38 protein-coding genes and 2 pseudogenes (2 of these 40 cut by a window edge) are annotated in these 57,671 nt (G+C 71.6%); 16 read left to right on the plus strand and 24 right to left on the minus strand.

The window, feature by feature from the left end:
- A protein-coding gene (locus tag KGS77_RS01110) for a site-specific integrase (RefSeq protein ID WP_347404419.1) crosses the window boundary here: on the minus strand, positions 1–757 show its 5' portion. The gene continues 320 nt to the left of window position 1, outside the view; only the first 757 of its 1,077 coding nucleotides appear in the window; its start codon is at positions 755–757; its stop codon lies beyond the left edge, outside the window.
- Between the two features lie 1,131 nt (positions 758–1,888).
- Positions 1,889–3,085 carry a site-specific integrase gene (locus tag KGS77_RS01120; protein ID WP_242578189.1) on the minus strand — a complete coding sequence of 399 codons (1,197 nt, stop codon included), beginning with the start codon at positions 3,083–3,085 and terminating at the stop codon, positions 1,889–1,891.
- Positions 3,086–3,397: 312 nt separating this feature from the next.
- Here KGS77_RS01120 and KGS77_RS34495 point away from each other — a divergent pair, with 312 nt between their 5' ends.
- Positions 3,398–6,406, plus strand: coding sequence for a spherulation-specific family 4 protein (locus KGS77_RS34495; protein ID WP_277994163.1), 3,009 nt, complete (start codon positions 3,398–3,400; stop codon positions 6,404–6,406).
- 447 nt (positions 6,407–6,853) lie between these two features.
- Here the strand turns inward: KGS77_RS34495 and KGS77_RS01130 are convergent, their stop codons facing one another.
- On the minus strand, positions 6,854–8,443 hold the full coding sequence (locus KGS77_RS01130) for an MFS transporter (protein ID WP_242578191.1): 1,590 nt from the start codon (positions 8,441–8,443) through the stop codon (positions 6,854–6,856).
- A gap of 179 nt (positions 8,444–8,622) precedes the next feature.
- On the opposite strand from KGS77_RS01130, the gene KGS77_RS01135 reads away from it, so the two are divergent.
- The 3 genes from KGS77_RS01135 (at position 8,623) to KGS77_RS01145 (ending at position 12,690) form a co-directional block, all read left to right on the plus strand.
- Positions 8,623–9,597: an AsnC family transcriptional regulator gene (locus tag KGS77_RS01135; RefSeq protein ID WP_242578193.1), complete on the plus strand. Its 975-nt coding sequence runs from the start codon at positions 8,623–8,625 to the stop codon at positions 9,595–9,597.
- Positions 9,598–9,778: 181 nt separating this feature from the next.
- On the plus strand, positions 9,779–11,038 hold the full coding sequence (locus tag KGS77_RS01140) for a DUF1266 domain-containing protein (protein ID WP_242578195.1): 1,260 nt from the start codon (positions 9,779–9,781) through the stop codon (positions 11,036–11,038).
- A gap of 206 nt (positions 11,039–11,244) precedes the next feature.
- Positions 11,245–12,690 (plus strand): glyceraldehyde-3-phosphate dehydrogenase, encoded by a 1,446-nt coding sequence (locus KGS77_RS01145; RefSeq protein WP_242578197.1) that lies wholly within the window; start codon positions 11,245–11,247, stop codon positions 12,688–12,690.
- 127 nt (positions 12,691–12,817) lie between these two features.
- Here the strand turns inward: KGS77_RS01145 and KGS77_RS01150 are convergent, their stop codons facing one another.
- Together KGS77_RS01150 and KGS77_RS01155 are read right to left on the minus strand one after the other, a co-directional pair.
- On the minus strand, positions 12,818–13,513 hold the full coding sequence (locus KGS77_RS01150; RefSeq protein WP_242578199.1) for a CPBP family intramembrane glutamic endopeptidase: 696 nt from the start codon (positions 13,511–13,513) through the stop codon (positions 12,818–12,820).
- A gap of 312 nt (positions 13,514–13,825) precedes the next feature.
- Positions 13,826–14,944, minus strand: coding sequence for a questin oxidase family protein (locus tag KGS77_RS01155; RefSeq protein WP_242578201.1), 1,119 nt, complete (start codon positions 14,942–14,944; stop codon positions 13,826–13,828).
- 59 nt (positions 14,945–15,003) lie between these two features.
- Here KGS77_RS01155 and KGS77_RS01160 point away from each other — a divergent pair, with 59 nt between their 5' ends.
- Positions 15,004–15,528, plus strand: coding sequence for a MarR family transcriptional regulator (locus KGS77_RS01160; RefSeq protein WP_242578203.1), 525 nt, complete (start codon positions 15,004–15,006; stop codon positions 15,526–15,528).
- A 258-nt stretch (positions 15,529–15,786) separates the two neighbouring features.
- Here KGS77_RS01160 and KGS77_RS01165 read toward each other — a convergent pair whose 3' ends face one another.
- Positions 15,787–16,221, minus strand: a complete 435-nt coding sequence (locus KGS77_RS01165) for a hypothetical protein (protein WP_242578213.1) — start codon at positions 16,219–16,221, stop codon at positions 15,787–15,789.
- 341 nt (positions 16,222–16,562) lie between these two features.
- On the opposite strand from KGS77_RS01165, the gene KGS77_RS01170 reads away from it, so the two are divergent.
- Positions 16,563–17,372, plus strand: a complete 810-nt coding sequence (locus KGS77_RS01170; RefSeq protein WP_242578215.1) for an alpha/beta hydrolase — start codon at positions 16,563–16,565, stop codon at positions 17,370–17,372.
- Between the two features lie 135 nt (positions 17,373–17,507).
- Here the strand turns inward: KGS77_RS01170 and KGS77_RS01175 are convergent, their stop codons facing one another.
- The 9 genes and pseudogenes from KGS77_RS01175 to KGS77_RS01210 form a co-directional block, all read right to left on the minus strand.
- Positions 17,508–19,313: a class I adenylate-forming enzyme family protein gene (locus KGS77_RS01175; protein WP_242578217.1), complete on the minus strand. Its 1,806-nt coding sequence runs from the start codon at positions 19,311–19,313 to the stop codon at positions 17,508–17,510.
- Entirely contained in the window at positions 19,310–21,580 is a 2,271-nt protein-coding gene (locus KGS77_RS01180) for a CoA transferase (protein ID WP_242578219.1), read from the minus strand. Before KGS77_RS01180 ends, KGS77_RS01175 begins: the two co-directional genes overlap by 4 nt.
- Positions 21,577–22,797: an NAD(P)/FAD-dependent oxidoreductase gene (locus KGS77_RS01185; protein ID WP_242578221.1), complete on the minus strand. Its 1,221-nt coding sequence runs from the start codon at positions 22,795–22,797 to the stop codon at positions 21,577–21,579. Before KGS77_RS01185 ends, KGS77_RS01180 begins: the two co-directional genes overlap by 4 nt.
- Positions 22,794–23,246 carry a phosphopantetheine-binding protein gene (locus KGS77_RS34825; RefSeq protein WP_347404570.1) on the minus strand — a complete coding sequence of 151 codons (453 nt, stop codon included), beginning with the start codon at positions 23,244–23,246 and terminating at the stop codon, positions 22,794–22,796. Before KGS77_RS34825 ends, KGS77_RS01185 begins: the two co-directional genes overlap by 4 nt.
- Positions 23,226–23,753: pseudogene (locus KGS77_RS34830) on the minus strand (AMP-binding protein); the annotation flags it as partial. The pseudogene KGS77_RS34830 and the gene KGS77_RS34825, both read right to left, overlap by 21 nt.
- Positions 23,639–26,467 (minus strand): AMP-binding protein, encoded by a 2,829-nt coding sequence (locus KGS77_RS01195; protein WP_347404420.1) that lies wholly within the window; start codon positions 26,465–26,467, stop codon positions 23,639–23,641. The gene KGS77_RS01195 and the pseudogene KGS77_RS34830, both read right to left, overlap by 115 nt.
- Positions 26,446–30,831 (minus strand): amino acid adenylation domain-containing protein, encoded by a 4,386-nt coding sequence (locus KGS77_RS01200; RefSeq protein ID WP_242578223.1) that lies wholly within the window; start codon positions 30,829–30,831, stop codon positions 26,446–26,448. The genes KGS77_RS01195 and KGS77_RS01200 overlap by 22 nt, the downstream gene beginning before the upstream one ends.
- Entirely contained in the window at positions 30,831–37,805 is a 6,975-nt protein-coding gene (locus KGS77_RS01205) for an acyltransferase domain-containing protein (RefSeq protein ID WP_347404571.1), read from the minus strand. Before KGS77_RS01205 ends, KGS77_RS01200 begins: the two co-directional genes overlap by 1 nt.
- Before the next feature lie 114 nt (positions 37,806–37,919).
- Positions 37,920–38,678, minus strand: a complete 759-nt coding sequence (locus KGS77_RS01210) for an alpha/beta fold hydrolase (protein WP_277994166.1) — start codon at positions 38,676–38,678, stop codon at positions 37,920–37,922.
- Between the two features lie 749 nt (positions 38,679–39,427).
- Between KGS77_RS01210 and KGS77_RS34505 the strand changes: the two genes are divergently transcribed.
- Positions 39,428–40,996, plus strand: a complete 1,569-nt coding sequence (locus KGS77_RS34505) for an SDR family NAD(P)-dependent oxidoreductase (RefSeq protein WP_277994167.1) — start codon at positions 39,428–39,430, stop codon at positions 40,994–40,996.
- A 189-nt stretch (positions 40,997–41,185) separates the two neighbouring features.
- Positions 41,186–42,328: an amidase domain-containing protein gene (locus KGS77_RS01220; protein ID WP_242578238.1), complete on the plus strand. Its 1,143-nt coding sequence runs from the start codon at positions 41,186–41,188 to the stop codon at positions 42,326–42,328.
- A gap of 109 nt (positions 42,329–42,437) precedes the next feature.
- On the opposite strand, the gene KGS77_RS01225 is transcribed toward KGS77_RS01220, so the two are convergent.
- Together KGS77_RS01225 and KGS77_RS01230 are read right to left on the minus strand one after the other, a co-directional pair.
- Positions 42,438–43,124 carry a hypothetical protein gene (locus KGS77_RS01225; RefSeq protein WP_242578241.1) on the minus strand — a complete coding sequence of 229 codons (687 nt, stop codon included), beginning with the start codon at positions 43,122–43,124 and terminating at the stop codon, positions 42,438–42,440.
- 113 nt (positions 43,125–43,237) lie between these two features.
- Entirely contained in the window at positions 43,238–43,759 is a 522-nt protein-coding gene (locus tag KGS77_RS01230; protein WP_277994168.1) for a SigE family RNA polymerase sigma factor, read from the minus strand.
- Between the two features lie 412 nt (positions 43,760–44,171).
- On the opposite strand from KGS77_RS01230, the gene KGS77_RS01235 reads away from it, so the two are divergent.
- The 3 genes from KGS77_RS01235 to KGS77_RS01245 all read left to right on the plus strand — a co-directional run bounded on the left by KGS77_RS01235 (position 44,172) and on the right by KGS77_RS01245 (position 46,922).
- A complete protein-coding gene (locus KGS77_RS01235) occupies positions 44,172–44,918 on the plus strand; it encodes a hypothetical protein (protein ID WP_242578260.1) in 747 nt (248 codons plus the stop codon).
- Positions 44,915–46,258, plus strand: a complete 1,344-nt coding sequence (locus KGS77_RS01240) for a HAMP domain-containing sensor histidine kinase (RefSeq protein WP_242578261.1) — start codon at positions 44,915–44,917, stop codon at positions 46,256–46,258. The genes KGS77_RS01235 and KGS77_RS01240 overlap by 4 nt, the downstream gene beginning before the upstream one ends.
- 262 nt (positions 46,259–46,520) lie before the next feature.
- Complete coding sequence (locus KGS77_RS01245; RefSeq protein WP_242578263.1) at positions 46,521–46,922, plus strand: hypothetical protein; 402 nt, start codon at positions 46,521–46,523, stop codon at positions 46,920–46,922.
- A 154-nt stretch (positions 46,923–47,076) separates the two neighbouring features.
- Here the strand turns inward: KGS77_RS01245 and KGS77_RS01250 are convergent, their stop codons facing one another.
- A complete protein-coding gene (locus tag KGS77_RS01250) occupies positions 47,077–48,189 on the minus strand; it encodes an FAD-dependent monooxygenase (RefSeq protein WP_242578265.1) in 1,113 nt (370 codons plus the stop codon).
- A 183-nt stretch (positions 48,190–48,372) separates the two neighbouring features.
- Here KGS77_RS01250 and KGS77_RS01255 point away from each other — a divergent pair, with 183 nt between their 5' ends.
- The 3 genes from KGS77_RS01255 to KGS77_RS01265 all read left to right on the plus strand — a co-directional run bounded on the left by KGS77_RS01255 (position 48,373) and on the right by KGS77_RS01265 (position 51,358).
- Positions 48,373–49,452, plus strand: coding sequence for a TetR/AcrR family transcriptional regulator C-terminal domain-containing protein (locus tag KGS77_RS01255; RefSeq protein ID WP_242578267.1), 1,080 nt, complete (start codon positions 48,373–48,375; stop codon positions 49,450–49,452).
- A 192-nt stretch (positions 49,453–49,644) separates the two neighbouring features.
- Positions 49,645–50,292 (plus strand): hypothetical protein, encoded by a 648-nt coding sequence (locus tag KGS77_RS01260; RefSeq protein WP_242578269.1) that lies wholly within the window; start codon positions 49,645–49,647, stop codon positions 50,290–50,292.
- Positions 50,293–50,623: 331 nt separating this feature from the next.
- Entirely contained in the window at positions 50,624–51,358 is a 735-nt protein-coding gene (locus tag KGS77_RS01265; protein WP_242578271.1) for a class I SAM-dependent methyltransferase, read from the plus strand.
- Positions 51,359–51,410: 52 nt separating this feature from the next.
- Here the strand turns inward: KGS77_RS01265 and KGS77_RS01270 are convergent, their stop codons facing one another.
- Entirely contained in the window at positions 51,411–52,001 is a 591-nt protein-coding gene (locus KGS77_RS01270; RefSeq protein ID WP_347404421.1) for a GNAT family N-acetyltransferase, read from the minus strand.
- Positions 52,002–52,369: 368 nt separating this feature from the next.
- Between KGS77_RS01270 and KGS77_RS01275 the strand changes: the two genes are divergently transcribed.
- The gene (locus KGS77_RS01275) at positions 52,370–52,684 is read left to right on the plus strand and encodes a hypothetical protein (RefSeq protein ID WP_242578274.1); all 315 of its coding nucleotides are present in this window, start codon (positions 52,370–52,372) and stop codon (positions 52,682–52,684) included.
- Positions 52,685–52,735: 51 nt separating this feature from the next.
- Here the strand turns inward: KGS77_RS01275 and KGS77_RS01280 are convergent.
- The 4 genes and pseudogenes from KGS77_RS01280 to KGS77_RS01295 all read right to left on the minus strand — a co-directional run bounded on the left by KGS77_RS01280 (position 52,736) and on the right by KGS77_RS01295 (position 55,854).
- A pseudogene (locus KGS77_RS01280) lies at positions 52,736–53,698 on the minus strand (ABC transporter permease).
- A 313-nt stretch (positions 53,699–54,011) separates the two neighbouring features.
- Positions 54,012–54,890 (minus strand): ABC transporter ATP-binding protein, encoded by an 879-nt coding sequence (locus KGS77_RS01285; protein ID WP_242587236.1) that lies wholly within the window; start codon positions 54,888–54,890, stop codon positions 54,012–54,014.
- Between the two features lie 38 nt (positions 54,891–54,928).
- Positions 54,929–55,360, minus strand: coding sequence for a transcriptional regulator (locus tag KGS77_RS01290; RefSeq protein ID WP_242578278.1), 432 nt, complete (start codon positions 55,358–55,360; stop codon positions 54,929–54,931).
- Entirely contained in the window at positions 55,357–55,854 is a 498-nt protein-coding gene (locus KGS77_RS01295) for a hypothetical protein (RefSeq protein ID WP_242578279.1), read from the minus strand. The genes KGS77_RS01290 and KGS77_RS01295 overlap by 4 nt, the downstream gene beginning before the upstream one ends.
- Before the next feature lie 796 nt (positions 55,855–56,650).
- Here KGS77_RS01295 and KGS77_RS01300 point away from each other — a divergent pair.
- On the plus strand, positions 56,651–57,367 hold the full coding sequence (locus KGS77_RS01300; RefSeq protein ID WP_242578280.1) for a transglycosylase SLT domain-containing protein: 717 nt from the start codon (positions 56,651–56,653) through the stop codon (positions 57,365–57,367).
- A gap of 199 nt (positions 57,368–57,566) precedes the next feature.
- Here KGS77_RS01300 and KGS77_RS01305 read toward each other — a convergent pair whose 3' ends face one another.
- Positions 57,567–57,671, minus strand: partial view of a DUF393 domain-containing protein gene (locus KGS77_RS01305; protein ID WP_242578281.1) — the 3' portion only. It continues 291 nt past the right edge of the window; 105 of the gene's 396 nt are visible here — the last part of the coding sequence; the start codon falls outside the window, past its right edge — the gene reads right to left on this strand; it ends in the stop codon at positions 57,567–57,569.

Raw genomic sequence — 57,671 nt, forward strand, 5'->3', positions numbered from 1 at the left:
ACTTCAATCCGCGAAAGCCGGGATGGACTTCGGCAAGGGCGTGGCCGCGCCGACTGATCATCTCTTGGATGGTGCCGGTGCAGAACACGGCGGGCGTGGTGCCGTTCTGCCGTTGGAAGAGGAAAGGCATGGGTGCGCTCCACTCCTTGTCGTGCGGGTCGTACCGACTGACGAGGGGGATCGGGCGGCCTGTGCGGGTGTGCCGGCGGATGATGGATGCGATGACGTGGAAGAGTTCGGCGGACATCGGAATCACGCGTTCGCGGTCGGTCTTCGATGGTGCGATCACCAGCAGTGCGATGACCTCTCCGTTTGCCCGCTGGTATTGCCGAACGCTGAGGTGGGTGAGCTCGATGAGTTCTTCCACCCGCACTCCGGAGTGCCGCAGGGTCTCGACTGCGGCCCACTCCCAGAAGGCTGTTTCTTCGTCGGTTCCGATGTGGATGATCTGGCCGCTGGTCTCTTCGATGACGCGGGTCGGGACCGCGTCGCCGTGGCGGAGGAGCTTGCGGTCGGCTTCGGTGATGACGCGGCGGTAGTCGGTCCCGTCATGGGTGAAGACTTCTCCGTCCGCTGCCTTGTTGGCCCGCTCCAGCAGCAGGCGGGCACGGTCGTAGCGCGTCTCACGTGGTCGACCAGGGCGGGCAGCAGGGGCTGGCGCTGACGGGTGCGGTTGGCTGAGCGTTCGTTGATCCGACGGCGGCGAGTGCCGAGGCCGTGGAGTTCGCTGGGGGGAACAGGACAAGGGGCGACCCACGCTGCCCAGCGTTCCGGTTCCTCGGCGGCCCAGGTGTGCAGGTCGAAGTAGAAGCTTCGGACGGCGATGATGATGCTGTCCTGGCCGGCACGAGGCTTGCCGTTGTCCTTGACGGTGATCATCTGCCGCCAGGTCGCGTAGTGCTCGGGGGAGATCCGCAGATCAGCTTGGTTGGGGTTGACGCGCTCGATCTTCTCCCAGAAGTGGTGGGCGACCAGCAAGACGAGGTTCTTCAGCGTGGAGTAGTCGGTGTCGGCCCGGCGACGCGTGAAGTAGTCGATCAGCAGAGCCCGCACCGCCTGATTGCGGATGGGGTACTGGGCGACCATCTCCTCGACGGTGCGTTGGCCCCGCATCAGAGCGGCTCGGAGCGTGGGCGGCGTGGCGGGCGGGAAGTGCCCCATGGCATGCAGGACGTTCCACATCCCTTGGCCGACCAGCCGGTTCGCCACCTTGTTCCCCGGCTGCAGGACGCTGCGGGCCCGGCGGTTTTCCTGAGTGAAATGCAGCACCGCTGCCGGAGTCACATCGCTCAGTGCCACTCCCTGGACCGCTAGGAGGGTGCACAGCTCGGCCATGGCCTCTCGACGGTGGACGTGCCGCATCGGTTGCGCCTGAACCTGTGCGGCGTACTTGTCCAGGAGCGGGTCGTCCTGGGCGGCGACGAACATCGGCGCGAAGTTGTGCAACACGTTGCGCCGGAAGGTGACAAGGGTCGGTTGGATGACGCGCAGGCAGTAGAGCGCCCGCACCCCCGGGGTGATGGCCACGCCCGTGGAGCGTCGAGTTCCGAGCGTGTTCGCGGCGACCTGTCCCCGTCCGATGGGGCTGGCATCCCATCGCTCCTGCCATGTCTGACCGGTAAAGTCACGCAGGTACTGCAAGACACATTCGGTGGCCTGCGCTCGCTGGGATCGGGTCACCTTGTCCGCGTCCATCCAGACTGTGGCGGCAAGTCGGGAGATGTGAGCGGCGGAGGCGGAGGCGAGCTCGCCGTGCGGGCGTGGCGGTGCAGCAGCGACGGCTGGTTCGGGCGTGATGGTTCCTCCGACGAATCGGCTGGCGAAGTCCAGACCTTCGGCAACCGGGCCATGCCGTCGGCTGGCCCCCGTGGTGGTGCTGAGACGGGATTTAGGCACCGAACACCGCCGCGATGTCGTCGGCGTTGTAGCCGGTGGGGTAGCTCCGTTCGACGCGCGGAGTGTTGTAGTGCTCGGTGAGCTTGTCGAAAAGCTCCTCGACGCGCACCGTCAGGTAGCGGCTGGTGGTCTGGATGTTGGTGTGCCGCAGGATGGCTTGCACCTCGGGCAGCGTGAGCTTGCCGCCGTTGGCCATACGGCTCGCGGCGGTGTGCCGCAGGTCGTGCAGCGTCCAGTTGGTGCCCAACACCTCGTTGACGCGCTGCATGATGCGCCGCATCGCCCAGTAGGACAAGGGCCGGTCTGCCCCTCGGCGAGCCCGCCACAGGGGCTCGTCCGCGGGCGGGGTACCGATCTCGTCGAGGTAGCGGGCCAACCGCACGAACGCCTGAGGCGAGGCCGGAATAGGCTGACGCTCCCGCGACCCCTTCGAGATCACGTAGACGCGCTGGCCAGCCCAGTCCAGATCACCGATGCCGACGCCGAGCAATTCCTCGGCACGGGCCCCGCTGGAGACGTAGAACTCCAGCAGGGCGCGGTCGCGCTCGCATCCCATGCGCTCGAACAGCTCGTCCCACAAGTGATCGGGGATCGACCGCGGCGGCCGGTCTGCCACCTTCTGGTGCAGCCGGGCCCGGCCCAGTACCGGCCTCAGTTCCAGCGGACTGCGATGGGCCAGGACGCGGCGCCGCTGCGGGGAAACCGGGACCGGGTTGGTGACCGGGCCGTTGCCCTGGTGCGCGTGGAACTCGTAGAACCCGCTGACCACCGACAGCGCGTGGTTGATCGTCCGCGGCGCGTAGCCGGCACGCAGGACCGGCTTCCCAGTGCGCAGGTTCACCGAGCCCGGAGCCGGGCCACCAGCCGACTTGCGCTGTCGTTGAGGGTTCGGCGCGGTCCGCAGCCACCCGGCCAGCACCGCGGTCTCGGCCTCGGTCGCCTTCTCCCAACCGACCCCGAGCAGCCACAGCAGGCGGAACCAGCGCAGCAGCCCGTACCCGTAGCTGCGGACCGTCAGCGGGCTGCTGTCGTGCAGGGCCAGGTCCCGCAGGTACGCCGTGGCCGGTTCAATCTCGTCGTCGTACCCGTTGAGCACGATGTACGGAGGGTGCACCCTCCTCGCCGGAACTACCGTCCCGACACGGGGGATGTCCGCTCGCCCCTCCATCAGCTCACGCCGCAGGTCCACTTGCTCTCTCCTCGTTGAACTCGGGTACCAACACCGAGACCAACGAGGAGACGTAGTGCAGATAACTGTGCAGATGTCGCAATCCACACCGAGCCAGAGGGCCTTCACTCATTTCAAGGTCCCCACACCGAGACCTGCGTCGCCAACCTCCGTGGACAGAACACCTTGTGCGCCGCAGGATGCCGTATGCCGCTCGATCATGCAGAGCACATAGATGTAAAGTCCATTAATCTTGCTGTGGTGAACGTAAAGAAACACCTCACCGGCGCACTGGCCCGGCTGCGTCTGGTTACCAGACCCAGGGCGGCACTGGTGACGCTATCGATTCTGGGCACGGCACTCGTCGTGGCACCAGGAGCTTCCCCCGCTGCCGCGGCGCCGTTGCGGCAGACGTCAATCATCACAAACAACATCCAGGGCGAGGACGACGCGACGGCCAGCAAGTGGTCCTCGCAGGTCCAGGGCTACGCCAGGTCCGCCGAGATCGTCCTGATCCAGGAAGCCGGGCCCCAGGGCCCGAGCCACGCCACCCACCAGCCGGACGTCACCACCGCGGACGGTGACACCGTCCGGCACTCGACCTGGCAACCGTTCAGCAGCCGGCTGCAGCCCAGCCCGTACCACGTCTTCTTCATCCAGACCGACGACAACGGCGGCCGGGGCCAAGGCGGCCGGGTGAACCTGGCGACCATCACCCATGACCAGCCCGACGAGGTACGCGTCGTCACCAATCCGGTCCAGCGGGGCCGGGCCGCGCTGGGGGTCCGGTTCGGAGACGACTGGTACTTCAACGTGCACGGCCTGTCGGGCGGCGGCGGTGACTCCAACACCCTGCTGACGGCGATCCGCGACTCCGTCCGCTCCTGGGGCGCGCAGTACCGCTGGACGGCCGGCGGCGACTTCAACGTCGAACCGCGGACGCTGCAACGCCGGGGCGCCTTCCCGGTCGGCGCCCGCGTCTACAACTCCGGACTTCCCACCCATCAGAGCGGCAACGAACTGGACTACTTCGTCAGCTCCGACACGAATGCCGGCGATGCCACCGCGAGCCGTATGAACGGAGGCAGCAGCGACCACTACCCCGTGTGGTGGAACGGCATGCGGGCGGCGGCGGAACCGCCCGAGCTGAAGGTGATGCCGCTGGGCGACTCGACCTTCGGCACCGCCGAGAAGATCGGCTATGGCGCCACCCTGGCCGGCTCGCTCTATGCCCTGATCACGCTCGTCTCCAAGAAGCGGGACGTTCCGGTGGACTTCGTCGGCTCCGGCTCCACGGGGCAGAAGGGGGTCCCGGCCTACGAGGGCGCTCCCGGCGAGCAGATCAGCGCCATCGCCAAGCGGTCCACGACCGCCCTGCCGAAGTACCGGCCCAACATCGTGACGCTGCAGGCCGGCACGTACGACATGCGGGACGGCAAGCAGGACGGCGCCGCGCAGCGGCTGAAGGACCTGGTCGACCAGATCGAGAAGGACAACCCGGGCACGGTCGTGGCACTCGCCACCCTGGGTCCCGCCACCGACCCCGTCGTCCAGGCCCGGATCACCGCCTACAACGCCGAGATCCGCAAGATGGTCGGCGCCTGGCAGAGCGCGGGACGGCACGTCGTCCTGGCCGACACCGGCGCCATGACCACCGAGGACCTGTCCGGTGACGGACTGACGCCGAACGACTCCGGCAACAAGAAGATCGCCGAGGCGTTCGAGGACGCCATCCGCTGGGCCCTCGTCATGGACTGGGTCACGGAACCACGAGCCGGCGACGGCGGCAGCACCGGCGGCAGCACGGACGACGGCTTCGGCCAGCAGATCGCGGTGGCCGCCTACACCAGCCCCGTCGGTGACCCCAAGGCGTGGGACCGGATGACCCGTGCCTCCTCGGACAAGATGAGCGTGCTGGTCGCCAATGTCCTCAACGGCCCCGGCTCCCAGCCCGTCGAGGAATGGCGCAAGGTCATCGACCGGGCGCATGCCTCCGGCAAGCGGATCCTGGGCTACGTGGACACCGGCTACTTCGGCCGGGCGGACAACCGCCGCACCCGGCTCGGCTCGCTCGAACCGGCCGACTGGGTCGCCCAGATCGAGCAGGATGTCAACACCTGGTACAAGCTCTACGGCTCCAGCATCGACGGCATCTTCTTCGACGACGGCTTCAACGAGTGCGGCACCAACAACGAGTTCCCCGCCCTCTACAGCGAGGTCAACGACTACGTCAAGGGCATGCACCGCGGTGCGCTGACGGTGCTGAACCCCGGCACCATCGTGCCCCAGTGCTACGAGGGCAGCGCCGACATCCTGCTGACCTACGAGGGCAGCTATGCCGGCTACTTCGGCAAGGCCGACAACCCCGAGCTGAACTACAAGCCACTGGGCTGGACGCCCAAGAGCTCCTCGGAGATCTGGCACATCATCTACGACGTCCCCGCCGACGGCATCGACCGCACGGCCAAGGCCTCCCGGGAACGCGGCGCCGGATACATACAGATCACCGATGACGTCATGCCCAACCCCTATGACCAGCAGCCCAGCGCCGACTACCTGACCGCGCTGCAGGCCGCCGTCCCCGGGGGCACGCCCAGGGCGGCGACGAAGGACTATCCCCGCCCCGTCGGCCCCGCCCCCGCGGCCCCCGGCGCCCTGCAGGCCACCGGCACCGACTACAGCTCCACCACCCTGGACTGGCAACCGGTCGCCGACGCCACCCACTACGTGGTCCGCGTCAACGGCGGCATCGCGGCGGTCCTGCCCTCCTCCATGCACAAGACGACCCTGGGCGGGCTGGAACCCGGCGGCACCTCCTACACCCTGTCCGTCAACGCGCAGAACTCCCACGGCCAGGAATCGGCGGCCAGCAACAGCGTCACGGTCAAGACCAAGTCCCTGCCCGGCGGCCGAACCGTCGGCAACGTCAAGATCGGCGCCACAGCGGACTCCACCACCGTGTCAGCGGACTTCTACGTCCCCTACTCCTTCCGCCGCATCTACATCTGGACGGACGAAGCCCACGGCAACGACAAGCGGTGCTGGCCCATCAACTACAGCCAATGGGGCTACGTCTGCGCCGCGTACATGCTGGAGAACAACACCCTGATGGCCTACACCGGCACCCACGGCGAATGGTCCTGGTCATCACCCCTGGGAAGTGCGGCCCCCACCGTCGACGGCTACACCTACACCTGGAAACTCCCGATCGGAACCGCCAAGGCCCCGACCGACCACCTGGTGATCCAGGCGGAGGGCTACGGGCCGCGGGCCGATGTCTTCACGCGCTGCCCCGCCGAGCACGGAGGCCCGGACGGCAAGGGCCGCTACTGCGCCAAATAACCTGATCGACCTCCCCACACGGAAAGAGGCGGTCGCGCCCTCGAAACCAAGGGTGCGACCGCCTCGGCCGTTCCACCCGCCTCCCCGGATCGCCGGCCGCCTGGAGGCACCTGGAGCCGGTACGTCTCTGGACGGTACGCAGTCCGTACGTGTGTCGTACGTCGTGCGCGGCGCGTGGCACGCCGCAGTGCAGCCTTGACACGGTGGAAGGGTCAAGCGGCGTCGAGCGGCTCCGTCGGCACGGCTGCGTCACGTGAGGTGTTTCACGACAGGAGTGGCGTCGTAGCGGTGGGGTAGCCGGTCCCGTGATCACCGAGCGAGATACCGGTATGAAATGGTAGAAATTCGGTGAAAGGTGCCCATGTCACGGAGAGCCGACCGGAGAGGAGACGTCATGTCGTCGAAGCGACGTCGTAAGAAGAAGGCCCGCCGCAAGAACGGAGCCAATCACGGCCGGCGCCCACAGTCCTGAGCGAGCGCCGTCGCCTCGTGGAGGCTCCGCCGGACCCCCGACGGGGCCTCCACGCTTTCCGGCGCCCTCCGGGTCTCAGGCGCCTCCCGTACGGAGCCGCGGGAACTGCGCAAGCCCTGGGAACTGCGGGAGCCGCGGGGTTCCCGTACGAGTACCAGGACCACGGCCGCGGCGAGCAGCCCGATGACTCCGGCCAGGAGTGAGGCCGCGTTCAGCCCCGAGGTGAACGCCGTCCGCAGCGCGCGTTCGGCCAGTCCCGCGGCGCGCAGCGCGGACGCGTCGCCGCCGGCGAGGGCATGGGCCTGCTCAGGGGTGAGCGTGTCCTGCATGCGGGAGGTCACCACCGCGCCGAAACCGGCGACCCCGAAGGCGTACCCGAGCTGCCGGAAGGTGTTGACCGCGCCGCCCGCCATGCCCGCCCGCTCGGCCGGTACCGCGGCGAGCGCCGCACCCGCCAGTGCCGGAGCCACCAGCCCCGCGCCGCACCCCGCCAGCAGCAGGCCGGGCAGCAGGGCCGTCCACGAGGAGCCGGCGTCCAGTACGGCCTGGGCGAGCGCGCCGGCGCCGATCAGCGCCAGCCCCGTACCGATCGTCAGGCGCGGCGCCACTGCGTGCAGCAGCCGGCCGCCGACGGCCGCCACCACGAAGGACAGCGCGGCCAGCGGCAGCACGGCCAGCCCGCCCTGCACGGGGCTGAGCCCGAGCACCGTCTGCAGCCAGATGGAGAGGTAGGGCAGTACGGCGAAGGCCGCCGCGTTGTAGGCCAGCGCCCCCGCCATGACGCCCAGGAACGCGGGCTTGCGGAACAGCGACAGGTCCAGCAGCGGGTGAGCGGCCCGGCGCTCGACGCATACGAAGACCAGCAGCGCCAGCGCCGCGATCCCCAGCGTGGTCAGGGTGCGTGCCGAGGTCCACCCGAGGCTGCCCGCCCGTACGGCCGCGTACGTCGTCGTCCCCGCGAAGCACGCGAACGCCACCGTGCCCGCCCAGTCGATCCGTCCGCCCCGCGCCGCCCGCGACTCGGGCACGGTGTGCCGGGTCATCCAGATCGCCGCCACGCTGACCGGCAGATTGATGAAGAAGATCCACCGCCAGCCCGGCCCCGCGGTCAGCAGCCCGCCGACCACCGGGCCGATCGCCGCCCCGGCCCCGCTGACCGCGCCCCACAGCCCGAGCGCGACCGAGCGCTCCCTGCCCTGGTACACCGAGGCCAGGAGCGGCAGCGTGGTCGCGAACATCGCGGCGGCGCCCAGTCCTTGGACTGCGCGTGCGGCCACCAGCGCGACCGGCGAGGCCGCCAGGCCGCAGGCCAGCGAGGCCGCCGCGAAGAGCGCGACGCCCGCCAGATGGACCCGGCGCCGGCCCAGCAGGTCGGCGGCGGCGCCGGTGCCCAGCAGCAGCGCGGCCAGCGCCAGCGCGTAGCCGTCGATGACCCATTGCAGGTCGGGCAGCGAGGCGTTGAGCGCCCGCGCCATGTCGGGCAGCGCCACCACGACGATCGAGACGTCGAGCAGCAGCATGAACGTCCCCAGACAGACCGCGACGAGCGGCCCCCACTTGCGCATGTTCTTCTCCCTGCGTGACTTCGTATGTCCTCGTACGGCTTCGTACGGCTTCGCAAGACCTCGTACGAACCGGCGCGCCCCGGTCGGCGACCGCTCCCGTACGATCGGATGACCGCGGAGGATGTCACCGGTCAGAGCGGCCCTCGCGCAGGAATCCGACATCAGGAGGGGACTTGGCAATGGAATCCCACACTTTCGATGACATCGACCTGAAGCTCCTGCACGCCCTGGAGATCGACGCCCGGGCCCCTTTCAGCCGGATCGCCGCCGTATTGGGCGTCTCCGACCAGACCGTGGCGCGCCGCTTCCGCAAGCTGCGGTCCGAGGCGGGGCTACGGGTCGTCGCCGTCCGCTGCGCCACCGCCCGCTCGGGCCTGGAACACTGGATGCTGCGGCTGCGCTGTACACCTGACGGTGCGTCGGCCATCGCGGAGGCCCTGGCCAGACGCCCCGGCACGGCGTGGGTCGGCCTCACCTCCGGCGGTACGGAGGTGGCCTGCACGATCCGTTCGCGTACCCGTGGCGAGAGCGACGAGCTGCTGCTCGGCAAGCTGCCGCGCACCCCGCACATCGTGGAGATCCGCGCCCACCAACTGCTGCACCGCTTCTACGGGCCGGCCGGCTGGGTCGCCAAGAGCGGCGCGCTCACCGCCGCCCAGGCCGCCGCGCTCGCCCCCGAACCGCACCCCCGCCCCGGAGATGCGCGGATCACCGAGGAGGACGAGCCGCTGGTCGCCGTCCTCGAACAGGACGGCCGCGCGACGTATCCGGAGCTCCAGAAGGCGTCCGGCCGATCGGAATCCGCGGTCAAGCGCAGGCTGGCCCAGCTCATCGGCTCCCGGGCGATCTACCTCGACGTCGAGTTCGACTCCGGGCGGTTCGGCTTCCACAACGCGGCGATGCTGAGCATCACCGCCGCGCCCCGCTCCCTGGACGCGGTCGGTGAGGCCGTCGCCGCCCACCCCGAGATCGTCTACGCCGCGGCGACCACGGGCCCGTCCAACCTGATGGCCGTCGCGGTCACCCGCGACACCGCCCACCTCTACAGCTATCTGAGCGGTGGGATCGGCGTACTCGACGGGGTCGAGCACGTGGAGACCATGCCGTTCCTGCGCCGCCTCAAACAACTCACGTACCAGCCGTTCCGGGGCTGAGCGACCCGATGCTCCGCACGGCGTCCCGCGCGACGGGCTGCCGCTCCCCTCCCGCCGCCGAGCCTGGTCGTCCGCGTGAGCCGTCCGCCCGCTAGGGTCGGTCCGTTCCCAGGAGCCACGCAGGCACCGGAAATCACAGAAAACACAAGAAACACAGGAAGCACAGGGGGAGCGGGGAAGCATGGCGAACGGCTGGATACCGCCGACGGACGTCGAACTCGATCTGTACGAGGCCAAGTCGCGCGGCGACTGGGACGCCTACAAGCGCGTGCTGCTGGCGGCGCAGACCTTCACCTACGTGCTGAAGGAGGACGTCGACGAGTTGGCCGGGGAAGCGTCGATGCTGCTGTTCGACGGGCCCGACGGCGACCGGTGCTTCGTCGTGCACACCCGCGGCCAGTTGCCCGAGCCCCGCCCCGGCCTCGTGCAGTGCAGCGTCGAACTGCTGCCGTCCCGCGAGGAGGACGAGGTGGACGAGCACGGCCGGGTGCCCGGCCTCCTGGTCAACCCCGGCACACCCGCCGGGGCGTACTTCCCCGGATACCGCGGCCAGGACGAGGACTGGGACGCCCTGGCGGAGGACGTACCGCGGCGCGGGCACGACGACGACGAACTGATCACCAAGTACTCCGGCCCGCTTCACGGCCCGCTCGCGCACGGCCTGGCCTGCGGCACGCATCTGGCCGTACACAATCAGGTGCTGTGGAACGACCTGGGCGACGTCTACAGCGACTACCGGCGGGACGTGGAGATCCTGCGCGACTCGTGGGACGTGACCGACCGGCAGGGCTGGCTGGAGCAGCTCACGTACCTCCTGGAGGGCCGTAACAGCCCGCCGCTGCCGGAGTTCGCGCTCATGGTGCGCCGCGAGATCGCCCGCCGGCGGCCCGGCGCGCACACCGACCCGCAGGTCTGGCGGCAGGTGACGGCCACCAACCTGCGGCAGCAGGAAGGGGACGAGGAGACGGTCGCCGAGGCGATGTCCCTCATCGGCCAGATCGTGCGGTACGAGTCCCGTTTCCGCGCCGACGGCATCCTGCCTCCCGACGGGTACGTCGTCTCGGCGCTCGGCTACGACTTCGGACGCGCCGTCAACTTCGCCCGCTGGGGCCTGGGCGCCCGGTTCGCCGAGCGGGCCGAGGCCGAAAAGGCCGTGATCCGCGCGGGCGAGCTGTGCCGTATGCACTACTCCTCCTGGCAGGAGTTCTCGGCGGGCTACATCCTCGGCCGGGCCCTGCGCTTCGACGAAGAATCCTTCGGGCACATGTACAGCTCGGCGCTCTCGCCCCACCGCATTCTCATGAAGGACCTGTCCGGCCCCTGGCACAACATCCCGTTCCAATGGGACGGGATGGACGGAGCAAACGGGATGAACGGGGAGAACAGGGAGAACAGGGCGATCGGAACGGACGGGGCGAACGGGATGGACGCGACCGCCTGAGCCGACCGCCAGGACAGATCGACGGAACCACCATCCGCAGGACCACCGCCGGCACCCCGCCGGGTTTCGCCCCGCACGCCGTACGGCCCGTCCGCCGGGGCCCCGCCCGCCCACCACTGCGACCTCTGGTTCCGACGGCCCTGCTTGAAGGACCGGAGCAGCAGGGGGTTAACATGTGAGCGCCGCCTAGCTCGAAAGATGGATCTGTGACTGTCAACGACGACTCGTTCACAAACTGGAAGAACCGCGAAGAGATCGCGGAGTCGATGATCCCGATCATCGGGAAGCTGCACCGCGAGCGGGACGTCACCGTCCTGCTGCACAGCCGCTCCCTGGTGAACAAGTCGGTGGTCAGCATCCTCAAGACCCACCGGTTCGCCCGGCAGATAGCCGGTGAGGAGCTCTCCGTCACCGACACGCTGCCGTTCCTCCAGGCCCTGACCACGCTCGACCTCGGCCCGTCCCAGATCGACATCGGGATGCTCGCCGCGACCTACGGGGCCGACGACCGCGGTCTGTCGGTCCAGGAGTTCACCGCCGAGGCCGTCGCCGGCGCCACGGGCGCCGACAAGATCGAGCGCCGCGAGCCGCGCGACGTCGTCCTGTACGGCTTCGGCCGCATCGGCCGGCTCGTCGCCCGTCTGCTCATCGAGAAGGCCGGCTCCGGCAACGGGCTGCGGCTGCGTGCCATCGTCGTCCGCGCCGGTGGTGACCAGGACATCATCAAGCGTGCGTCGCTGCTGCGCCGCGACTCCATCCACGGCCAGTTCCAGGGCACGATCACCGTCGACGAGGCCAACGGCACGATCATCGCCAACGGCAACGAGATCAAGATGATCTACGCCAACGACCCGTCGGAGGTCGACTACACGGCGTACGGCATCAAGGACGCCATCCTCATCGACAACACCGGCAAGTGGCGCGACCGCCAGGGCCTGTCCAAGCACCTGCGCCCCGGCATCGACAAGGTCGTCCTGACCGCACCGGGCAAGGGCGACGTCCCCAACATCGTGCACGGCGTCAACCACGACATGATCAAGCCGGACGAGCGGATCCTGTCCTGCGCGTCCTGCACCACCAACGCGATCGTCCCGCCGCTGAAGGCGATGGCGGACGAGTACGGCGTGCTGCGCGGCCACGTGGAGACCGTCCACTCGTTCACCAACGACCAGAACCTGCTGGACAACTTCCACAAGGCGGACCGTCGCGGTCGCTCCGCGCCACTGAACATGGTGATCACCGAGACCGGTGCCGCCTCCGCCGTCGCCAAGGCGCTGCCCGACCTCCAGGCGAAGATCACCGGCAGCTCGATCCGCGTCCCGGTGCCGGACGTCTCGATCGCGATCCTCAACCTCCAGCTCGCCCGCGAGACCACCCGCAAGGAGGTCCTGGACCACCTCCGCAACGTGTCGCTGACCTCGCCGCTCAAGCGCCAGATCGACTTCATCAGCGCCCCCGACGCGGTTTCCAGCGACTTCATCGGCTCGCGCCACGCCTCGATCGTGGATGCCGGCGCCACCAAGGTCGAGGGTGACAACGCGATCCTCTACCTGTGGTACGACAACGAGTTCGGCTACTCGTGCCAGGTCATCCGCGTCGTCCAGCACGTCTCCGGGGTGGAGTACCCGACGTACCCGGCCCCGGTGGCCTGACCCCTTCCTGAGGTTTCCTCCGGTTTCCTCCGGTACCTCTGGCAGCCGACTGCTCCCGTTCGCCCTGCGGCCATCGCCGTCGGGTGAACGGGAGCGCGTCATTTGCGCCGATTGTGTGGATTCGGCCCTAAGATCGGGTCTCGGTCCGGGTCCGTATTCCAGACCGGATGCGCCTCCCGTCCAGCGCCCGGTTCCGAGTCCGGTTCCAGGCCCTGGCCCGCGCCTCCCCCGCACCGGTCCATACGAGCGCGGCCACCAGGCACGCCGCTCCGAAGAGCGCCATGGGGGCCACCGCGCCGGACTCCTCGTCCATGAACAGCAGCAGGCCGAGGTTGATCAGGGCGTGGAAGCCGCCGGCCAGCGGCAGCCGGGACGGGCCGGTCCGGTCCAGGGCGAGCCCCAGCACGACCGACATGGCCACGGCCGCCAGCAGGAACGACCCCGCGTACCGCGGGTCCCGTGCGAAGACCTGCACGTGCCACACCCCCCACAGCGCGCCCACCACGACCGATGAGGCGATCGGGCCGAACCGGGTGCGCAGCAGCGGCTGGAGCAGGCACCGCCAGCCGATCTCCTCGCCGCAGGCGCCGATGAACTGCGCCACCACGATCAGCGCGAACGGGTGGTCCAGCGCGCCGGGGCGGGTGAACCGGGCGTCGCCGCAGACGATGCCGTACGCGGCCACGCACGCGGCGATGATCAGCGGTGCCGTGGCGAGCAGCAGCGGACCACGGGCGCCTTTGTGGACACCGCTACGGGCCCCGCCGCCCGCCGGGCCGGTGAACAGGGCCCGGGTCCTGGCCCGCCACAGCAGCGCGACCACCGCCACTCCGAGTGCCGGTCCGAACTGGGTGAGCTGGAGGACCTCGCCGGGGATGCCGGTCGCCGGCTGTACGGCTCCCAGGGCCCCCGCCCCACGAACGCGACCGCGAGGAAGACACCCGCCATGGTCGCCACCCCGCCGGCCCGGGGGCCGCCGCTCTTGTCGTGGATCGGTATACCGGCTGTGCGCATGTCACCTGGTCCTCGTCGGTTCGAAAAGATGCGTCACCGACGATGCCGTGCCGGGCCTCACAATCCACTGCACCTGACAACCCGACAGGTGGTGCACTTATGTACACCCTGCTCCGGGGGTTCACAGGAGGCCGGCGCCTCCACCGGAGTTCAGGCGGGGGATGCGGCGCATCGCGGCGGCAGCCGCCGCCGGGAAGCGCGGGTCGGGGCGCAGGGCGTACTCGCGCAGGCACGCCTCGGTGAACTTGATGACGTGCTCGTCACCGTGCTCGGCCGCGCGGGCGCCCAGCTCGTCCAGGGGCGGGACGTCGGCCACCTCCGCGCGCCAGGCGGTGGTGCCCTCGTCGCGCCGGTCGGTGGTGAAGGCCAGCAGGAAGGCGGTGTGCACCTGCCAGAGTGCGGCCAGGGTCGGTTCGTGCAGGTGCGCCGGGAGGTGCGGCAGGACGATGCGGGCGGCGGCGGGCGCGGTGACGCCGTGGATGAGCGGGACCGGGAAGATCTCGGGGTGGCCGAGGTACACGTCGGCGAACTGCGTCGTCATCTCGCTCAGCAGCCGTGGCGCCTGGTCGGCGGCGAGGGTCTCCAGGGCCGGCCCGTAACCCGGTATCCGCTCCAGGGTCTCCAGGCGGTGCCGGGCCATTTCGGGGCCTTTCGGGCCGTTGTGCGGCATCCGGGGCAGCGCGGCGATCGCCTCCGCGAGCTGCCGTGAGCCGGTCAGCCGGGCCTGTCCCGGCAGTTGTACGTAGCGGGCGGCCCAGTAGGCCAGGCCGCGCGCCAGCTCGTCGAGCTGGAGCGGGGTGGGCCGGCCGGCCGCGCCGTACAGGCCGCGTACGGCGTGGGCGGTACGGATGAGGCCGTGGGTCAGGCCGGCGAACAGCCCCGGCAGCAGCCGTGGCCACCAGCGCACGAGCACCTCGCGCCAGGGGGCGTCGGCCAGTTCGCGGGCGAAGAGCCGTTCCCAGTCGCCGGCCCGGTCGAAGGCGCCCAGCGCGGGCCGCCAGGAGGCTTCGTCGGCCGGGTCGATGGCGAAGCGGGCGGCGGGCGGTTCGTGGTGGGACATGGCGCGCCGGTACCGCTCCACCCAGCGGGACACCTCGTCCTCCTGCCCCAGCAGGGCCAGCGCCTCGGCCCCCATGGGGCCGTGATTGGCGAGGTCGACCCCCACCCCGCGTTCGTAGCCCAGGTCACGCATGCGCTCCAGCGCGTCGTTCACGGCGTCGTGGTAGCTGATCGACGGCATGGACTGCCACCTTTCGAAGAAACCAACAGTTTGGTTATCCAAACCATTAGAATCACAGTATGCCTGACACGAGCCGGCCCGGGAAGGGCGAACGGGAGCTTGCGGAGGAACCCGCGCGGGTGCCCCGGGTGCCCACCCCCGAGGACATCGAGATCGTCGGACTCATCCCGCTGCTGGCCCCGTTCTTCCGCAGGTCGCTGGTCCAGGACATCACTCCGGAACCGCTGCGCGGGACGATGGAGTCGCACGGGATGACCGCGCGCCACGGGGCGGTCCTGGCGCAACTGCTGGCCGGGCAGCCGCTGACCGTGACGGAACTGGCCCGCCGGATGCAGGTCTCGGTGCCGACCGCCAGCGAGCTGGTCGGCGCCCTGAGCCGGGCCGGGATCGTACGCCGCGAGGAGGACCCCGCCAACCGGCGCCGCATCCTGGTCACCCTCGCCGAGGAGTACCGCCCGGCGTTCGAGCGCTTCGTCACCGCGCGGTCGGAGACCCTGCTGCGCGCCCTGGACGGCCTGTCCGCACGCGACCGCGCGGGCTTCCTGGCCGGCCTGACGGCATGGGTCACCGAACTTCAGCGCTGACGGGCCGTCAGCGGGTCTTTTCCCAGACAGTGGGAGCGGCGCCAGCCGGCCGGTCTCGGCGAGGGCCCCGGTCGGCGTACGGGCGTACCAAAGCCCTCAGTTCGTCGCTCCCGATCTCTTCGGTGTACCGGGAGCGGAGCCGGGCCCGCGGTCAGGCGCCCGGGCGGGGGCCGACCGCGGCCCGCCGCCCGGGCGCCTGGAGTCTCCGCGAGCCGTCGGCGCCTCGGCAGCGGCATCAGAGAACCGTCGGGCGCCGCCCTACGCCACCCTGGCGCACTTGTCCTTACCGTCGTTCGGATTCCAGTCGCAGACCTCGATGATCAGGTTCCACACGTTTTTCGGCTTCTTGGTCTGGGTGCTGTTCTGGGCGAGCTTCTCCCAGGTGTGCCATTTCTCCAGCCCGCCCTCGTACTTCCAGTACGCGATGTTCACCCGGGCGGCGTTGTGCCGGGGATCGCCCGGGCACAGGTCCTTGGCCGTGATGGTGAGGACGGCGTCATAGAGTTTGTTGCCGTTGGGCGTGACCTTGTCGGTGTCGTAGTAGTTGTAGGTGCCGCTCGCCTCCGAGCATCCGGACCTCGACTTCCCGTACACGCCGCCGAGGGCGGTCGCGCCGGCCTGGCTGCTCAGCGTCATGAGAGCGGTCGCGGTGACAGCCGCGGTGACAATGCCGCGACGTAAGCCGTGCTGCATGAGATGTCCCTTCTCCGGGTGTGCGCTGTGTGCAACCGGGAGCCTGGCAAGCCGGGTCCGGGGCGTCTACGCAGAAGCCTGTCCGGGACATGTCCCGGACAGGCTTTGAGGTGTCCTGGCAGGTCAGGACCGCATGACTCAACTGTCCCGGACAGGTGCCGCCTTTCGCTGCTTCGGGTGCGCAGGGATCGGCCCTTTTGTGGGCACGTGGGGGATTCCGGGCCGTCGATGAAGCGTGGCGTTGCCCAACCTCCGCTGCGTGGACGGAACTTGTCGGTACAGTGCTCAGGACGTATCGGTGGTGTCCGTTCACGACTGCTTCGCAGCGATGGAGGTCGTCCATGAGTACGCGCGTGCCGGTGCCCGGCGGGGAGCTGGCCTACACGGTGGAAGGGGCCGGTCAGCCCGGCGTGCTGTGTCATCAGTACCGGTCGGTGAGTACGAACGGCTCACTGGCCCGGGCCCTGACGCCGCATCTGCGGCTGCACGCGGTCGCGCCGCGCGGGATGGGCGGTTCCGGGCCGGTACGCGACGAACGCGATCTGACCATGGAAGGGTTCGCCGGGGACCTGTCGGCGATGCGGGAGGGGCTCGGGCTGCCGCCGTGGGTGGCGGTCGGCTCCTCGACCGGCGGCATGGTGGCGCTGCTGCACGCGCTGCGCGATCCGGCGGCGGTCCGCGGACTCGTCCTGGTCAGCACCGCCGCCAGCCGGCGTTTCACGGAAGGGAGTCTGGCCGACCCCGGGCACCCGCGGGCGGGGGAGGCCGCGGAGGCGATGAAGCTGGCGGCGCAGGACCCGGCGCTGTCGGCCCGGCGGTTGTTCCAGCTCTCGGTGGCCGACCCGGAGCGCAACCCGGCCCCGCCGGCCGAGGACGAGGCGGCCAACTCCCAGGAGCGGCTGGCATCCTTCATGCGTGAGCTGCCCGCCTTCGACCTCGAACCGGAGCTCGGTGCGATCAAGGCGCCGACGCTGGTGATCGTCGGCCGGCACGACCCGCAGTGCCCGCCCGCGAACAGCGAACGGCTGGCGGAGGCGATCCCCTCGGCCCAACTGCACATCTTCCCCGAGAGCGGTCACTACCCGCACATCGAGGAGCCCGAGCGGTTCCGGGCCGTGGTCGAGGAGTGGTTCGCCGAGGCGTTCTCGTAGGAGGGCATGTACGCGGGCTCGTGGGTCGGCATGTTCGCGGGCACGTTCGCGGCACGTGGATGGTCTCGTGGGGGTCGGGCGGGCGGTTGCGTGGGTGATCTCGTAGGCGGTCGTGTGGGGCGCCCGGCCCTGGTGTCAGGTGGTGTCAGGGCCGGGGGCGGTGGACGGTGCCGGCGGGGCGGGTCGGTCCGGCGCGCCGGCCACTTGGCGGCGCAGCGCACGGCGGTCCACTTTGCCCGCCGCGCTGAACGGCAGGTCCGCGACGACCGCCAGCCGTTCGGGCAGCTTGCCCTTCTCCACGGCGTGTTCGCCGACCAGCCAGGTGTTCAGCTCGTCCAGGGTGGGCGGGGCGACCGCGGTGGCCGGGACCACACAGGCACACAGCCGCTCCCCCATCAGCGGGTCGTCCACGCCGACGCACACGGCCTGGCGCACCCCCGGATGGCCGGTGAGCAGCAGCTCGATCTCGACCGGGCTGAGGTTTCGGCCGCCGCGGATGACGACTTCGTCGCGGCGCCCGGCGATGTGCAGACGGCCGTCCGCATCGAAGAGTCCCAGGTCGCCGGTGCGGACCCAGCCGCCGTCCACCCGGTAGCGGCGGTCGCGGTCCGGCGCGCCGACGTACCCCAGTGGTGACATCGGCCCCAGGCCCCACACCTCGCCCATGGCTCCGGCGGGCGCGTCGCGGCCCGTCGTCCCGTCGACCACGCGGATCGCGATGATGTCAGGATCGGGACGGCCGACGCAGGTGTGCGCCAGTCCGGCCGGATCGTCCAGGCGCGTCATGCAGTTGACCCCGTCCGCCGCGCCGTAGCAGTTGACGACGGGGCAGCCGAACCGCGTACGGCAGCGTTCGCGCGTACGGCTGTCCAGGCGGGCCCCGCCGCTGACCACCGCGCGCAGCTCCGAGGTGTCGGCTCCGGCCAGCTCGGCACTGTCCAGGAGCAGTTGGAACATGGTGGGCACGCCGAACAGATGGGTCGGGCGGTGCCGGGCCACCATCCGCGCGACCCGGTCCGCGTCGAACCTGGCCGTGGTGATCACCGTTCCCCCGTGCCGGGCGAGCGTCACCGGTGCCGCCAGGGTGCCGAACGAGGTCGCCAGGGGGATGAGGAAGAAGCCGCGCAGCGGACCCGGCGCGCCCTGCGGACGGCCGCCGAGAAGGTGGGCCAGCGGGCCCGCACGGCCGCCGGCCAGCGCCTCGTGGGAGTAGGCCACCAGTTTGGGCGTGCTCTCCGAACCGGAGGAGACGACGATACGGGCCGGGGCCCACGGGTCCGGGGCGGCGGCCGGGCGGTCCGCAGGCGGTTTCCCGTGCAGCAGCGTGTCCAGGTCGAGGCAGCCGGGGACGGCCGGGCCGCTGGTGACGATCGTCCGTACCCCGGCCGTGCCGGTCTCGGCCCCGCCCGTCTCAGTCGTAGGCTTCTCGGTCGCATGTACCTCCGCTGTTCCTGCCTCCGCTGTGCCAGTCCCGGCCGAGCCTGCCGCCGCCGTACGCGACTCCCCGCGCCGGTTCGTCAGATCCCGCAGGCCGGCCGCCGCGGAGGACGGACAGACCACCGCGGCGGCGGCCGACGCACCCAGCACCGCCGCGGTGTCGTGCCGGTCCCGTCCGACGGGGAAGGGCAGCACCACCGCGCCCAGCGCCGCCGCCGCGAGCTCCACGGCCACCGCCCGCCACCCGGAGGGCAGTTGGGCGAACAGCACTTCGCCCGGCCGGAGTCCGGCGCGGCTCAGCCCGGCGGCCAGGGCCAGCGACCTACGGCGCAGCGTGGCGTAGTCGACCGTGGTCTCGTCATCGATCACCGCGGGCCGTTCCGGGTGCTCGGCCGCGCGCCGGTCGAACAGCGCGAAGAGGTCGGCGTCCGGGCAGTACCCGGCCGCGCGCCACCAGGCCCGCAGCTCGGGGGCGACCTGGTCGTGGATCTCCGGTCGGGTCATCGGCCGAACCTCCACGGCGCGTTGAGGAAGGCGGCGCCACGCCGGTGGAAGAGCGGCTTCAGGCGCGGGTCGGCCTCCAGGGCGGCCAGGTCCGAGCAGACCTCGACGGCGGGCAGTCCGGCGGCACGCAGCCGCGGCACCCAGTCGGCGGCGGAACGTTCCGCGAGGCGCCGGGCCACCGCCTGCTCCAGGCTCTCGCGCCTTCCGGCGCTCTCGGTGCCGGGGGTGCCGGGGGTACTGGGGGCGGGACCGGGGACACCGGCCGTCGCGTACGGGATGTCCAGGGCGGCGCACATCTGCTGGATACCGGTGCCGCCCGGGACGGCGAGCCAGCCGTCCGCGGTGGCCAGGGGCTTGTCCGCCGGCCCCCAGCGCGGGCGTCCCGCTGCGGAAGAACCGTTTCCGCGCCCGGTGCCCTCCTGGACGGTGCCCTCCTGGCCGGCCCCCTCCTGGACGGTGCTGCGCCGGGCTCCCTCTCGTACTGCCCGTGCCTCCCCCACCTCTTGTTCCTCCTGTTCCTCCTCCACGGAAGATGCCAGAGCTTCCAGGGCGGGGGCCTGGAGCACGGCGGCGGCCGACAGCAGGCTGGAGCCGACGCGCCGTCCGCGACCGCCGTCCCGCTCCCGGGCGATCAGCCCGGCGAGTACGCCTTCCGCGGCGACCAGCCCGCCGAGCGCATCGAGCAGCGTGATCAGCGAGACGGCGGGCTCCTCGTCGTACGGGTGCAGCAACTCCCCGAGGCCCGCGTACGCCTGGACGACGAAGTCGGTGCCGGGCGGGGCGTCTGCGCCGCCCAGCGCGCCGGCCCATCCGGAGGCGTGGGCGTAGACCAGCGACGGGTTGACGGCAGCCAGATCGGCGGCCTCCAGGCGCAGTTCGGCGGCCTTGCCGGGCGCCCAGTTGTGCAGGAACACATCGGCGTCCGCAGCCAGTTCCAGTGCCGTCGCCCGGCCCGCGGGACTCCCCAGGTCGGCCTGGACAACCTGCTTGTCACGGTTGAGGGCGAGAAAGCCGGCCGAGCAGTCGCCGGCCATCGGCGCCATCCCGCGCAGCAGGTCACCACCCGGCGGCTCGACGCGTACGACGCGTGCGCCCAGCATGCGCAGCACGTTCCCGGCCAGCGGCGCCTGGATACGGCGGCCCGCCTCCACCACCAGCAGCCCGGTCAGCGGCAGTTCGCTTCCGGAGGGAGCCGCCACGGACCGCGTTGCGCCCCGGAAGCTCCCGGGGGCTTGTGGTGTCCCGTTCGTGGCCGGCGGCTCGATGCGCCAGGGCGGGCCGATCACGTCGCCGTCTTCCAGGCCCAGTTCGCGGACCCGCTCGGTGAGCGGGCGCAAGCGGCACAGGGCGGCGCCGGACCGCCGGGCCGCCACGTCGATCCGGTCGAAGGCGATGGCACGGGTCGCCTCGTGGAGCGCCGGCGGCAGCGGTGCCGTCGCGTCGGCGTAGCGCCGTACGTACGGCCACCAGCCCCGCCCCGCGACCGTGGTGGGTACGTCGAGCAGGGCCCAGAACCGTGCCCATGGCTCGGGGGTCAGACACTCGACCTCGAACCGGACACCGTCGGCGGAGAGGAAAGGCGGGGGCACGCCCGCCTCCGGGGAGGCCACCGGGGCCGCCGAGCCGCCCGGCATCGTCGGGGCCGTGGTCGTCGTCGCAGTCGTCGGCGCCGTCGTCGCAGTCCTCGCAGTCGTCGGCGCCATGGCGGCCGTCGGGAGGGCGGGCTCGTCGTCCTCGGCGGTGGCCATCGCCACGTAGTGAGCGACGGTGAGCAGGGCGGCTTCCAGGACGGAGGTCTCCACCGTGTCGGTGCGCAGCCCCCGCAGCCGGCCGAGCAGCGCGGCCAGCACGCCCTGTGCCGCGACGACGCCCGCGGCGGTGGCGGCGTAGTCCACGCCGAGCCGGCGGGGGCCTGTGCCCTCCCGGCGGCCGTGCAGATGCATCAGCCCGGTCACCGCCTGGACGGTGACCTCGTCGACGGGTCCGTCGGTCATCGGCCCGGCCCAGTTCAGGTGCAGTGTGACCGATCCGGCCGGCCCCGTCACACGCAGCGGGCCCGCCGTATGGGCGCCGTCATCGGCCGACGCTCCCAGGTCCCGCAGGTGCCGCAGACACAGGGTCCGTGCCGCGTCGTGTCCCGGCGCGGAACTCCCGGGCGGGGCCCCGGCCGGCGGGATGACCGGCGCGCCGTACACGGTGTGCCCCGCCAACACCGAGGACGTCGGGTCCGGGGCGTGTACGGGTCCCAGCGGTGAGCGCGCTGTCATACCGTCCCTCCTCGTACGGCATCACCGGAGCCGGTCGGCTTGCCCGGCCCGGCCGGCCCGGATGTCCTGGCTGTCCCGGATATCCCGCCCGGCCCGGATGCCGCGATCGGCCCGGATGGCGCGGCCGACGCGGCTTGGTGTCCGGCCGCGAGATGCCGGGCGATCAGGGCCGCGTCCCGGCCCACCCCGGCGAGCAGCGCCGAGGCACGGTGGGTCTGCCACGGCTGCCCGAGGAAGTACAGGCCGGGCACCGGACCGACGCCTCGCCGGTGTACGGGCGCTCCGCGCTCGTCCAGCACCGGCACCGTGAGCCACGGCAGCCGGTGCCGGTAGCCGGTGGCCCATACGACGGCGTCCGGCTCCAGGACCGTACCGTCGGCCAGGGTGATCCGCCGGCCCTTCGCGCCGGTCACCCGCGGCACGAGCCGCAGAGCGCCTGCCTTGGCCATGGCCCGCAGATTGGTGCCGAAGAGGGTTTCCCGGCCGCTCAGCCTGCGGCCCAGCCGGGTGTCCGCGTCGGTACGCAGCAGGCCGAGGCGGTCGAACCACCAGAAGGCGTCGCGTCCCAGCAGCCGTTGGGGGAGGTAGGGCAGCATGGGGCCCGCCACGCTCACCCGCCGCCCCCGGACCGCCAGTTCCGCGGCGATCTGCGCCCCGGAGTTGCCGGCGCCGACGACCAGCACCTCCGTGCCCGGCAGCGCCGCGGGATTGCGGTAGTGGGCGCTGTGCACGGACACCACCTCGGGGTCCAGGTCCTCGGCCGCCGCCGGCCGCCAGGGCTCCTGGAAGGGCCCGGTGGCGATGACGACCTGCCGGGCACGCCATACGCCGCCGCCCCCGGTGACCGCCGTGAAGCAGCCGTCGGCCCGGGTCAGTCCGGTCACCGGACTGTGCGGCGTGACCGGCAGGCCGAAGGCGTCGGCGTAACGGACGAGGTAGTCGGCCACCTCGTCCTTGCCGGGGTGGTGGTCCGGGTCACCGGGGAAGGCCATGCCGGGCAGGCCGCAGTAGCGCGCCGGGGTGAACAGGCGCAGCGAGTCCCACCGGGCCCGCCAGGAGTCGCCCGGCGCGGCGGCGTCCACAATGGCGAACCGGTGCTTTCGCCGGGCCAGGACGTGGCCCATGGCCAGCCCGGCCTGTCCCGCTCCGATGACCAGCACATCGAGTACGGGCGGCAGCGGTTCGGGCAGTAGCGGTTCGGGCGTTCTTCCGGTCACGGGGCCTCTCCCTTCACCTGGTCTTCTGCCGGCCGGTCCGCTTCCGGCCGGTCCGTCCCGGCCCTCAACCGCTCCGTCTCCGACCTGTCCGCCTGCGACCGCTCGGACTTTGGCCGCCGCTGTTCGCGTACCGCCGCCGCCAGCTCGGCCACCGTCGCCCCGCGCAGCAGCAGAGAGACCGGCAGCCGGCACCCCAGTTCCCGTTCGACGCGCAGCATCAGCCGCATCGCGAGCAGCGAACGCCCGCCCAGGGCGAAGAAGTCCTCGTGCACCCCGACGCCGCCGACGTCCACGCCCAGGGCCTGCGCCCACAGCTCGGCGAGGCGGACCTCGGTCTCGTCACGCGGGGCCTGGTACGCCTTCTTCCGTACGGCCGCCGGTGCGCGGACGGCGGCGGCGAGCGCCTTGCGGTCGACCTTCCCGTTGCCGGTGAGCGGCAGTTCGTCCACGACCGTGCAGGTGGCGGGCACCATGTAGGCGGGCAGCCGCGCGGCGAGACGGCCGCGGAGCCGCTCGGGGTCCGCAGTTCCGGTGACGTACGCGGACAGGGTGCGGTCCTCGCGTCCGCCACCGGCGACGACGGCGGCCGTCCGTACCCCGGGGTCGGCGAGCAGGACGCTCTCGATCTCCTCCAGTTCGATCCGGTAGCCGTTGACCTTGACCTGGCCGTCCTCCCGTCCCAGGAACTCGATGTACCCCTCGGGCCGGAAGCGCCCCAGGTCGCCCGTACGGTAGAGCCGCTCGCCGGTGCCGGGACGGGAGACGAACGCGGCGGAGGTCAGCTCCGGCGCGTTCCAGTACTCGCGTGCCAGTCCGGTACCGGCGATGTGGATCTGGCCGGTCACCCAGTCCGGGCACGGCCGGCCGGCCTCGTCCAGCACGTACATCCGCTGGTTGGCCAGCGGACGGCCGTACGGGATCGACCGCCACCCCGGGTCCACCTCGCCGATCTCGTGGTGGATCGACCAGATGCTGCCTTCGGTGGCGCCCCCAGCCCCACCACCGTCGCACCCGGGGTGATGCGCCGCAGCCGTTCGGGAAGCGTGAGGGGGATCCAGTCGCCGGACAGGAGGACGAGCCGCAGGCTGTCCGGGACGAGGCCACGGCGGCCGGCCGCGTACTCCACGAGCAGTTCCAGCAGCGCCGGTACGGAGTTCCACACGCTCACCTTGGTCCGTGCCATCTCCTCCGACCAACTGGCCGGGTCACGGCGGGCGCCCTCGGCCGGCAGCACCAGCGCGGCGCCGGCGGCCAGCGCGCCGAAGACGTCCCACACCGACAGGTCGAAGCTCAGCGCCGAGATGCCGAAGACGCGGTCCTCGGGGCCCAGGCCGTAGCGACGGTTGATGTCCAGGACGGTGTTGACGGCGGCGCGGTGGTCGACGGCCACGCCCTTGGGGTGTCCGGTCGAACCCGAGGTGTAGATCACGTAGGCGAGGTCGTCCGGGCCGGCGGCGTCGGCGGGGACACCGACCGCCTCCCGTACGTCCGGATCTTCCCCGTCACCGTCGAGGCTGTCGACCGGCAGGACGTACGGCCCGCCCGGCGTCTCCACCGGGTCGGCGAGCCACGACTGGGTCAGTACGTGCCGTGCGCCGGCCGAGGACAGTACGGCGTCCCGGCGGGCCTGCGGCCAGGAGGCGTCCACGGGTACGTACGCCGCCGCGCACTTCAGCACCCCCAGTACGGCGACGACCTGCTCCCAGCCCTTCTCCATCACCACCCCGACCAGATCACCCCGGCCACACCCCGCAGCGGCCAGCCGGCCGGCCACCCCATCGGACAACCGGTCCACCTCGCCATAGGACAACTCACGGTCCTCACAGATGACCGCCACCGCATCCGGATGCCGGCGCACCCGCTCGGCGAACAGACCGTGCAGCGGCAGTCGGGACCGCTCCCCCAGGTCCACGGCGGTGTCGTTGTAGGCGGCCCGCGCCGCCGACTGCCCGTCCGGCAGCGGTGGCAGGGCGGCGTCCTCCCAGCCGGCCGGTTCCGTCAGCGCCGCCAGTACGGCGAGGTATGCCTCGAACATCGCCCCGGGAACCCCGTCGGGGAACAGCTCCTCCACCACGTCCCAGTTCAGCACCAGGTCCCCGTTGTCCTCGAACACCTGGTGGTCGATCCACACCTGCGGGGTCTGCATGCGGCTGCTGACGATCCGGCGACGCCAGCCGCCTCCGGAGGCTGGCGCCGCCCCGCCTTCACCACCTTCACCGTCCTTGGTGTCCTCGGCGTCCTCGGCGACGTGCAAGGCACTGGCGAAGGTGACCGGCATGGCCGCCCGGGTCCGGCTGCCCCGGGCGGCGTTGCGCCCGGCGAGCACCTCGATGCCACTGACGATCCCGTGTTCCAGGTCGGCCCACACCCGGCGCTGGAGGTCCCCGGCCAGCGCGGCGAAGTCCCGCCCGGCGCTCGCGTCCACCTCGACCAGCAAGGTGGAACTGCAGTTGCCGACCAGGGCGTCGACGTCCGGGTGCAGCGGGCGGCGCTGGGACTGCAGGACGTTCAGTGTGAAGTGCGGGCTCTTGCTCCACCGGGCGATCACCCGCGCGTAGCACGTCAGCAGGGTGATGGCGGGGGTCACCCCCCGCGCGCCCGCGAGGTGCTTGACGCGCTCCCAGTCCCGGGCGGCGATACGGTGCTGGCGCCGGACGAAGCGGGGACGGTCCACCTCGGCCGGGCTCTTGGCCAGCGGCAGTTCGGGCGCCGGGGGCAGTTCGGGGGCGCGGCGGCGCCAGTGGTCGAGTGCCCGGTCGTACTCGTCGGTGCCGCGCAGCGCCGCCATCGCGCCGCAGTAGTCGCGGAAGGTCAGCGGTGGCGGGGGCAGGAGGAGGTCCGGGTCCCGGTAGCAGCGTTCCAGGTCGGCGAGGAGCAGCGCGGTGCTCGGGGCGTCGCAGATGAGCAGGCTCACGGTGAGGAAGACGTGGTGGCTGCGCTCCGTACGCAGGATGCGGATCCCGAACAGGGGCCAGGTGTCGGTCGTGGGGCCTTCGTCGGCCAGTGTCCGCCGTACCCGCTCCAGTTCGGCGTCGGCCGCCCCGGCCGGCATCCCGCGCAGGTCCTCGACGCGGGTGCGCAGCGGCGGTACGTCCTTCAGCACCCGCTGGGTGCCGTCCGGCAGTACGGTCGCGCGGAGCATCGGGTGGCGCCGGACCACCCGGTCCCAGGCGCTGTCGAAGCGGGCCGGGTCCAGGTCGGGCCGGTCGAATTCGAGCAGGATGTGGGCGCGGATGCCGCCGAGTTCGAACAGCGAGGTCTCGCCGGCCCAGTACGCCTGCTGGATGTCGGTGAGCGGGAACGGCTCATGGGCCGCCGCGGGGTCCGGGACGGCCCGTACCGTGTCGCTCAGGGAGGTCTCGCGGTGCCTCAGTACGCGCAGGAGGTACGGCTTGAGTGCGGCGACCCGGCCCCGTAAGGGGGCGGTGAAGGCGCCACGGGGCGCGCGGTAGCGCAGCCTCCCCTCGTCCGCCCACAGCTCCACGCCGCGCCGCTCCAGTGCGGCGAGCAGCGCCGCGGCCTCGTTGTCGTCGGTGGGGACGGCGGCGGTGGGGGTGCCGGTTCCGGCCGGGGCCGTCCCACCGGTGGTCTCGTCGATCGTCTCGTCGGTCGTCTCGTCGGTGGTCCCGTCGATGGTCGTCCTGGTGGTCACAGTTCGCCCTCTTCCCATCCCTCGTCCCCGTCCGCCCCGGCGCGCTCCGCGTCCGCGGCCCCTTCCACGACCGGGCCGCCGAGCAGCGCGTACAGCACGTGCGCGGAGGCCGGAAGGTCGAACAGCGGGCGCAGCGGCCCGGGGTCGAGCGCACCGACCGGGCACAGGCCCAGGCCGTGGGCCGGGGCCACGGTCATCAGGAGCTGGCCCATGTGCCCGGCTTCGAGCGTGGCGAAGCGCAGACCGTCCTCGCCGTAGACGGGCTCGATCGCGCCCGGCTCGGCGACCAGGAACAGCGAGAACGCGCTGTCGTCCGCGATGGCCCGGTTGACCGGCCAGTGCGCCGCGGCCGGTGGCGCGGCGCCGGCCGACAGGGTGACCAGGCGGTGGGCGTCGGGGTCGTAGTAGTAGGCACCGGCGGGCACGTCCTGGACGCGGCCGGCGGCGATGTGGACGTACGTCTGCGTCGGGAACACCGCGCCCGCCGAGGGGTACAGCGCCCGTACGTGGTCCTCGTCGGTGACGCGCTGGCGCAGGGCGCCCAGCAGGGCGGCGAGGTCCGCCGACGCCACCGTACGCTGCTCGAACTCCCGCCGGGTGCGGCGCAGTTCGGGAGCGACGGCACGGACCGGGGCATCGGGCAGCCGGACGACGGCGGCCGGCTCCGGATGCGGCAGCCGGCGCAGCCCGGGCCGGCCGCGCTTGAAGCGCTCGCGCTCCTCGGGGTCCGCGATCACCGTGTGCCGTGGCGCGGCAGCGGCGGACCGGTCGCCGGCACCCCGGTCCGCACTGCGGACCCCGCCTGTTTCCTCGCCGCCCGTGTCCTGGCCCTGGAAGTGCGCCGCGATGGCGCGGGGAGTCGTCAGCCGCAGGAATTCCGCCAGCACCGGGCGCGTGCCGAAGTCCTGCTCCAGTACGTTCGCCAGCCGCACCAGGTCCAGGGAACTGGCCCCCAGCCGCAGCAGGTCGGCGTCCGCGTCCACGGCGGGCAGCCGCAGCACCTGGCACACCGCGGCCAGGACCCGGCCCAGCGTGCCTGCGCCGGACGGGCGGGAGCCGGACGTGGACACGGCGGGCGGTGGTGCGCCGGGCCGTGCGCCAGGGACCGCGGTAAACGCCCGTACCCGGGAGGCGAGTTCAGCGCGGTCGACCTTCCCGTTGGCGGTGACGGGCAGCGCGTCCAGCACCGCCAGACTCGCCGGGACCATGTACGCGGGGAGACGTTCGGCGAGGTGTTCCCTGAGCCGTCCGGCCTCCGCCGTGCCGGTGACGCAGCCGATGAGCCGGCGTCCGGAACCCTCCCGCGACACCACGACGGCCGCGGACGTGACCTGCGGGTGTTCGAGCGCGACGGCCTCGATCTCCCCGAGTTCGATCCGATGGCCGTTGATCTTGACCTGGTTGTCCTGGCGCCCCAGGAACTCGATGTACCCGTCCGGGTGGAAGCGCCCCAGGTCACCGGTCCGGTACAGGCGCTCGCCGGTACGGGGGTGGGTGAAGAACGCGGCGGCCGTCTGCTCCGGCGCCTCCCAGTAGCCGCGCGCCAGCCCGGCCCCGCCGATGCAGATGTCTCCGGTCACCCAGTCCGGGCAGTCCCGCAGCCCGTCGTTGAGTACGTACATCCGCTGGTTGGCCAGCGGGCGTCCGTACGGGATGGAGCGCCACGCCGGGTCGACGCGGTCGATCTCGTGGTGGATCGACCAGATGCTCGCCTCGGTCGCGCCGCCGAGTCCGATGACGCGTACGCCGGGCCGCAGCGCGCGGATCCGGTCGGGCAGGGTGACCGGGATCCAGTCGCCGGAGAGCAGCACCAGGCGCAGGCCCTCGGGGACCAGTGCGGGCCGCCCCGCCGCGTACTCCGTGAACAGCTCCATCAGAGCCGGGGCGGAGTTCCACACGCTCACCCCGGTCCGTACCATCTCCTGCGACCAGGCGGCCGGGTCGCGGCGGGCGCCCTCGCCCGGCAGCACCAGCGCGGCACCGGCGGCCAGCGCGCCGAAGACGTCCCACACCGACAGGTCGAAGCTCAGCGCCGAGACGCCGAAGATCCGGTCCTCGGGGCCCAGGCCGTAACGGCGGTTGATGTCCAGGACGGTGTTGACGGCGGCGCGGTGGTCGATCGCCACGCCCTTCGGCCGCCCGGACGACCCGGACGTGAAGATGACGTACGCCAGGTCCTCTCCGGTACATCGCCCGTCCGTACATCGGTTGTCCGTACATCGCTCGTCCGCCTCCGCATCCGCCGCGGCCACCGTGAAGACCCGCACCTCCGTACCGGCATCTGCCTGCCGGTCTTCGAAGGAGCCGTCTTCGAGCCAGGGCTGCGTCAGTACGTAGCGCACCCGGGCTCCGGTGAGCACGTCCTTTCGGCGGGCCTGCGGCCAGGAGGCGTCCACCGGCACGTACGCCGCCGCGCACTTCAGCACCCCCAGTACGGCGACAACTTGCTCCCAGCCCTTCTCCATCACCACCCCGACCAGATCACCCCGGCCACACCCCGCAGCGGCCAGCCGGCCGGCCACCCCATCGGACAACCGGTCCACCTCGCCATAGGACAACTCAGGGTCCTCACAGATGACCGCCACCGCATCCGGATGCCGGCGCACCCGCTCGGCGAACAGACCGTGCAGTGTCTGCGGTGTTCCCTGCGGCAGGGGCGCGCCGGTGCGGTTGTAGTCCTCGCGCGCCGCCCGCTGCCCGGGCGGCAGCAGCGCGGTGGCGTCGGTGCGCCAGCCCTCCTGCCCCGCCAGGGACTCCAGCAGCCGTACGTACGCATCGAACATCGCCTCGGGTACGCCGGGCAGGAACAGCCCGTCCACCACGTCCCAGTGGAGCACCAGGTCCCCGTGGTCCTCGAACACCTGGTGGTCGATCCACACCTGGGGCGTCTGCGAGATGCCGTGGACCTGCTCGCCGAGCCAGGCGAACGGCTCCATGCCGTGGCCGCGGTGGTTGACCAGGCTGGTCAGCACCACGGGCGCGGTCGCCGTACGGCCCTGCTGCCGGGAGATCTCCCGCAGCACCTCGACGCCGTTGACCGCCGCGTACTCCAGTTGTCCGTGCAACTGGTCCTGGAGGCGCCGGGCGCGCTCGGCGAAGTCGCCCTCCGCGCCGTGGTCGACGTCCAGCAGGAGGAAGGAGGTGAAGTCCCCCACGACGTCCCCGACCTGCGGGTGCAGCGGCAGCCGGTTGAACAGGGTGAGGCTGAGCAGGAAGCGGGAGGTCTTGCTCCACTCCCCGATGACCAGGCTGTACGCGCCGAGCAGGACCGCCGAGTGGGTCAGGCCGTGCGCCGTGGCCAGGTCCTTCACCCGCTGCCAGGTGCCCGCGTCGATCCGCCCGGCGTGGCGGGCGAAGCGGGTGCTCTCCAGCGCCTCGGGGGCGCACCGCAGCGGCAGTTCGGGCGCGGCGGGCAGTTGGGCCGCCCGCCGTCGCCAGTACGCGTACGCCGTACGGTACTCCTCGCCGTCCCGCAGAGCGCGCTCGGCCAGGACGTAATCGCGGAAGGTCAGCTCCAGGGGCGGCAGCTCCAGGTGCGGGTCGCGGTAGAAGCGCTCGCACTCGCCGATCGCGACCTGCCAGCTCCAGCCGTCCACGGGCAGTACATCACCGCTGAGGTGCACCCGGCGGCGGCCGGAGGGCAGCAGACTGATCCGGATGTCGAACAGCGGCCAGGTGTCGGCGGGCAGCACCTGGTGCGACAGCTCGTCGCGTACGGCGGCGAGCCGGGCCTCGGCCCGCGCCGCGTCCAGCCCCGTGAGGTCCTGGACCGCGACGCGGTAGTCGGGCAGGCCGGTGTCGGGGAGCACCCGCTGCCGCCCGTCGGGCAGGACGACCGCCCGGAGCATCGGGTGCCGGCGGATCACCTTCCGCCACGCCGCTTCGAAGCGCCCGGGGTCGAGGTCGTCGCTCTCGAACTCCATGTAGAGGTGGGTCGAGACGCCGCCCATGGCGTAGGCGCCGGTACGGCCCAGCCAGTACGCCTGCTGGATCTCGGTCAGCTCGAACGGCTCGTGGGCGGCCGAGGGGTCGGGCGTGATCCACGGCACGGGCGGCGCCGACGGCTCGGTCGGCATGGGCGGCTCGGTCGGCTCGGTCGGCATGGGCGGCTCGGTCGGCATGGGCGGGTGCCGGTCGCCGAGTACGGCGATCAGCTCGTCGCGGTGGGCGCTCAGCTCCGCCCGGAGGCCGTCGGTGAGGGTGCCTTCGGGTGCGGAGCAGCGCAGCCGGCCGTCCTCGACGCTGAACTCGATGCCCAGGCGGGTGGCCCGGGCGAGCAGGTCCTCCGCTTCCCGGGACGGGGGCCGGGCCGGGTCCGGGGCCGGATCCGGGGCCGGGCTCAGGGTGGGGGTCGGGGCCGTTGGTCCGGTCGATTGCGACATCACAGTTCCACCACCTCGCGGCGGGTGTCCGAGGAGTCGGAGGGGTTGGAGGAGTCGGAAGGGTTGGAGGGGTTGGGAGAGCGGGAGGAGCTGGGGGAATCCTCGGGTGCCGCCCGCCGGTCCAGCTCGGCGCGGACCTCGGCGGCGACATCGGCCACGGTGTGCCGGCCGAGGAGTTTGACCACCGGCAGCACGACGTTCAGGTCGCGCCGGATCCGGGTACGGATCTCCGTGGCCATCAGCGAGTCCAGGCCGAGCCTGTTCAGCGGTTTCTCGGGCGTGATCCGCTCGATGCGCGCTCCGAGCACCCGCGCGATCTGCCGCGTCAGATACTCCTCGACGGACTGCTCGCTCCCCAGATCGTCCGTAGCGCCGGACGCAGTCGTCCCGGACGCAGTGGCCCCGGACGTGGAGGCCCCAGGCGTGCGGGCCTCTGACATCGAGGTCTCCGGCGTACGGGCCTGCGGTGCGGGGGGCTCCGAGACGGGAGGTTCCGCTGCCGGAGCCCCGTCCGTGGAGATGAGTTCGCGCAGCAGCGGCGCGCCCGCCGCCCGCGGATAGGTCTCACGCCAGACCCGCCAGTCCGTGGGCAGCACCGCCACCCCGTCCGCGTCCTCGGCCATCAGACGCTCCAGGATCTCGATGCCGTCCGCCGGTTCGAAGGCGGTCATGCCGCGCGGCGTCAGGGAGCGCCCTTGCTCCTGCGCGGCCCTGGCGACCATGCCGAGCGATCCCCAGAAGCCCCAGTTGACCGACAGCGCGGGCAGGTTGTGGCGGCGCCGGTGCCGGGCCAGTGCGTCCAGGAAGGCGTTGCCCGCCGCGTAACCGCCCAGCAGCGGGGAGCCGAGCACCGCCGATCCCGAGGAGAAGAGCACGAAGAAGTCCAGCGGTGTGCCCTCCAGCGCCCGGTGCAGGCTCCAGCCGCCCGTCACTTTGGCGTGCGCCGCCTCGTCCAGGCCGGGCCGGTCGTACTCGGCCAGCGCCTGGTACCGCAGGGCACCGGCGGCGTGCACGACGCCCCGCACCGGCGGGAGTCCCGCGCTCTCGCGCCGCGCCAGCAGCGCCCGTAGCGCCGCCTCGTCGGCCACGTCCATCGACTCGTACGCGACCTGGCAGCCGGCCGCGCGCAGCTCCGCGAGCAGCGTGTGCCGGGGGTCGTCCGCGCCTGCGGAGCGCTCAGAGGGCTCCGGCAGCACCGAGCGTCCGGTGAGCAGCAGGTGCCGGGCGCCGCGCCGTACCAGCCAACGGGCCAGCACACTGCCCAGCCCTCCGAGCCCGCCGGTGACCAGGTAGGTCGCGTCGGCCCGGATCCGCGGCCCGGCGGCGGCAGCCGGGGTGTCCCTACCCGTGCCCACGTCCGTACCCGTACCTGTGCCTACGTTCGTACCTGTTTCCGTACCCGTGCGCGTCAAGTCCACGACCACCTTGCCGAGGTGCCGGGAGCGGGCCATGAGCCGGAACGCCTCGGCGAGTTCCCCGGCGGGGTGTTCGCTGTACGGAAGGGGCCGCAGCACGCCCTGGCCGATCAGGCCGAAGACCTCGCGCAGGATGCGGCCCACCCGCTCCGGCCGGTGGCGGATCATGTCGATGACGTCAACGGCACCGAACGTCACATTGCGTTCGAAGACGCCGAGGCCGATGTGCCGGTCCTCCAGGATGTCCTTCTTGGTCAGCTCGACATACCGCCCGTACGGGGCGAGCAAGTCGAGGTTGGCCCGTACGGCGTCCCCGGAGAGGGTGTTGAGGACGACGTCGACGCCATGGCCGCCGGTCGCCGCGCGGAAGGTGTCCGCGTAGTCGAGGGAGCGGGAGTCGGCGACGTCCCGTATCCCCAGCGCCTGGAGCACCGACCGCTTGTGCGGGCTCCCGGCCGTGGCCAGGACCCGGGCCCCGCGCCACTGCGCGATCTGGACGGCGGCCAGTCCCACGCCTCCGGTGGCGGAGTGGATCAGTACCCGGTCGCCCACGTCGACGCGCGCCAGTTCGACCAGTGAGTGATAGGCCGTCAGGAACGCGGCGGGTACGGTCACGGCCTCCGCCGCCGTCAGCCGCGCGGGCCGGCGGACGGCGAGGCAGGCTCGGGTACGGACGTACGAGCCGAGGGCCGGATGGCCCAGGGCGACGACCTCCTCGCCCACGGTGAGATCTGTGACGTCGGGCCCGGTCCGGCTGACGGTGCCCGCGCACTCCCAGCCCAGGGTGGGGCTGTCGTGGCCCTGCCCCGGGTAGGCGCCCAGGGCCGTGAGCACATCGCGGTAGTTGAGCGCCGCGTGGGTGACCCGGATCTCGATCTCGCCGGGTCCGGGCGGTCGGCGGGTGGCCGGCGCCAGCGTCAGGTCGTCCGGTGTGCCCGGTACGGCGAGGTGTGCGCGCCAGGCCGCGGGGCCGCCGGCCGTCCGGCCCGGCGCCGGCGGCCGGGGTACGAGCCGGGCCGCGTACCGGTCCGGGCCGCGCAGCGCGAGCTGGTCCTCGTCGAGGTACGCGGCGGGAGCCGTAACGGGAGCCGCCCCGGGGACGCAGGCCGCGGCCAGCAGCTCGTCGGCGAGGGCCGCGGCGGCGGCTTCGGGGTCCCCGGCCGGGTCCAGGTCGACCAGGGTCGTACGTAGCGCGGGCTGCTCCTGGGCCAGGGCGCGGCCCATCCCCCACAGCGGTGCCTGGAAGAGGCCGGGTTCCGCCCGCTCCCCGCCGTCCCGGCCTTCCGGGGCGGGAACGCCCTGGGCTCCCCTGGTCACCAGCCACAGCCGCGGGGTGTCCGGCGTCCCGGCCTCCAGCAGTTCCTGTACGAGGGCCAGCGCGGGGCCGCAGATGTCGCCGCCCGACGGGGGCGGAGCCGACGCGGCGGGTACGCCCAGGTCCAGCGCCCGCAGGTCCACCACGCCGGTGACCGTACGGCCTTCGGCCTGCGCACCGTCTCCGTCGCCGCCTTCGCGAACGGCCACCTCGTGTCCGGCCGCGCGCAACCGCCGTACGAGTGCGGCGCCGACCCCGGTCGAGTCCGGCAGCACCCACCAGCGTGCGGTTCCGGCTCCCGCGGCGGGTGGCCGTGCCGGCTGTGGACGGGACACGGGGCGCCAGCGCAGCTCGTAGAGCCAGCCGTCCTTGCCGCGGCGCCGGTCCCCGCCGTCACTCTCACCCGTGCGGCCGTCCTGGTACGTGCGGCCTTCGTCGTACGAGCGGCTGTCTCCGTACGCGTCACCGTCACCGTGCCCGAGGGACCCGGACCGTGGCTCCTCCCCCGCCGCCCTCGGCAGATGGCGCAGCCGCAGTGCGCGCACTTCGGCCAGGAGGTGCCGGCCCGTCGGGTCGAAGACGTCGATGTCGCCGGTGAACTCCTGGCCCGGCAGGTGGGAGGTGAGGCGGACATGGGCCCACATCCGCTCCGTGGGCGGGCGGTGGACCCGTACGACGCCGAGGTCACCCAGCACGAAGGCGTCGTCGGCGTCGCCCGGCGTCCACTTCACCGTCGCCGCGAGGGTCTGGCAGACGGCGTCCAGCAGCGCGGGGTGGAAGACGTGCGCGCCGAGCGTGGCGGCGATGCCGGGCGGGCAGGTGAGCCGCGCGACCGTCTCGCGCGTGCCGCGCCACAGCTCGGTGATGCCGCGGAAGGCGCCCTGCCACTGGTTGCCGAGGCCGGCGTGGTGCCGGTAGAAGTCCTCGCCGGTGACGTGGTCCGGGCAGCGTTCGCGTGCCCGGTCCGGCGGTTCGGGGGCAAAAGCGGCGTCGGCGCGGTCGTCCGAGGGAGCCGGTTCGGGGCCGCCCCGGCGCAGTGCGCCGGTGACATGGGTCTGCCAGGGTTCGTCGTCGGCCGCCCGGCCGGCCACCTCGAAGCGGTGGCCGCCCGCCGCGTCCGGCTCCACGGTGACCCGCAGTTCCGTGCTCTGTCCCGGCATCAGGAACAGTGCCGTGTGGAAGGCGACGTCGCGGACCGCGGGCGGCTCGCCCAGCACCTCGCGCCCCGCCGCCAGGGCGAGTTCGACCGAGGCCGTCCCCGGGACGATCACCGTGCCCTGCACCTGGTGGTCGTCGAGGTAGGCGTTGCGCCGCCGGTCCAGTTCGCCCTGCCATACCCGGCGCTCCCCTGAGGAGGGCAGTTCGCGGCCCAGCAGCGGGTGGCCGGTCCCCGCCGGGGAAGCAGGCGAGGAGGACGACGGCCCTGGCGCGGCGGCCAAGTCCTCGGCCGCCGGCACGGCGGGTACGGGTGCCGGGGCGTGCCAGTAGCGGTCGTGCTGCCACGGGTAGCCGGGCAGCCGTACGTACCGCGCCCGGCCGCCGCACAGCGCCTCCCACCGCACCGGGCAGCCCAGGGTGTGCAGCAGCCCCGCGTGGGTGAGCAGGCTCCGCCGCTCGGGCTCCTCGCGCCGCAGGGACCCGGTGACGTACCCGGGACCGTCGTACGCGTCGAGGTTCTCCCGGATCGCGGTCTGCAGGATCGGATGCGGGCTGATCTCCAGGAACACCGTCGGACCCACCGCCGCCTGAGCGCTGACCGCGGAGGCGAAACGCACCGGGTTGCGCAGGTTGTCGGCCCAGTAGGCGGCGTCCATGGCACTGCCGTCGATCACCTGGTCGAGGACCGTGGAGTGGACGGGTGTCCGGCCCGCCCGTGGCCGCAGCCCGCCGAGCGCCTCCACCAGCTCCTCGCGCAGCTCGTCCATCTGCGGGCTGTGCGAGGCGAAGTCCACGTTGACGCGGCGGGCGAAGACCTCCCGGCGCTCCAGCTCGGCGAGGATCTCGTCGATGGCTCGCGGGGTGCCCGAGAGCACCGTGGAGCCGGGGCTGTTGCTCACCGCGACCGACGCGCTGCCCCGGTGGGCCGCCACCGTCCGCTCGGCGTCGGCGACGGACAGCTCGACCCAGGCCATCGCCCCCTTGCCGGCCAGCCGCTTGGCGAGTTTGCTGCGCCGGCAGATGACGGCTCCGGCCTCGGCCGTGGTCAGCGCCCCGGCGACGCAGGCCGCGGCGGCCTCGCCCATGCTGTGCCCGAGCACCGCGTCCGGCTCCACGCCCCACGAGCGCCACAGCGCGGCCAGTGCCACTTCCATGGCCCACAGCGTCGGCTGGATGACGTCCAGTTCGGCGAAGCGCTCGGGCGCTCCCGTACGCAGCAGTTCGGTCACCGACCAGCCGCTCTCCTCGGCGATCACCGCGTCACACTCCTTGAGTGCGGCGCGGAAGGCCGGTTCGGTCTCCAGGAGTTCCCGGCCCATGCCGATCCACTGGGAGCCCTGGCCGGGGAAGACGAACACCACGCGGGGGCGTTCGGCGGGTGCGTAGTCGATCGCCGAGACGCCGCGGGGCTCGGCACCCGCGAGGTGTTCGCGCAGCGTCGCGGCGGCTTCTTCGTGCGTACGGGCCACCAGGGCCAGCCGGCTCTCGTGGTGCTGGCGCCGGGTGCCGAGGCTGTGGGCGATGTCCCGCAGGGACGCGGCGGCACCGGAGGCGGGGGCGCCGCGGAAGAAGTCCGCGTACCGCTCGGCCAGGGCGTGCAGCGCTTCGGGCGTACGGGCGGACAGCACCAGCAACTGGGCCTCGTCGGAGGCAGGATCAGCCGACCCCGGATCCGGCTGCGGCTCCGGCTGTGATTCCGCTCCCGGCTCCGGCTCTGCCTGCGATTCCGGCTCCGGCTCCGGCTCCGGCGGCGCGGAGAGCACCAGGTGCGCGTTGGTCCCCGAAATGCCGAAGTTGCTCACTCCGGCGAGTGCGGGGCGCCCGCGGTCCGGGAGCGGCGTCAGCTCGCGCGGCAGCTCGAGCGGCAGCTCGTCCCACGGCACGGTGGGGGCCGGATCGCGCAGATGCACGTTCGGCGGCACCACGCCCTTCTCCAGGCAGAGCACCGTCTTGATCAGCCCGGCCAGGCCCGAAGCCGCTTCCGCGTGCCCGATGTTGGTCTTCACCGAGCCGACCAGACATCGGTGCCCGGCAGCACGCCCCTGGCCCAGGACCGCGCCGAGTGCGGAGAGTTCGACCGGGTCCCCGGCGCGGGTGCCGGTGCCGTGCGCTTCGACGTAATCGACCTGCGCCGGGTCCACCCCGGCATCGGCGTAGGCCGCGGTGAGCACCTGCCGCTGTCCCTCGACGGCGGGCGTCATCAGGTACCCGCTGGCGCGGCCGTCGTTGTTGACCGCGCCGCCCAGCAGCACCGCCCGTACGGCGTCCCCGTCGGCCAGCGCCGCGGCCAGCGGTTTGAGCACCACCACGCCGACGCCGTCGCTGCGTACGAATCCGTCGGCGCGCCGGTCACCGAACTTGCACCGGCCGTCCGGCGCCAGCATGCCGGCGCGCGCGTAGGTCATGGTCTCGTACGGCAGCAGCACCAGGTTGACCCCGCAGGCCAGGGCGAGTTCGCTCTCGCCCGCGCGCAGGCTCTGCGCGGCGCGGTGCACGGCGACCAAGGACGAGGAGCACGCGGTGTCCACGGTGAAGCTGGGGCCGCGCAGGTCGAAGGCGAAGGACAGCCGGCCGGACGTCGCCGCCCGGGACGCGGCGCCGGCGGTGGCGTAGATGTCCAGGCTCTCCGGCTGCCGGCACTGAAGGTGCCAGTAGTCGCCGCCGAGCTGGCCCACGTAGACGCCGGTCCGGCTGCCGGCCAGTTTGCCGGACGGCAGTCCCGCGTCCTCCAGTGCCTCATGGGCGACCTCCAGCAGCAGGCGCTGCTGGGGGTCCATCCGCTCGGCCTCCTTCGGGGCGATGCCGAAGAATTCCGCGTCGAACTTCTCGATCCCGGGCAGGAATCCGCCCCACCCTCCGGCGACCGGCTCCGGACCGCCGCCGGTGCTGCTGCCGTTGCCGGTGCTGCTGCCGTTGCCGGCGGAGGAGTCGTCGGAACCGGCGGCGCCGTACGGTCCGCCGGCCTCCACCCGGTCCCGGGAAAGGCGCGATATGGCGTCGCCACCACCGCACAGCATTTCCCAGAAGGACTCGATGTCCGGTGCTCCGGGAAACCGAGCCGCCATGCCCACGACGGCTATGGGCACCGGAGGGCCTGGTGCGACGAATTGCCGGGTGTTGTCCGTGCCTGTCTGTTCCCCGTACGCGGACAAGTGAATTCCCCTTCTCCGTACATTGTTTCCGGTGCTGAGCGCGGATTTTCAGCGCACTCGCGACCGGAGACTCCGGTGGATGCCGCTTTCCACGATTCCGGTGAGAAGCTGCCGGGCGGAGGAGAGAAAGAAGTGTCCGCCGGGGAGCATGAAGTGACGGAAGGCGCCGGTCGTATGGACCCGCCATTCCTCGGTCTCGGCTTCCGTGGCCGTATGGTCGGCGAGGCCGCCGAGGGCCGTCACCGGGCAGTCGAGCGGCATCAGCGGTCGGTAGGTGTAGGTGTCACTGATGGTGAAGTCGGCCCGCAGGCCGGGGAGCAGCAGCCGCATGAGCTCCGGCTCGGCCAGGACGTCCTCCGGCATCCCGCCCAGTTCCCTGACGCCGTCGGCGAACGCCTCGTCGGGGAGGTGGTGGATCGGTGGAATGCGGTCGGGCAGATGTGGTGCCCGATGGCCGGCCACGAAGAGATGGGCGGGCTCCGGCAGCCCCTGCTCCCGCAGCAGATGCGCCACGTGGTACGCGACGATCGCGCCGAGGCTGTGGCCGAAGAGGCCGAACGGCCGGTCGAGGTAGGGGCTCATCGCCCCCGCCGCGCCCGCCACCAGCGCGTCGAGGTCCCTGCGGGGCGGTTCGTCGATCCGGGTTTCACGGCCCGGCGGTACCAGCGGCAGGACGTCCACCCAGTCGGGCAGCAGCTCACCCCACTCCCGGTACACGGCGGCTCCGCCGCCCGCGTAAGGGAAACAGAAGAGACGGAATCGGGAATTTTCCTTGGCCCCCACCGAAGGGAGCCATGGGTCAGTCATTACATCCCCCGTAATTACTGATCACACATTCAGTCCCCCGACGACCTTCCTATCACACACCGATGACACCCCCCACCGGCCAACTGGACTATGTCCAAAAACAGAACCGCATCAACAGGGTCGACCGTGCCGCGCTTTACGATCAGCCGCCCGGACCAGGCCGTTCGGAAAATGACCATCGCGCCATTCGTCCGGAATTCACTCAACACTCGACAAAAGTGACCGGAAATCACCGGTGATCGACCGGCGAACCACGCTCCCTCCTGACGAGTTCTCACCTCACGGCACGCCCCGTCCCTCCTCCCTTCACGGAGCGACCGGTGGCCTGCGGCGGCGCGGGCCCGGCAGGACCGACACCCGGGCCGCGACCGGCGGCCACGACGGCGGGTCGGCGTCGCCGAAGGAGGGTGGCCGCGAGGGCCACCGATACAGCCGGTGTCACTCCGATAGGTGAACCCTTGGGTCCACTTCATCCTCTTGGGTCAACCGCGTCGTGCGGCGGAGCGCCGACGCGGTCCAATCATGGGCGGCCCGGGATGCTTCGGGATCGGAAGAGAGAAAAGAGAGACCACACGATGATCACCTCCCGGTCGGCGACGCCCGGCGAACCCACGCCCGCGCCGACGGCTCCGGTGGCGTCGGTCACGCCGGTCATGCCGGTGGCGTCAGTGACTTCCGCGACCTCGGCGGCTTCGGCAGGTCCGGCGGGTCCGGTGCGGTTGAGGGGGCGGCGGGGAACCGTACGCGGCATGGTGCGCGGCTCGGCACACGGCTTCGTACGCGGTCTCGTCCACGGATTCGTACGCGGCAGACGCCTACGCGGCTTCGCGAACGGTCTGCTGTACGGCAGGCCGCGCGCCGGCGACCGGCGGCTGGCCCGCGCCGTCGCCGCCCGCACCATCGTGGTGACCGGCGCCTCCCGTGGGACCGGCCGCCATGTCGCCCGCCGGCTCGCGGCGGCCGGAGCACACGTGATCCTCACCGCCCGCACAACTCCCGCGCTGCGCACGCTGGTCGAGGAGATCACCGCCGCCGGCGGCACGGCCGTCGCCCACCCCGCCGACCTCACCGAACCCGAGCAGGTGGACCGGCTCGTCGCCGACATCCGGCGCGCTCATCTCGGCATCGACGCGCTGGTCAACGCCGCCGGCCACGCCGTACGGCAGTCCCCGGCACCCGCCGGCCACCGCCCGCACGACGCCCACGATGCCCATGACGCCCACGATGCCCAAGCGCTGATCGCGGCCAACTACCTGGGCCCGCTGCGGCTCACGCTCGGCCTGCTGCCCGCCCTGCGCCGGCGCGGCGGCACCGTGGTCGGGGTCTCACCCGCCGACGTCCGCATCCCGCCGCTCCCGCGCACCGGCGTCCGCGTGGCCGCCGCGTCCGCCTTCGACGTCTGGCTGCGGGGCCTGGCCCCCGAAGTACGCGGCTCCGGCGTGCGCGTGGCCTCGGTCTACGTCGGCGCGACGGGCACCGGGGCGAGCACCGCACGCACTGCGCACACTCCACCGTCCCTGCCGCTGCGCCGGCCGGCCTCCTGCGCCGTACAGACGGCGGGGCTGGTGTGTGACGCGCTGGTCTACCGGCGGACCGTGTTCGGGCCCTGGTGGCGCTGGTTCGGCGAGGTCGTCGGACACCTGCTGCGCGGTCCGCTGGAGCGGGCGTTCGCCCGTCGGTACGAGCGCACCTCCGGAAACGGCACCACCACCGGCCCCACACGACCCACCACCGGCCCCACACGACCCATCACTGGCACCACAGGCCCCACCCCTGGCACCATGCGCCGCGCCACCATCGGCATCACGCGCCGCACCGCCCCGGCGGCCGGGACCGCCCCCGCAGGCCGGCCGCCGGCAGCAGTACCTGCACCGCGGCTCTCGGCGCTGCCGTCCGGCCCGCCGTCCCCCTCACCGGGCTCGTCGACGACGGTGCCCCGCCGGCCCGCGACGACACCCCACCCGTACCCGTCGGCGCCCCGCCCGCGCCCGGCGGCTCCCCGGCCGCGTCCCACCGTGGTGATGCCGGGACCGTCCGTGAAGGCAGCGGTACCGGTCCGTCCCACCGCGACACCGCCGGACCCGGCCACGGCACCACGCCCGTACGCCGCACCGACTCCGTACGCGACACCGGTCCCGTACGCGACACCGGTCCCGTACGAAGCCCCGCTCCCGTATGAGAGCGCAGACCCTTACGCGGCAACGGACCCGTACGCGGCCACGGACCCGCATGCCACGGCGGCCCCTCACACGACGGCGGATCCCCACACGACGGCCGCGGACCGGCGGCCACGCCCCTCCCCGGAGGCACAGTTGTAGCGGCGACAACCGGCAGTGCGAACACTTCCCGCTCCGAGCAGCGCATTTCGGTCAGCGCCGAACGTTGTCACCGCACCCGGCCGCGCGCGTCGCTAGGGTTGTCCCGCTTCACTCCACTTGGGTCAGTTCGCTCCCTGCGCACCGTCCCCATGGATGGCAGGGGGAGCCTCCAGTCAGGGGGAAAGAGTGATGAACCGCAGCACATCACGGCGCCTGGTGATCGTCGCCACGATCGCCGCGCTGTCGGGAGGGTTCCTCGGTACGGCGCCCGCGAGCGCGGCTCCGGACGACCAGGCACTCCTGAACGCGGCGCGGACCTATTTCACCGGCGAGAACGCCCTGCGCGTCGACGGCGCCCCGGCCGCCGCCGAGGCGGGCAGAGCCCGCACCCTCGCCGTGGCCGACGGCTTCCGCCGGGTCCGGGAGGACCGGATGACCGCCCGGCGGCAGATCTCGGAGGTCAACCGGCTGGCCGGGGTCCGGTTCTCCGACGTCCGGACCGAGATCACCCCGGTCGGCGGGGTCACGGTCCGCGAGAGCGCCGGTTCCGCACGGCTCGGCGTGCGGGAGCACACCCGGTACACGTACGCGGACGGTGCGCAGGCCCCGTACGAGTACACCGTCCGGCACGACCTGACCTTCACCCGTGACGGCGCGACATGGGTGCTCTCGGGCATCGGAACGGCCGACGGCCCGGCTCACCTGGCCACGCCGGAGAAGCTCGGCCCGGCGGAGCTGGCCAGGGCCAGGGCGGAGGCCGTGGCGCTGCGGAAGAGCCTGAAGAAGCCCACGTCCAAACGGAGTTCCGCGTCCGGGCAAGGTGCCACGAAGGCGCTCGGCTACAACTACCAGGCCATGGTGGACTTCGCCGTGAAGTACGCCACGGCCGGCGACAACGTGCCCTATGAGCGGGATGAGAACGACTGCACCAACTTCGTCTCCCAGGCCCTGGCCGCCGGCGGCTGGAAGGAGGTCCCCGGCTGGTACCGGAGCGACTCCGCCTGGTGGTACAACCACAACTGGTGGCCGATCCCCGACAACCACAGTTGGACGTGGGGCGGAGCACCCAACTGGCAGCGGTTCGCGCGCGACAGGTCGCACCGGGTGTACGAGCTGGACCGGCCCGGGGCGCTGGGCCTGGCGGACGTCGTCCAGTTCGAGATCCACGGCTACAGCAAACCGGGCGAACCCGGGCACACCATGATGGTGACGTCGTTCACCGGCGACTGGATGCCGAAGATGAGTTACCACACCACCGACACGCTCAACAAGCCGCTCAGCGAGATCATGGCGGCCCACCCGAACGAGAAGTTCTGGTTCTTCCGCACCTGAGGAGAAGGCGGCAGAGGCGAGCGGGCGGCACCGCCGACAGCACGGCTGCGGTTACGTGGCCGCAGTTACCGGTCATGGTCACGGCGCCGGCTTCGCCACGGCGCCGGCGCTACGACCGCAACCCGGCTGCGGACCCGGCCGATCCGGCGATCGCGGCCCGCAACTGCTGCGGTTCCACCGCCCGTTCGCCCTCGTCCCCGCACTTCAGCCGCACCTTCCCGTCATCCCCGATCCGGCGGACCTGTTCCGGGGCCATCTCGAACAGCCGCTCACCGTCTTTTCCGGGACGGTCCGCCGCGGCCAGCAGCAGAACGTACCTGCCGGGCGCGGGAAGCTGCGCCTCCGCGGCCGGATACCAGACCGTGACCGGCCCGGAGGACGGCACGCCGCCGCGCGCGAGGGTGGTCTCGATCTCGAATCTGAAGCCGGAGCTCTGGGTCACCCCGTCGTCCAGCGCGAGCCGGCCGGGCCGCAGCGTCCCGCTCACCGGCTGGTACCCGGCGGCCTTACGGGAGTTGATCTCACGCACCGCGGACCGCAGACACGCCTCGGAGGCGGTTGGCACCACCTCATCACCCTTCCCGCTCATACGGCCGAGGGCCAGCGGCACCGCCACTGCCACGGCGAGCACCGCCACCACCCCCGCCGCCAGCACCGTCCGACGCCGCGCCAGGCTCCGCCGGGCCCGGTCGGTGAACTGCGGTCCCGGGGGCCGGGGCGGGCGTCCCGGCTCGGCAGCCGCCGCGAGCAGCCGCCGTACCTGCTCCTCCGCCTCTCCTGCGGCCTGCTCCCCCATCTGTTCCTCCCCTCGTTCGAAACCTGGCTCGCATCGGCCCGGCTTGCATCGGCCTTCCGCGCGCCGTTCCGCCGCGCGCCGTCCGTCCGGGCGCCGGCCGGGCCCTTCAGCCATCACCCCGGGCCCGTCTCGCGATCCGGTACGGCAAGGAGGAGGCCCGATGCGCGCAGTGCGGTCAGCGCGCGGGCCGCCCGGCTCTTGACCGTGCCGACCGAGCAGCCGAGCACCTCCGCGATCTGCCGCTCGGTGAGCTGATGATAGAAGCGCAGCACCAGTACGGCCCGCTGGCCGGGCGGCAGCCGGCGCAGCAGCGCGCGTACGGCAAGGGCGGTCGCCACGTCCTCGTCGTGGCCGGGGCCCGGCACTTCCGGCAGCGCCGCCGCCGGGACCTCCCGGTTCCAGCGCCGCCGGCGGTTCTTGGCCAGCAGCCGGACCATGGTCGTACGCGTATAGGCTTCCGCCGCCTCGGCCCGCCCGATCCGCCGCCACGCCCGGTACGTACGCAGCAGCGCCTCCTGCACCAGGTCTTCCGCCCCGCTGCCGTCCGTGCCGGCCAGCAGGATCGCCGTGCGCAGCAGGGAGGGGTATCTCGCCGCCATGAAAGCGCTGAACGCCTGGTCCCGGCCGTGGTGCATCCCGCGCCCCTCCGCCCTGCCGCCCCTGCCGCCGCCGCTGCCCCTGCTCCCGTTCCGCTTTCTCTTTTCCCTTCCCTTAATGAGAGGCCCTGAACGAACGAGAAGGTTCCGCGGACCCTTCTTCTCCCTCCGCGCAACACTTTCCGAACGAAAGTTCGAGATGTGACGACGGGCCATATCCTGATCGCCTCGTCTCGACATGTCGGGATATCGACACGCCTTCCATGCCACCATTCGCCCTGAATGTCATGACGCTGTACGGGTGCCGGATTGCCGCGGCCGGGGGAAGACAACATCATGTTCGACGTAGGCTCGACCCCACCCGCACCAGCAGGCTCCGCTGTCACCCGTACCGACTGGACGTGATGTGTTCCTCCCCCGCTCCCGGACGGCTTCCTGGCACGTACAGCTGGTGTCGTCGGTCCTGGCGGTGACGGTCGGAGGATCGCTGCTGAGCGGATGCGCGGGAACCGGTGAGCCCAGGAGCGCCGGACGTACTCCGGTCGCCTCCGCCCCGGCGCGGCTGTGGCCCGAGCGCACACCCGCGCCGCAGCCCTCCTCATCCGGCAAGGACGACGAGGAGACCAGGCCCTCACCGCTTCCCGGAGGGCCACGGGTGACATCCGGCGACATCCGCAACGTGCCGCTGTTCGACGTCGTCAAGGCGCAGGTCGCCGCGGGGTCCGACAACCACGGCGGCCCGCAGTTCGACCGCGCCACCGCGGCGAGGATCAACAACTGCGCGCACGACCGGAAGCGGTGCCCCGTACGGAGCCCCCAGTATCGGGACCTCAACGGCGACGGGAAGGAAGAGCTGATCGTCGGCATCGAGAGCCCGGACAACATCCTGGTCGTATGGGTGTTCATGCTCAAGCGGGGATCGGTGATGCGGGTGCTGGACGCCGCCGCGACACCGCTGTCGGTGGAGGTCGCGGGCCGGGACATCATCCTGCGGGAACCCACCGGCACGGCCGGGTACTACATGCGGTCGGTCTACTCGTGGGACGAACAGACGCAGAGCATGTCCATGCGGGCGATGGAATTCGACCGGGCCGACCCCGCCGTCACCTCCAGGAGCACGCCCAGCAGCACACCCGGGAACACGCCGAAAGGCACGCCCAGGAGCACGCCCGGAAGCACACCCAGGAGCTCGCCGTGAGCCCCCGCCGGCGCGGAATCCGGGCCTGCCTTCCTGCCTGGACGGCTACGCTGCGCTGGAAGGTCGCCCTGTTCGTCACGGTCATGTGCTGCTTCCTCGCCACGGTGCTCGGGGTCCTGGTCCACGTCCTGGTCAGCCGGCAGACCGAGGCCCAGGCCCGGGACGCGGCGTTGGTCCTGCTGGACTCGACCGTCGAGGCGTACGTCGCGGGTGAGCCCCTCGGGCGCGACGGAGCGATCGACCCGGCCGAGCTGCCCGGCGCGCTGCGTGAGATGGCGCGGCGCGGCGAGGCCGGTACCCAGCTCGGCCGGCGCCACGGCCGGCCCGTGATGTGGGCGGTCGCCCCGGCCGACGGCAAGGCCCTGGCCGTCACCCAGGACTACAGCCAGCGGGAGGCCGTCATCCGCGGGCTGGACCGGGCGATCATCGGCTCCTCGGCCTTCGCCATCGTTTTGACGCTCCTTGTGGGGCTGTACGCGGCCTCCGGCGTCACCCGGCGCCTGCACCGCACCGCCCAGGTGGCGCGCAGGATCAGCAACGGTGATCTGGACGCCCGGGTGGACGACCCCCGCGCGCTGTGCCCCGGGTACGCCCAGGACGAGCCGGCCGCCGTGGCGGCGGCGCTGGACGCGATGGCCGCGAGCCTGCAGGCCAAGCTGCACAGCGAGCAGCGGTTCACCGCCGATGTGGCCCACGAGCTGCGCACCCCGCTCACCGGACTGCACGCCGCCGCCGAGCTGCTGCCGCCCGGCCGCCCCACCGAGATGGTGCGCGAGCGCGTCCAGGCCATGCGCCGGCTGACCGAGGACCTGCTGGAGATCTCCCGTCTCGACGCGGAGGTGGAGCGCGCCGATCTGCACGAGCATGCGCTGGGGCCGCTGGCCGAACGCGCGGTACGGGCCGGCCGTCTGGAGGCCGAGGTACGGGTGGTACGGGACGCCCGGGTGCTCACCGATCAGCGCCGGCTGGAACGCGTACTGGGAAATCTCCTGGCCAACGCGCACAAACACGGCCGCCCGCCGGTGGTGGTGACCGTCGACGGGCCGGTCATCACCGTACGGGACCACGGGGACGGCTATCCGAAGGAGCTGCTCGACCAAGGACCCCAGCGGTTCCGGAGCCGTACGGGAGACGGCAAGAAGTCCGGGCACGGCCTCGGGCTGACCATCGCCGTGGGGCAGGCCCGGGTGCTGGGCACCACGCTGCGTTTCTCCAACGCGCCGGACGGCGGCGCGGTCGCCGAACTCACCGTGGGCCCGCCCGCGCAGGACGAGCGGCCCGGGCGCGAGGAGCCGTCCGCGCCGTCGGACGACCGCTCCGCGGGCTCTTCCGCCGGCTGAGGGCCCCACGGAACGACGGGCAGGTATCCGCGACCGCACCCGGCCTGCACCCGCCCGGCCCGCACCCACCCGGCCCCCACATTCGGCTCCCCCGCCAGCTTGGTCATGTACCTGCCATATCGGTTAGGGTCGTTCCTGCCATGATCTCGGGGAGCCCCATGGCGGTGCGGCGCTCGCCGTACCGGTGCGCGGCATCGCCGTCCGGCACCCCCTACCGACATCAGGCACCGGTGTCCGGCACCGGCCTGAAGAGGAAGGGCACATGCAACTCAAGCGCACCATGGCCGCCTCGGCGACCATCGTCTCCGTACTGGCGGCCTCCCTCGCCGCCGCCCCCACCGCGAGCGCCACGACCGACGGCTGCGGGGACCTGTCCAACGGACAGCTCTGCGTCCGCGGCGGAAAGTTGGGCACGACCGGCACGTACAAGTTCACCACCAGCTACTGGCGCGGCGGCCCCGCGAACGGTGAGGTCACCGTCAAGCTCGGCACCCAGCGCAAGAACGACGACATCACCGCCTACCCGCTGTGGTTCGGCTCCAAGAAGACCCGCAACGGGTACGCGGAGCTGAGCCGGAGCCACAAGCTCAACTCGGACGAATGCGTCCGCGGTGTCATGCAGTACAAGGGCAAGACCTTCACCACGAAGTGGCGCTGCCCCTGAAGCGCCTTCCGTGAGACGGCACCTGTGACACGCCGTCCAGGAATCGGCCCCTGCCCACCGGCATTCGACTTCTGCCGGCAGGGGCCGTTTCCGTCCCCGCCCCCGTTCCCGTCTCGTTTCCCTTCTCCACTGTCGTTGCCGTGTCCCGTGGCCATCAGTCCAAGCTGATCGCGTTCTTGGCACGCTCGACGGATTCCTCGTCGGCGCCCTGCCCCGGGTTTTCCGTGGCGAGCGCCTGGTTGAGCTCGACGAACGGGCGCAGGCGCTCCTCGTAGCGGGCGAATGCGCAACGGTGGTCACCCGCCGCCCCGCTCAGCTCCTCGGCCAGTACGTACGCGCCCGCCAGCGCCAGGCTGCTGCCCTGGCCGGACAGCGGCGAAGGACAGTAGCCCGCGTCCCCCAACAGCACCACCCTGCCCTGCGACCAGCGCTCCATGCGCACCTGCGCCATCGCGTCGAAGTAGAAGTCGGGCGCCGCCCACATGGCCTTCAGCAGACGCGGTGTCTCCCAGCGCACCTGCGACAGCCGGTCGGCCAGCAGGGCCTTGTGCTGCTCCGGGTCGCGGTGGTCGTAGGTGAGGGGTTCCGAGGAAAAGCCGACCGTGGCCCGCAGTTCGGTGTTCTCGCGCGCGGGATAGAGGCAGTAGGTGGCCGAGCCCGAACCATCCTGGAGCCACACCTGCCAGTCGTCCAGGTCCAGGAAGTTCTCGGTGGTGAAGACGGCGACGTACGAACCGAGATGGCGCACGAAGTGGCTCTTGGCACCGAAGGCCAGGTGCCGGACCTTGGAGCGCAGGCCGTCCGCCCCGACCACGAGGTCGAACATGCGGCTCCCGCCCCCTTCGAAGCCGACCCGTACGCCGTGCGGCTCCTCTTGGAGGGCCGATATGGAGTCACCGAACAGGTACTCGACACCCTCCGGCATGTTCCGGTACAGCAGTTGCGTCAGGTCCTCGCGCAGCAGCTCGATGTCCTCGCTGTCCAGCCGCCCGCTGCTGAACGTCATCTCGGTGGAGCGCCACAGCTCGTTGCCCTCCCCGTCCAGCATCGACATCCCGCGCATCCGCGTACGGGCGCGCCGCGCCTGATCCAGCAGATTCATCCGCTCCAGTACGTCCAGAGCCACCCCGCGGACGTCGATGGCCTGACCGCCCGCACGTACGGCAGGGGCACGCTCGACCACCGTCGGGGCGTATCCGTGGTGGCTGAGGCGGTGGGCGAGCGCAAGGCCGGCGATCCCGGCACCGGAGATGAGTACGGACTTCATCGGATTTCCCTTCGTACAACGTACGCGTCGTGCACGGCACGCGCGGCAATATGTACGGCGCACGTTAGGGCTGCCAACTGCTCTTTTCCATCTGTGTCCTAGTACAGCAAACACCTGCCTCCCATTCCCCCTGCTAGCTTCTGTTCTAGAACAGGAGCCCGCAGGGCAAGCCAGGAGGTTGTGGTGCCCGCAGAACACGTCCCGCCCTATCTGCGCATCGTCACGGAGATCCGGCGACGCATCGCCGCCGGTGAACTCGCCCCCGGCGACCGGATTCCCGCCATCCGTCAGGTGGCCAAGGAGTGGGACGTCGCGCTGGCCACCGCCGCGAAGGCGCTGACCGTACTGCGGCAGGAAGGAGTCGTACGTACGCAGCCGCGCGTCGGCACAGTGGTCGCACCGACCACACAGGACACCCCTGACTCACCGACCGCGTGGAGCACGTCACCCACCGACCGCCGCCCCGCCGCGCACCGCACGTCCCGTAGGCGGGCACAGCCCCCGCAGCCCCGCACCCACGCACGTACACGTCCGGGCCCTGAGCGCCCGCCGTTGCGGGAAGGGGAACTGACCCGGGAACGCGTCGTCCGTACGGCCATCCGCATCGCCGACGCGGAAGGGCTGGCCGCCCTGTCCATGCGGGGCGTCGCGGCTCACCTGGGCGCGGGCACCATGTCGCCGTATCGCTATGTTCACAGCAAGGACGACCTCGTCCTGCTGATGACCGACGCCGTCTTCGGCGAGATCGACTACCGCTGCGACGCGCCGGCCCACTGGCGGCCCCGGCTGGAATCAGGTGCCCGGGCCCTGTGGGCGCTGCACCGCGCCCACCCCTGGCTGGCACAGATCGGCCCGCTCAACCGCCCGCTGATACTGCCCGGCATGATCGCGTACTCGGAGTGGATGCTGAGCGCGCTGGACGGCCACGGCCTCGGCCCGGCGACCATGCTCAACCTGAACGTACTGATCTACAGCTACGTCCAGGGCATGGCGGTCCACCTGGAGCGGGAAGCCCAGGCCGAAGGAGCCACCGGCCTGTCGGAAGACCAATGGCTCGCCTCCCAGGCCCCCTCCCTGGCGGCCATCATGACCTCCGGTGACTACCCGACGTTCACCCGGGTCCTCGGAGCCCTCGGCGAGGAGGGCTACGACCTGCATCTCGACGAGCTGTTCGAAACCGGCCTCACCTCCATGCTCGACGGCCTGTCCGTTCTCATAGAAGGCACCCCGACTTCCGTGGAAGGCCCCCCGGCGGCCCGGTGATCTGCGTCCTCTTCCACATCGGCCTGCGGTACCAGGGCCCTTCCGCCGTGCGGCGGAAGGGCACCGGCCTGTAGTGCGATGCGGCGTGCCGGGGCAGGCGGCAGTGTGGTGACCGGCCGGGAAGACCGAAGAAGTCCCAGTCCCACCTTCGGCGAATCGGCCCGGCCGTTGTCACTGCCACAGGAGGAATCCATGCCCCGTGTACGCCGTTCCCTCGCCGCGGCTGCCGCGGCTGCCGCCGTCTGTTCGTCGGTCGCACTGACCGTGGGCACCACGGGACCGGCCGCGGCGGCCGTGAACGACAACGGAAACCGGGCCGCCCGGCACAGCACCGATGCCCGGTACGGTGCCGAAGCCCGGCTGGGCGCCGACGGCCGGCCCGGCACCGAGGAGCCCTCGCTGACCGGAACCGCCAAGCTCAAGCGCGGACCGGGCGACAACGTCCACTTCTCCTTCGACGCACACGGCTTCGCCGACAAGGCCCGGGGCACCTTCTACGCCAGACACCACATCGGCAAGACCTGGGGCGGCTACTTCAAGGGCCGCATCGACTGTCTGCTCACGGGCGGTCCCGTCGCCGTCGCCACGGGCGTCGTGACCGAGATGCACTTCCAGAACGCACCGGGCTTCCCGAAGGTCGGCAACCTCAAGGGCAAACGTTTCGGCTTCACCGTGCTGGACGACGGCAAGAAGGACCGGCTGGGCTATAGCTGGGCCATGGACGGCGTACCGAAGAACAGCGTCGGCAAGTGCGTCAGCTCCGCCCCGTACGAGACGCTGGAGAAGGGCGACTTCAAGGTCCACCACTGGATGCCGTCGCCCGGCGGCGCCCGACGCTGAACCACCGCTCACCGCCGGGAATGCGCCAGCCCGGGTACGTGACGGGGGTACGCACCCGGGCCGCCGCACCACCGCCCCGAGAGGTCACATCCATCCTCACGCCGGCCGCCTGCACACCGACTTCAGAAACCGGCTTGAGCGCCGCCCCGGAAGCCGCCGTGACGCCCCTCAGCAGAGGAAGGAGCGGCTGCGCACGCAGGGCCTTGAGTGCAACTCGGGAGCCCCGCCCCCCACATCCCCACCGGCCGTTCACGCCGTCGCGCCATACGCGCCGAGCTGGGATCTCATGCTCTCCCGCCGTACCGTCTCCCCATCGCGAAAGGGAGCCCGTATGGACCGGAACATCCGCACCGTCGAGGACGTACTGAACCTCCTGGACGACCTGTTCAGGCAGGACGCCGACCGCTGGACGAGCGACGCAGCCGCCTGGTGGGACACCTTCTATGCCGACCGCTCAAAACCTGTGCCGTTCTTCGAGGCCAAGCCGGACGAGAATCTCGCCTCATACCTCGACCGCCGGCTCATCACCCCGGGCCGGGCACTGGACCTGGGCTGCGGCCCCGGACGCAACGCGCTGTATCTGGACTCCCTCGGCTTCGAGGTGGACGCAGTCGACCTCTCCACGGCTGCCGTCGGCTGGGCCGAGGAACGCGCCCGTGAGTCCGGAGCCCACGTTCGGTTCCACAAGGGAGACGCCTTCACCCTCGCCGGCACCGAGTTGAGCGGACGCTATGACCTGATCTACGACTCGGGCTGCTTCCACCACCTTCCACCCCACCGCCGCATCAGCTACCTCGCCCTGCTCGACCGACTCCTCGCGCCCGGCGGCTATTTCGCACTCGCCTGTTTCACAGACGGAGACAATGGAGGATCCGAACTCCCCGACGCAGCCTTCTACCATGACGCCCGCCTCCATGGCGGACTCGCCTACACCCCACAGTCCCTACGCCGGATCTTCTCCCACCTCACAGAGATCGAACTTCGGCGCATGCGCGACGAACCGACCGAGTCCGCGTACTTCGGCGAACCCTTCCTCTGGACAGCCCTGTTCCGACGCGATGACTAGCCAGCACAGGCTCTCGAAGACAGCCGTCAGCAGCCGTTCACTTCGCCGTCCATCAACGCCAAACCTTCGACTCCAGGCGAATGCTCAACTGACTGCCCAGTTCGCGAAAGCCCAGTGCCTGTGCCACGCGGCGCGATTCCGGTGGGCGTGCACGCCACTGGGGCAGCAGGCCGTCGGCGAGGGCGTGTGACACCGCGGCCGATGCCACCTGTCGTGCCAGTCCACGGCTTCGCTGCCCCGGGTCCGTCAGCACACATATATGAGCGGTGGCTGACGGCCACACCTGGTACCCGGCCACGGCGGCGACCGTCCCACCGACGCGTACCACGAACGCGGGCGAGGTGATCTCCTCCACCCCGCTCTCCGCCGTGTCTTCCGGTGGCGCCGATCTCGTCAACCGCAGTACGTCGGGGTGCCCAGGAGCGAGTTGCTCCACGCCCTCACCGGCCGGTGCGGGGCGGAATGCGTCGGTCGAAACGTAGGCGAGAGTCGCCGGGCCCAGTACGTCGGTCACGGGGAGTACGGCCCGTAGCTGCTCGGGGTCGGTGAGGGCGGCGGACGGCATCTGGAGCAGCGCGTGCCGCAGGGCCTCGGCTGCCGGCTCCGTCGGCGCGGTGACGATCGCCGTGTTGCCGAGCCGCACGATTCCGGCCCAATGCGGTGGACACAGCCGTGAGCCGGGCGAAACAATCACAGGCGGAGTTCCGTCTGTCCGGAAGGACCCTGACGAAAACGACAGGGTCTCCCAAAGGCGGCGGGCGCGGTTCAGCAGCGGATCATTGACCACCTCTGCATTGTGCCTGCATCGAAACTCCAGCAGGGCACCGGCGTCCCAGGCGGTAGTGCTGGTGGCAGCGCATCGGGGTTCGCCCCCTCCCGCGGTCACCGGTCCAGTGCGGTGCCGTAACAGAAGAGACGGAAGAAGGAAGGAGCGTGACGCCGTGAAGTGGCGAACTTGGCCGCCCGCCCGGAAGGTCCGGGAGCCCGGGCGGCGGTTCCGGAAGGAACGAGATGTCCCGTACGGACAAGACGAAGCCACTGTGGGTGCGCCACGCGGAGCACCGTCCCCGGCCGGTGCATGACCACCGTTACGGCGACTGCGATCTGCCGCCGGGCCCGACGCGGGAGCGCACGGACACCCGCTGCCGGTGGGAAGACCCCGGCATGCTGCTGATCGGCCGGACCTGCTGTGCGGGGTGCGGTAACCGCTCGTGCATCAAGGAGCGGCAGGAATTCACCAGGACCAGCAACCGCAAGGAACGATACGCGGGCCGGCGCGAGGCACGCCGTCTCGCCGCTGGCGAGGGCAGGGAGGACGGCGACTGACCTGCGGCGCTCCTCCTCAGATGTCCCCGCTCCTTGAGGCTGCGGAAGAACCTAGCGGGTTATGTCCCCGCCGCCGGCCAGGGCCGCCTTGCGTTGGCGGGCCGTCAGGCGGGAGCCGGATTCGCGGCGGGTCGCGCGGCGCAGGAGGGGGACGGCGAGGAGGAATCCCAGGACGGTCCAGGCGATGAGTACGGCGGCGGCGGTGGGGAGTTCTCAGGAACCGGTGGGCTCGGCGGCCATCGCTTCCTTCGGCAGCAGGGCGGATCGCAGGCCCTGGGCCATCCACTTCAGCGGGAAGACCTCGGCCACCCGCTGTACCACCACGGGCAGCGAGGTGAACGGGAAGATCGCCCCGGAGGTCATCAGGAGCGCCATCACGGGCAGCATGATCAGAGCGAGTGCCTCCCGCGGATTGGGCAGTACGGCGCCTATGGCGGCCCCGAGCGGCATCACCGCGAGCAGCCCGAGGGCGGTGACCCACACCAGGGTCAGCCAGTCCGCCGGGCCGGACGGCAGTGGTCCATCCACGATCAGCGCACCGGCGGCGAGCAGGAGGACGAAGGTGCCGACGGCGACGCCGAGGAGCGAGATGCCCTTGGCGAGAAGGTAGGCGGGGATACCGCCGGGCGTGGCACGCAGGCGCAGCAGCGTGCCCTCCTCCCGTTCGGTGACCAGGACCTGCGGGAGGCTGATCACGCCGGCCTGGAACACCAGGTACGCGGCGAAGCCGGCGATCATCAGGTGGGTCATGGGGACGCGGGTGCCGGGGATGGTGTGGTCACCGATGTAGGAGGCGACGGCCAGGGCGACCGCGAGATTCATCAGATGCCCGGTCATCTCCTTGCGGTTGCGGAGCAGTTGGCGCAGTTCTATGCCGCCGCGCCGGATTCCCGCGCGCCGCCAGTGGTTCCGCTTGACGTTCCCGCGAGGCTGTTGCGTGCCGGCTCGGTTTTCCGTGCCGGACGACCGGTCTTCGGTGACGGTCCGGTCTGTCGTGGCGAGCTTTTCCCTCATGCGGCCCTACCTTCGTGAAAGCGTTCCGTTTGCTCGTGCCCCTGGGACTGCGCGGGTGGGGCAGAGGAGGCTTTCCCGCCGGCTGCCCTTGTCGGCTCGGACCGCCGATCCCCCTGTCCCGCCACCTCTTCCGGACCGCTGATGAGGCTCTGCGGACCATCGCTGTGCGGGGCGGGAGCAGGCGGAAGGAGTGGCATCACCAGGTCCTGATCGCGCTGGCCCGGCGCCGCGTCGACGGGCTCCACGCGATGCTTCGCGGCCGTCAGTCCTACGAGGCCCGGCCCCGGCCGCCTCTTCGTTACATGACTCGGCATCAGCATGAGACAACGGTGTCCTTCCGGTCCGCCTCTTCCAGGTCCGGGTGTTCCCGGCCCGGGTGGTCTCGCGTGTTGACCATGCGCAGGTAGGTGTCTTCCAGGGTGGGCCGGCGGACCTCCAGGTCCGGTATCGGCCCGGTGGCGTGCCGGTGCAGTTCCCACACCAGGCGCGAGGGGTCGTCCGTACGCTCGCGGTGGGCGCTCCCGTCCCGGCCCGTCCAGCGCACCTCGGCGCGGGCCGCGGCCTGCCGGGCCAGTTCGGCGGGGGTGCCACAGATCCGTATCCGGCCGCCGACCAGGACGGCGATACGGCCGGCCAGCCGCTCGGCCTCGACCAGGTCGTGGGTGGTGAGCAGGATCGTGACGCCCTCCTCGCGGGCGAGTCTTTCCACCAGCGTGTGGAAGTCACGGCGTGCTTCGGGGTCGAAGCCGGTGGTCGGTTCGTCCAGGAAGAGCAGTTCGGGGCGGCCGACGATGCCCAGGGCAACGTCCAGTCGTCGGCGCTGGCCGCCGGAGAGCTGGTTGACCTGACGGGCTGACTGTTCGGTCAGGCCGACCAGGTCCAGCAGTTGGCCGGGGTCGCGCGGGTCCGGGTAGTACTCGGCGAAGTGCCGCAACAGCTCGCCGACCCGCCAGCGGCCGTGGTCGCGCCAGGACTGGAGGACCAGGCCGAGCCGGCCCCGCCAGGCATCGTCACCGCGCGCCGGATCCGTACCGAGGACGCGGACCTCGCCGGCGGAGCGCTGCCGGAAGCCTTCCAGGATCTCCACGGTGGTGGTCTTGCCGGCGCCGTTGGGGCCGAGCAGCGCGAAGACCTCCCCCCGGTGGATGTCCAGGTCGACACCTTTGAGCACTTGATGTCCGCCGTAGCTCATCCGCAGGTCACGGACGTGTACGACGGGCTGGGACGCGGTCACTGCTGGGCCTCCGTGTGGGCGGCGGCGTGCGCCGTGGGACGTGTGGTGGGGTGGGCGGCCGGAGGCGGCGCGGAATGCGCCGGCGGGTCGGTCTCCGTACGCGTCAAGGCCGTTCCTCCGGGGCCGACGGACCCGGCCGCGCCCTCGACGATGGCGCGCAGCGCCGCCACATGCCCCTCGAAGGCGGTACGTCCGTGGCCCGTCAGCCGGACCCGCGTACGGCGCTTGCGGCCACCGCCCTCCTTGCGGATCTCCAGATAGCCGGCCTGCTCCAGGGTGTGGAGCTGTTTGGAGAGGGCGGAGTCGCTCAGCGAGAGGCTGTCGCGGATGAAGGGGAAGTCGGCCCATTCGGTGGCGGCGAGGAGGGCGACCACCGCCAGACGGGTGGACGGGTGGATCAGCTCGTCGAAGCCGGCCGGGGTGGTCATCGTCCGGCTCCCGCATCGCGCAGTGCGCTCACGCACCATCGGTTCGCAGCGGGCCCGAAGAGCAGGAAGACCCCGACCGTCACAGTGGCGCTGAACAGGCTCGGGCAGGGGAGGTCCGCCCAGCGGGCGAGCCGGTCGGACAGCAGTATCGTCGCACCGGTCACGCCCGCGGCCCCGAACAACGTGGCGTAGGACCGCCAGGTGTAGCGGGAGTGGTGCAGCCGGACACGGGTCCGGCGGCTCGCCCGTACGGCCAGAACGGCCAGGAGGGCCACATAGCCGGCCAGCAGCAGCCAGTGCACCCACTGCGGCAGGCCGTCCAGCCCGGACACGGCCAGGAACACCCACATGACGGCAGCCGTGGTCAGGTAGGACTTGGGCGACCAGCCGCCCCTGTGCCGTTCGACCTCGTCATAGACCCGCTCCTGCGGGATCCGGATCCGCTGCAGATCCGCCCAGGCCCGCTCGGCGTCCACCGGAGTGCTCACGTGCATCGCCTCGTTCCACGTCGTTCACTTGCCTGGTAGGAAAGTATCGCCAACTTTCCCGGTCGGCAAGTCGGCGCGCGCGACGCTCCGCGCGCCCCCTCTCCCGCTGGCCCGTCCCCATGCCTCACGCCGCAGGACCGGCGGGCCCCGACCAATGCCACACGTTCAATCGGCCGAAGCTATTGCTGGCCTTTCTTTTCCCTATCAATAGACGGCAACGGCCTCCTCGCCCCTTTCCCGCCTCTCGTTCCGGAAAGGAAGAAGCGTCCAAGACTGCGCCGGAGGGCGGAAAAGTGGCCTGGCGCACACATCGGCGAGCACGGAAGTGACGCGGCACACATATACGGCGGAAAAGCGGAGAAGACGGCATGCGTACAGGAAAGCCCGGAGAGCATCACCGGGGCCCGCGCACGCCCGGTCAACCATCCGCGAAACCCTCCGAAAAGGGTGCAAAAGGGGCCCGTCGGCGTGATCCGGGGCACGGGACTTTGGTCCTGTACGGCCTTTGGTAGTGGGCGGACCGGCGAGAGCAGGACCGGGAGCCCATGGACTGAGTCGGTAACCAAGGGCCTCTTTTACGAAGGAGCGTAGTAATGGGCGGCCGATGGAGACCATTGCTTTCCATTTCGACCGCCGTTAATCATTGCTGAGGCGCCGGGGAAAGCGTCGCGGCATTCACCGAAAGGGTGAGTGAGCGCGGTCACGTAGCCCGGTTCCGATTCGGCCGCCGGCGGCATGCCTGCCTGTTCATTCGCCAATGGCTGCTCCCTGTTGATTCCAGCGTTTGGAAGAGGTCTCCCGCATGCCCGCTCCCGCCCTGCTCCGCTCCGTCCGCATCACCAAGAACCACAAGATCTCCGCGGCCGTCGTCGCCGCCGCCGGCTGCGCCGCGGCGCTGTCCCTGACCGCCGCCCCGGCCGACGCCCACGCCGTGGCCGACAAGGCGCCGTCGGCCATCAAGCCGGTGTCGGCCAACGGCCAGCCCGTGGGCGCGAAGGTCAAGACGGTCGGCGCGGATGCCCGTACCGCCGGTGCGCAGAAGAAGGACTTCCCCTCGCTCGCGGACTCCGTCAAGGTCACGGCCATAGCCGCCCAGGACCGCACGGCCCAGGAAGCCGCGAACCGTTCGACGGACCGCAAGCCGGTCCAGGCGGCCCCCAAGGCCGCGCAGCCCGCCAAGCCCGCGCCGAAGCAGTACGCGAACAACCTGGACGGCTGGATCCGGCAGGCGCTGGACATCATGAAGGCCAACGGCATCCCCGGCAGCTACGAGGGCCTGCACCGCAACATCATGCGCGAGTCCAGCGGTAACCCCGAGGCCGTGAACGACTGGGACGTCAACGCCGTCAACGGCATCCCCTCGAAGGGCCTGCTCCAGGTCATCCAGCCGACCTTCGAGGCGTACCACGTGGCCGGTACGGCGAACAAGCTGACCGACCCGGTCGCCAACATCACCGCCGCCGCCAACTACGCGGCCGACAAGTACGGCTCGATCGACAACGTCAACTCGGCGTACTGACCGGCCGGCAACCGGAGCAGGGACCCCGGCCCGGGGCACCCGACAGCGGGACATACACGAACAGGGTTACGCAGCGGCCTCCCGGCGCCCCGTCGCACCACGCGGCAGGGGCGCCGCGCGCTGTCCTGACCGGCCGGCCGACCATAGAGGCGGCGTCAGGTGACGCCGGAAGCCGCGTTGCGCGGCGGTCGCCGGGAGGTCACGCGGCGGTGCCTGGCCTCTGGTGGGCGGGCAGGGCGCACGCCGCCGTGCCGCCGGGCATCTTCTCGCGGTTGTCGGCGACGGCCCGGTAGACGGCGTGGGC

The sequence above is a fragment of the Streptomyces sp. MST-110588 genome (genome assembly GCF_022695595.1).
Lineage (GTDB): Bacteria > Actinomycetota > Actinomycetes > Streptomycetales > Streptomycetaceae > Streptomyces.

Bases quoted from the DNA above. Each gene is read 5' to 3' on its own strand.
- KGS77_RS01160 (WP_242578203.1), top strand. From the start codon at position 15,004: ATGCCTGACACGAGCCGGCCCGGGAAGGGCGAACGGGAGCTTGCGGAG.
- KGS77_RS01295 (WP_242578279.1), bottom strand. From the start codon at position 55,854: ATGCACGTGAGCACTCCGGTGGACGCCGAGCGGGCCTGGGCGGATCTG.
- KGS77_RS01195 (WP_347404420.1), bottom strand. From the start codon at position 26,467: ATGGGAAGAGGGCGAACTGTGACCACCAGGACGACCATCGACGGGACC.
- KGS77_RS01250 (WP_242578265.1), bottom strand. From the start codon at position 48,189: ATGAAGTCCGTACTCATCTCCGGTGCCGGGATCGCCGGCCTTGCGCTC.
- KGS77_RS01265 (WP_242578271.1), top strand. From the start codon at position 50,624: ATGGACCGGAACATCCGCACCGTCGAGGACGTACTGAACCTCCTGGAC.
- KGS77_RS01200 (WP_242578223.1), bottom strand. From the start codon at position 30,831: ATGTCGCAATCGACCGGACCAACGGCCCCGACCCCCACCCTGAGCCCG.
- KGS77_RS01180 (WP_242578219.1), bottom strand. From the start codon at position 21,580: ATGACAGCGCGCTCACCGCTGGGACCCGTACACGCCCCGGACCCGACG.
- KGS77_RS01170 (WP_242578215.1), top strand. From the start codon at position 16,563: ATGAGTACGCGCGTGCCGGTGCCCGGCGGGGAGCTGGCCTACACGGTG.
- KGS77_RS01225 (WP_242578241.1), bottom strand. From the start codon at position 43,124: ATGGGGGAGCAGGCCGCAGGAGAGGCGGAGGAGCAGGTACGGCGGCTG.
- KGS77_RS01275 (WP_242578274.1), top strand. From the start codon at position 52,370: ATGTCCCGTACGGACAAGACGAAGCCACTGTGGGTGCGCCACGCGGAG.
- KGS77_RS01290 (WP_242578278.1), bottom strand. From the start codon at position 55,360: ATGACCACCCCGGCCGGCTTCGACGAGCTGATCCACCCGTCCACCCGT.
- KGS77_RS01175 (WP_242578217.1), bottom strand. From the start codon at position 19,313: ATGACCCGACCGGAGATCCACGACCAGGTCGCCCCCGAGCTGCGGGCC.
- KGS77_RS01140 (WP_242578195.1), top strand. From the start codon at position 9,779: ATGGCGAACGGCTGGATACCGCCGACGGACGTCGAACTCGATCTGTAC.
- KGS77_RS01220 (WP_242578238.1), top strand. From the start codon at position 41,186: ATGAACCGCAGCACATCACGGCGCCTGGTGATCGTCGCCACGATCGCC.
- KGS77_RS01210 (WP_277994166.1), bottom strand. From the start codon at position 38,678: ATGACTGACCCATGGCTCCCTTCGGTGGGGGCCAAGGAAAATTCCCGA.
- KGS77_RS01135 (WP_242578193.1), top strand. From the start codon at position 8,623: ATGGAATCCCACACTTTCGATGACATCGACCTGAAGCTCCTGCACGCC.
- KGS77_RS01245 (WP_242578263.1), top strand. From the start codon at position 46,521: ATGCAACTCAAGCGCACCATGGCCGCCTCGGCGACCATCGTCTCCGTA.
- KGS77_RS01230 (WP_277994168.1), bottom strand. From the start codon at position 43,759: ATGCACCACGGCCGGGACCAGGCGTTCAGCGCTTTCATGGCGGCGAGA.
- KGS77_RS01155 (WP_242578201.1), bottom strand. From the start codon at position 14,944: ATGCCGTCGATCAGCTACCACGACGCCGTGAACGACGCGCTGGAGCGC.
- KGS77_RS01165 (WP_242578213.1), bottom strand. From the start codon at position 16,221: ATGCAGCACGGCTTACGTCGCGGCATTGTCACCGCGGCTGTCACCGCG.
- KGS77_RS34505 (WP_277994167.1), top strand. From the start codon at position 39,428: ATGGTGCGCGGCTCGGCACACGGCTTCGTACGCGGTCTCGTCCACGGA.
- KGS77_RS01300 (WP_242578280.1), top strand. From the start codon at position 56,651: ATGCCCGCTCCCGCCCTGCTCCGCTCCGTCCGCATCACCAAGAACCAC.
- KGS77_RS01260 (WP_242578269.1), top strand. From the start codon at position 49,645: ATGCCCCGTGTACGCCGTTCCCTCGCCGCGGCTGCCGCGGCTGCCGCC.
- KGS77_RS01285 (WP_242587236.1), bottom strand. From the start codon at position 54,890: ATGAGCTACGGCGGACATCAAGTGCTCAAAGGTGTCGACCTGGACATC.
- KGS77_RS01130 (WP_242578191.1), bottom strand. From the start codon at position 8,443: ATGCGCAAGTGGGGGCCGCTCGTCGCGGTCTGTCTGGGGACGTTCATG.